The sequence below is a fragment of the Salegentibacter sp. T436 genome, from assembly GCF_001932675.1.
Classification (GTDB): domain Bacteria; phylum Bacteroidota; class Bacteroidia; order Flavobacteriales; family Flavobacteriaceae; genus Salegentibacter; species Salegentibacter agarivorans.
Genome location: NZ_CP012872.1, coordinates 2,765,417 through 2,823,087, shown reverse-complemented (window position 1 = coordinate 2,823,087; position 57,671 = coordinate 2,765,417). Strand labels below are relative to the sequence as shown.

The 57,671-nt window shown below is 36.3% G+C and carries 56 protein-coding genes (2 of these 56 running past the window's edge); 29 read left to right on the top strand and 27 right to left on the bottom strand.

Features of this window, described 5'->3' with window-relative positions; translation table 11 throughout:
* The 6 genes from AO058_RS12360 to AO058_RS12335 all read right to left on the bottom strand — a co-directional run.
* On the bottom strand, positions 1-574 hold the 5' portion of the coding sequence (locus tag AO058_RS12360) for a substrate-binding domain-containing protein (RefSeq protein ID WP_075326858.1). Its footprint begins 278 nt before the window's first position; only the first 574 of its 852 coding nucleotides appear in the window; its start codon is at positions 572-574; its stop codon lies off the left edge, out of view.
* On the bottom strand, positions 571-2,625 hold the full coding sequence (ppk1, locus tag AO058_RS12355) for a polyphosphate kinase 1 (RefSeq protein ID WP_075326857.1): 2,055 nt from the start codon (positions 2,623-2,625) through the stop codon (positions 571-573). The genes AO058_RS12360 and ppk1 overlap by 4 nt, the downstream gene beginning before the upstream one ends.
* A gap of 112 nt (positions 2,626-2,737) precedes the next feature.
* Positions 2,738-3,607, bottom strand: coding sequence for a nucleoside phosphorylase (locus AO058_RS12350; protein ID WP_075326856.1), 870 nt, complete (start codon positions 3,605-3,607; stop codon positions 2,738-2,740).
* 1 nt (position 3,608) lies between these two features.
* A complete protein-coding gene (locus AO058_RS12345; protein WP_075326855.1) occupies positions 3,609-4,541 on the bottom strand; it encodes a DUF1835 domain-containing protein in 933 nt (310 codons plus the stop codon).
* 26 nt (positions 4,542-4,567) lie between these two features.
* Entirely contained in the window at positions 4,568-4,918 is a 351-nt protein-coding gene (locus tag AO058_RS12340; protein ID WP_075326854.1) for a translation initiation factor, read from the bottom strand.
* Positions 4,919-4,921: 3 nt separating this feature from the next.
* On the bottom strand, positions 4,922-5,872 hold the full coding sequence (locus AO058_RS12335; RefSeq protein ID WP_075327964.1) for an isopenicillin N synthase family dioxygenase: 951 nt from the start codon (positions 5,870-5,872) through the stop codon (positions 4,922-4,924).
* Between the two features lie 128 nt (positions 5,873-6,000).
* Here AO058_RS12335 and AO058_RS12330 point away from each other — a divergent pair, with 128 nt between their 5' ends.
* From AO058_RS12330 to AO058_RS12265, 14 genes are all read left to right on the top strand, one after another.
* Positions 6,001-8,007: an alpha-ketoacid dehydrogenase subunit alpha/beta gene (locus AO058_RS12330; protein ID WP_075326853.1), complete on the top strand. Its 2,007-nt coding sequence runs from the start codon at positions 6,001-6,003 to the stop codon at positions 8,005-8,007.
* Between the two features lie 129 nt (positions 8,008-8,136).
* Positions 8,137-8,298, top strand: coding sequence for a DUF1328 domain-containing protein (locus AO058_RS12325; protein WP_070055250.1), 162 nt, complete (start codon positions 8,137-8,139; stop codon positions 8,296-8,298).
* A gap of 92 nt (positions 8,299-8,390) precedes the next feature.
* A complete protein-coding gene (locus tag AO058_RS12320) occupies positions 8,391-8,870 on the top strand; it encodes a lipocalin family protein (protein WP_075326852.1) in 480 nt (159 codons plus the stop codon).
* 15 nt (positions 8,871-8,885) lie between these two features.
* Complete coding sequence (locus tag AO058_RS12315) at positions 8,886-9,584, top strand: OmpA family protein (RefSeq protein ID WP_075326851.1); 699 nt, start codon at positions 8,886-8,888, stop codon at positions 9,582-9,584.
* A gap of 75 nt (positions 9,585-9,659) precedes the next feature.
* Positions 9,660-10,787, top strand: coding sequence for an NAD(P)/FAD-dependent oxidoreductase (locus tag AO058_RS12310; protein WP_075326850.1), 1,128 nt, complete (start codon positions 9,660-9,662; stop codon positions 10,785-10,787).
* Positions 10,784-11,503 carry a methyltransferase domain-containing protein gene (locus tag AO058_RS12305; protein ID WP_075326849.1) on the top strand — a complete coding sequence of 240 codons (720 nt, stop codon included), beginning with the start codon at positions 10,784-10,786 and terminating at the stop codon, positions 11,501-11,503. The genes AO058_RS12310 and AO058_RS12305 overlap by 4 nt, the downstream gene beginning before the upstream one ends.
* Positions 11,500-12,552, top strand: a complete 1,053-nt coding sequence (locus AO058_RS12300; protein ID WP_075326848.1) for a type III polyketide synthase — start codon at positions 11,500-11,502, stop codon at positions 12,550-12,552. The genes AO058_RS12305 and AO058_RS12300 overlap by 4 nt, the downstream gene beginning before the upstream one ends.
* A complete protein-coding gene (locus AO058_RS12295) occupies positions 12,546-13,340 on the top strand; it encodes an enoyl-ACP reductase FabI (protein WP_075326847.1) in 795 nt (264 codons plus the stop codon). The genes AO058_RS12300 and AO058_RS12295 overlap by 7 nt, the downstream gene beginning before the upstream one ends.
* A gap of 7 nt (positions 13,341-13,347) precedes the next feature.
* A complete protein-coding gene (locus AO058_RS12290) occupies positions 13,348-13,794 on the top strand; it encodes a 3-hydroxyacyl-ACP dehydratase FabZ family protein (protein ID WP_075326846.1) in 447 nt (148 codons plus the stop codon).
* Positions 13,795-13,806: 12 nt separating this feature from the next.
* Complete coding sequence (locus AO058_RS12285) at positions 13,807-15,069, top strand: beta-ketoacyl-[acyl-carrier-protein] synthase family protein (RefSeq protein WP_075326845.1); 1,263 nt, start codon at positions 13,807-13,809, stop codon at positions 15,067-15,069.
* Between the two features lie 18 nt (positions 15,070-15,087).
* Complete coding sequence (locus AO058_RS12280; protein WP_075326844.1) at positions 15,088-15,342, top strand: phosphopantetheine-binding protein; 255 nt, start codon at positions 15,088-15,090, stop codon at positions 15,340-15,342.
* Positions 15,339-15,902 carry a 4'-phosphopantetheinyl transferase family protein gene (locus tag AO058_RS12275; protein WP_075326843.1) on the top strand — a complete coding sequence of 188 codons (564 nt, stop codon included), beginning with the start codon at positions 15,339-15,341 and terminating at the stop codon, positions 15,900-15,902. The genes AO058_RS12280 and AO058_RS12275 overlap by 4 nt, the downstream gene beginning before the upstream one ends.
* Before the next feature lie 73 nt (positions 15,903-15,975).
* The gene (locus AO058_RS12270; protein ID WP_075326842.1) at positions 15,976-16,692 is read left to right on the top strand and encodes a hypothetical protein; all 717 of its coding nucleotides are present in this window, start codon (positions 15,976-15,978) and stop codon (positions 16,690-16,692) included.
* 267 nt (positions 16,693-16,959) lie between these two features.
* Positions 16,960-18,981 carry an aconitate hydratase gene (locus AO058_RS12265; RefSeq protein WP_075326841.1) on the top strand — a complete coding sequence of 674 codons (2,022 nt, stop codon included), beginning with the start codon at positions 16,960-16,962 and terminating at the stop codon, positions 18,979-18,981.
* Between the two features lie 132 nt (positions 18,982-19,113).
* On the opposite strand, the gene hpf is transcribed toward AO058_RS12265, so the two are convergent.
* On the bottom strand, positions 19,114-19,419 hold the full coding sequence (gene hpf / locus AO058_RS12260) for a ribosome hibernation-promoting factor, HPF/YfiA family (protein ID WP_075326840.1): 306 nt from the start codon (positions 19,417-19,419) through the stop codon (positions 19,114-19,116).
* Positions 19,420-19,670: 251 nt separating this feature from the next.
* On the opposite strand from hpf, the gene AO058_RS12255 reads away from it, so the two are divergent.
* Positions 19,671-20,162, top strand: a complete 492-nt coding sequence (locus AO058_RS12255) for a DUF4251 domain-containing protein (RefSeq protein WP_075326839.1) — start codon at positions 19,671-19,673, stop codon at positions 20,160-20,162.
* A gap of 82 nt (positions 20,163-20,244) precedes the next feature.
* Here the strand turns inward: AO058_RS12255 and AO058_RS12250 are convergent, their stop codons facing one another.
* A complete protein-coding gene (locus tag AO058_RS12250; RefSeq protein ID WP_075326838.1) occupies positions 20,245-22,380 on the bottom strand; it encodes a LytS/YhcK type 5TM receptor domain-containing protein in 2,136 nt (711 codons plus the stop codon).
* Between the two features lie 413 nt (positions 22,381-22,793).
* Here AO058_RS12250 and AO058_RS12245 point away from each other — a divergent pair, with 413 nt between their 5' ends.
* Positions 22,794-23,306 carry a hypothetical protein gene (locus AO058_RS12245; RefSeq protein WP_075326837.1) on the top strand — a complete coding sequence of 171 codons (513 nt, stop codon included), beginning with the start codon at positions 22,794-22,796 and terminating at the stop codon, positions 23,304-23,306.
* A 184-nt stretch (positions 23,307-23,490) separates the two neighbouring features.
* Here AO058_RS12245 and AO058_RS12240 read toward each other — a convergent pair whose 3' ends face one another.
* The 6 genes from AO058_RS12240 to AO058_RS12215 form a co-directional block, all read right to left on the bottom strand.
* Positions 23,491-23,946 (bottom strand): KTSC domain-containing protein, encoded by a 456-nt coding sequence (locus AO058_RS12240; protein WP_075326836.1) that lies wholly within the window; start codon positions 23,944-23,946, stop codon positions 23,491-23,493.
* A gap of 319 nt (positions 23,947-24,265) precedes the next feature.
* Positions 24,266-24,481 carry a VF530 family DNA-binding protein gene (locus AO058_RS12235; RefSeq protein ID WP_075326835.1) on the bottom strand — a complete coding sequence of 72 codons (216 nt, stop codon included), beginning with the start codon at positions 24,479-24,481 and terminating at the stop codon, positions 24,266-24,268.
* Positions 24,482-24,483: 2 nt separating this feature from the next.
* Positions 24,484-25,785, bottom strand: coding sequence for a DEAD/DEAH box helicase (locus AO058_RS12230; RefSeq protein ID WP_075326834.1), 1,302 nt, complete (start codon positions 25,783-25,785; stop codon positions 24,484-24,486).
* Between the two features lie 213 nt (positions 25,786-25,998).
* The gene (locus tag AO058_RS12225; RefSeq protein ID WP_037321592.1) at positions 25,999-26,451 is read right to left on the bottom strand and encodes a cold-shock protein; all 453 of its coding nucleotides are present in this window, start codon (positions 26,449-26,451) and stop codon (positions 25,999-26,001) included.
* A gap of 220 nt (positions 26,452-26,671) precedes the next feature.
* A complete protein-coding gene (locus AO058_RS12220) occupies positions 26,672-27,376 on the bottom strand; it encodes a TVP38/TMEM64 family protein (protein WP_075326833.1) in 705 nt (234 codons plus the stop codon).
* 9 nt (positions 27,377-27,385) lie between these two features.
* On the bottom strand, positions 27,386-28,246 hold the full coding sequence (locus AO058_RS12215; protein ID WP_075326832.1) for an SdiA-regulated domain-containing protein: 861 nt from the start codon (positions 28,244-28,246) through the stop codon (positions 27,386-27,388).
* Positions 28,247-29,016: 770 nt separating this feature from the next.
* Between AO058_RS12215 and AO058_RS12210 the strand changes: the two genes are divergently transcribed.
* Positions 29,017-31,320: a transglycosylase domain-containing protein gene (locus AO058_RS12210; protein WP_075326831.1), complete on the top strand. Its 2,304-nt coding sequence runs from the start codon at positions 29,017-29,019 to the stop codon at positions 31,318-31,320.
* Between the two features lie 159 nt (positions 31,321-31,479).
* Here the strand turns inward: AO058_RS12210 and katE are convergent, their stop codons facing one another.
* On the bottom strand, positions 31,480-33,630 hold the full coding sequence (gene katE, locus AO058_RS12205; RefSeq protein WP_075326830.1) for a catalase HPII: 2,151 nt from the start codon (positions 33,628-33,630) through the stop codon (positions 31,480-31,482).
* 144 nt (positions 33,631-33,774) lie between these two features.
* Here katE and AO058_RS12200 point away from each other — a divergent pair, with 144 nt between their 5' ends.
* Positions 33,775-34,254 (top strand): hypothetical protein, encoded by a 480-nt coding sequence (locus tag AO058_RS12200; RefSeq protein ID WP_075326829.1) that lies wholly within the window; start codon positions 33,775-33,777, stop codon positions 34,252-34,254.
* 165 nt (positions 34,255-34,419) lie between these two features.
* Here the strand turns inward: AO058_RS12200 and AO058_RS12195 are convergent, their stop codons facing one another.
* A complete protein-coding gene (locus AO058_RS12195) occupies positions 34,420-35,934 on the bottom strand; it encodes a DEAD/DEAH box helicase (RefSeq protein WP_075326828.1) in 1,515 nt (504 codons plus the stop codon).
* 158 nt (positions 35,935-36,092) lie between these two features.
* On the opposite strand from AO058_RS12195, the gene AO058_RS12190 reads away from it, so the two are divergent.
* Positions 36,093-36,791: a Crp/Fnr family transcriptional regulator gene (locus tag AO058_RS12190; RefSeq protein WP_075326827.1), complete on the top strand. Its 699-nt coding sequence runs from the start codon at positions 36,093-36,095 to the stop codon at positions 36,789-36,791.
* A 120-nt stretch (positions 36,792-36,911) separates the two neighbouring features.
* Complete coding sequence (locus tag AO058_RS12185; protein WP_143083615.1) at positions 36,912-37,478, top strand: hypothetical protein; 567 nt, start codon at positions 36,912-36,914, stop codon at positions 37,476-37,478.
* A gap of 56 nt (positions 37,479-37,534) precedes the next feature.
* On the opposite strand, the gene cysM is transcribed toward AO058_RS12185, so the two are convergent.
* Together cysM and epsC are read right to left on the bottom strand one after the other, a co-directional pair.
* The gene (gene cysM, locus AO058_RS12180) at positions 37,535-38,419 is read right to left on the bottom strand and encodes a cysteine synthase CysM (protein ID WP_075326825.1); all 885 of its coding nucleotides are present in this window, start codon (positions 38,417-38,419) and stop codon (positions 37,535-37,537) included.
* On the bottom strand, positions 38,419-39,207 hold the full coding sequence (epsC, locus tag AO058_RS12175) for a serine O-acetyltransferase EpsC (protein WP_075326824.1): 789 nt from the start codon (positions 39,205-39,207) through the stop codon (positions 38,419-38,421). Before epsC ends, cysM begins: the two co-directional genes overlap by 1 nt.
* Before the next feature lie 473 nt (positions 39,208-39,680).
* Here epsC and AO058_RS12170 point away from each other — a divergent pair, with 473 nt between their 5' ends.
* Positions 39,681-40,895, top strand: coding sequence for an MFS transporter (locus AO058_RS12170; protein WP_075326823.1), 1,215 nt, complete (start codon positions 39,681-39,683; stop codon positions 40,893-40,895).
* Here the strand turns inward: AO058_RS12170 and AO058_RS12165 are convergent.
* The 3 genes from AO058_RS12165 to AO058_RS12155 form a co-directional block, all read right to left on the bottom strand.
* On the bottom strand, positions 40,884-42,737 hold the full coding sequence (locus AO058_RS12165) for a T9SS type B sorting domain-containing protein (RefSeq protein WP_075326822.1): 1,854 nt from the start codon (positions 42,735-42,737) through the stop codon (positions 40,884-40,886). The genes AO058_RS12170 and AO058_RS12165 overlap by 12 nt on opposite strands.
* 112 nt (positions 42,738-42,849) lie before the next feature.
* Entirely contained in the window at positions 42,850-43,371 is a 522-nt protein-coding gene (locus tag AO058_RS12160; RefSeq protein WP_075326821.1) for a DUF6155 family protein, read from the bottom strand.
* On the bottom strand, positions 43,372-45,615 hold the full coding sequence (locus AO058_RS12155) for an FUSC family protein (RefSeq protein WP_232228831.1): 2,244 nt from the start codon (positions 45,613-45,615) through the stop codon (positions 43,372-43,374). It lies immediately after the preceding gene.
* Positions 45,616-45,917: 302 nt separating this feature from the next.
* Between AO058_RS12155 and AO058_RS12150 the strand changes: the two genes are divergently transcribed.
* Entirely contained in the window at positions 45,918-46,904 is a 987-nt protein-coding gene (locus AO058_RS12150) for an NADP-dependent oxidoreductase (protein ID WP_075326820.1), read from the top strand.
* A gap of 83 nt (positions 46,905-46,987) precedes the next feature.
* Here the strand turns inward: AO058_RS12150 and AO058_RS12145 are convergent, their stop codons facing one another.
* From AO058_RS12145 to AO058_RS12125, 5 genes are all read right to left on the bottom strand, one after another.
* Positions 46,988-47,734, bottom strand: a complete 747-nt coding sequence (locus AO058_RS12145) for an SDR family oxidoreductase (protein ID WP_075326819.1) — start codon at positions 47,732-47,734, stop codon at positions 46,988-46,990.
* Between the two features lie 141 nt (positions 47,735-47,875).
* Positions 47,876-48,931, bottom strand: coding sequence for an ArsO family NAD(P)H-dependent flavin-containing monooxygenase (locus AO058_RS12140; protein WP_075326818.1), 1,056 nt, complete (start codon positions 48,929-48,931; stop codon positions 47,876-47,878).
* Positions 48,931-49,980 carry an ACR3 family arsenite efflux transporter gene (gene arsB, locus AO058_RS12135; protein ID WP_075326817.1) on the bottom strand — a complete coding sequence of 350 codons (1,050 nt, stop codon included), beginning with the start codon at positions 49,978-49,980 and terminating at the stop codon, positions 48,931-48,933. The genes AO058_RS12140 and arsB overlap by 1 nt, the downstream gene beginning before the upstream one ends.
* A gap of 66 nt (positions 49,981-50,046) precedes the next feature.
* Positions 50,047-50,379, bottom strand: coding sequence for an ArsR/SmtB family transcription factor (locus AO058_RS12130; RefSeq protein ID WP_075326816.1), 333 nt, complete (start codon positions 50,377-50,379; stop codon positions 50,047-50,049).
* Between the two features lie 199 nt (positions 50,380-50,578).
* The gene (locus AO058_RS12125) at positions 50,579-51,289 is read right to left on the bottom strand and encodes an SDR family oxidoreductase (protein ID WP_075326815.1); all 711 of its coding nucleotides are present in this window, start codon (positions 51,287-51,289) and stop codon (positions 50,579-50,581) included.
* 253 nt (positions 51,290-51,542) lie between these two features.
* Between AO058_RS12125 and AO058_RS12120 the strand changes: the two genes are divergently transcribed.
* From AO058_RS12120 to AO058_RS12100, 5 genes are all read left to right on the top strand, one after another.
* The gene (locus tag AO058_RS12120) at positions 51,543-51,917 is read left to right on the top strand and encodes a hypothetical protein (RefSeq protein ID WP_075326814.1); all 375 of its coding nucleotides are present in this window, start codon (positions 51,543-51,545) and stop codon (positions 51,915-51,917) included.
* 190 nt (positions 51,918-52,107) lie between these two features.
* On the top strand, positions 52,108-52,725 hold the full coding sequence (locus tag AO058_RS12115) for a YqaA family protein (RefSeq protein ID WP_075326813.1): 618 nt from the start codon (positions 52,108-52,110) through the stop codon (positions 52,723-52,725).
* Positions 52,726-52,894: 169 nt separating this feature from the next.
* Positions 52,895-53,671: a DUF1206 domain-containing protein gene (locus AO058_RS12110; protein ID WP_075326812.1), complete on the top strand. Its 777-nt coding sequence runs from the start codon at positions 52,895-52,897 to the stop codon at positions 53,669-53,671.
* 91 nt (positions 53,672-53,762) lie between these two features.
* Positions 53,763-53,921 (top strand): YqaE/Pmp3 family membrane protein, encoded by a 159-nt coding sequence (locus AO058_RS12105; RefSeq protein ID WP_075326811.1) that lies wholly within the window; start codon positions 53,763-53,765, stop codon positions 53,919-53,921.
* A 93-nt stretch (positions 53,922-54,014) separates the two neighbouring features.
* Positions 54,015-55,547, top strand: coding sequence for an IS1182 family transposase (locus tag AO058_RS12100; protein ID WP_075326810.1), 1,533 nt, complete (start codon positions 54,015-54,017; stop codon positions 55,545-55,547).
* A gap of 151 nt (positions 55,548-55,698) precedes the next feature.
* Here AO058_RS12100 and galE read toward each other — a convergent pair whose 3' ends face one another.
* Positions 55,699-56,739: a UDP-glucose 4-epimerase GalE gene (gene galE / locus AO058_RS12095; RefSeq protein ID WP_075326809.1), complete on the bottom strand. Its 1,041-nt coding sequence runs from the start codon at positions 56,737-56,739 to the stop codon at positions 55,699-55,701.
* 154 nt (positions 56,740-56,893) lie between these two features.
* On the opposite strand from galE, the gene AO058_RS12090 reads away from it, so the two are divergent.
* On the top strand, positions 56,894-57,178 hold the full coding sequence (locus tag AO058_RS12090; RefSeq protein WP_075326808.1) for a DUF3817 domain-containing protein: 285 nt from the start codon (positions 56,894-56,896) through the stop codon (positions 57,176-57,178).
* Between the two features lie 3 nt (positions 57,179-57,181).
* Positions 57,182-57,671: the 5' end (the start) of a mechanosensitive ion channel family protein gene (locus AO058_RS12085; protein ID WP_075326807.1), read on the top strand. 818 nt of this gene lie beyond the right edge of the window; 490 of the gene's 1,308 nt are visible here — the first part of the coding sequence; its start codon is at positions 57,182-57,184; the stop codon falls past the right edge of the window.

The window sequence follows — 57,671 nt, the reverse complement described above, 5'->3', positions numbered from 1 at the left end:
TGGCTGCAATCACAAAGCACGGCCAGGGCGTAGGGCAATCGGCAAGTCTTCTAAAGGTATGGTTATCTACCAGAGGTTTGGTAGTAAAATGCTCCCACATAAAATACTGGGCTTTATCTTCTTTTAGCGCTTCTACAGCTCCATCCAGGTCTTTTACTATTTCAAACTGTAATTCTTCAGGATTCCATTCGTGGTTTTGTGCATTAACATAGGCCATAAGATGTGAACCGCTACCTTTTCTGCTAATTGCCGCTTTTGTGTGTTTAAGTTCTTCAACCGATTTATACTTAGAACCAGCCGCTACGTGAATTCCCCAAACCAAAGGAGAACCTATGTAAGTTTGAATAATCTTACTTTCATTTCCCGAAATTATATCTTTTAAAATTCCTTCAGTTAAAATTACTGCGACATCAATTTCTCCAGATCGTAAGGCTTTGTTCATAGCACCGGTTCCACCTGGAAAATCTTTCCAAATAACATTAATGCCACGCGTTTCAAATAATTTTTCTTCTATACATAAATGCCACGGAAGGTTAAAATGCTCGGGGACTCCACCTACTTTTATAGTTTTCATTTGCTATGTTTTTCTTTTAAATAATTATAGATTTCGTATTGAGATCTCACGGGCTGCTCACCGTTTGTTCTCTTAACATACTCATTTTTCTCATCAGCATCCTGAATTCTCGCTTTTACATTATCGTTTAGCTGAATTTCAAGGATTTCTTTGAATTCCTGTGCTACATCTTTATCCAGAATAGGGGAGAGCACTTCTATTCGGCGGGAAAGGTTACGCGTCATCCAGTCGGCACTACCGTAATAGATCTTTTCATCTCCACCGTTTTCAAAAATATAAATACGCCCGTGTTCTAAATATCTATCTACAATACTGGTAATATAAATATTTTCACTTAAACCTTTAATTCCGGGAGTTAGGCAGGTAAAACCGCGAACCAGCAGTCTTATTTCTACACCGGCATTACTGGCTTTATAAAGTAACTCGATTATTTCGGGATCTTCAAGGCTGTTCATTTTAGCGGTGATTTTTGCCTTTTTTCCTTCCCGGGCGTTATCAATTTCGTTGTAGATAAGTTTAATAAATTCCTGTCGTGTAGAAAATGGAGAGATCAATAAGTTTTTTTCCCGCGGAATAATTAATTCTCCTTCAAGAACTTTAAACAAACGCGATAATTCTTTAGCAATTTGTGTATTTGAAGTAAAAATAGCGTGATCGCAATATATTTCTGAAGTTTCACTATTAAAATTCCCCGTGCCAATATAGGAATAGTTGACTAAATCATCGCCTTCCATACGCTGTACCAGCATTATTTTAGAATGCACTTTGATCTTGGGGTAAGAATAAATTACATTGGCGCCTTTTTCCTCAAATTTTCGGCCCCAAATTATATTATTTTCTTCATCAAACCTGGCTTTGGCTTCTACAAATACCGTAACCTGTTTTCCGTTTTCCAGAGCCTTTAAAAGTAAACTTGTTAATCTTGATTCATCTGCAACGCGGTATAAAGAAATCTTAATAGCGGTTACATCTTTATCTTTTACGGCCTGTTCCAGGAAATTCTCTACATAAGCAAAAGACATATAAGGGAAATGTACTGCCTGGTCTTTCTCTGAAATTGTTTCAAAATAATTTTTTGATCCCGAGAGTACTTTATGCTCTATTGCAGGAAGTTTTTTATAATGAAGATCTGGATTGTTTGTAGGATCGGGGAAAGAAAAGAAATCATTAAAATTATGATATTTCCCCCCAGGCATCATATCAATTTTTCCCAGCTTCAGCAGTTTTCTAATTTTTTTATGAAGAAAATTTGGCATTTCTGCATCATATAATAGTCGTGTTGGCTGCCCATCGGTTCTTTGAGCGAGGGAGTCGTAAATTTTTTCAGCTAAAACACCTTCATAAATATCTTCAATATAAAGCTCGGCATCGCGGGAAAGTTTAATTTCATAAACACCTTCAACCTTATGATCTTTAAAAATAGAACTTACCTGACTTCTAATAATTTCGTCTAAATAAGTTATGGAATTATCTTCGCCGTCGCCTTCAAGATTAACAAATCTTCCGCAGGCATCCACAGGAATATTTACGATCCCAAGTTTTTCTTTATCGGTAAAACTCACCACAAAATATAATTCGGCGTTTTGAAGAAAAAGTTCATTTTCTTCCTCAAGATCAATAACCTCGGGCTTAATATGCGATTTTACCTTTTGCTGAAAATAATTAGATGCAAATTCATTTTGGGCTGTATTAAAATGCTCGGCATCTATAAGAAGAATATCGTTTTTAGCAAGCTCAGGTAAAATTTGTTTTTGGTAAATCTCGCCAAATTTGTGCTGCTGCCGTTTTACTTCCTCCAGGATTTCCTTGGTAGTTTTAGTAGGTTTTAAGGCGAGTTTTTTACGAATGCTTTTCTCCACACGCTTCATTTGGCGAAGCTGCGCAACCCTTACCCTAAAGTATTCATCTAAATTAGAAGAGAAAATAGCTAAAAAACGAATCCGCTCGTAAAGCGGATTGAGTTTATCTTCTGCCTCCTGTAAGACTCTAGCATTAAAGCTCAGCCAGTTAAGGTCACGATGCCTTAATGGAATTTCTTGTGGTTCCTGCATTATTGATTAGTGGTTTGACCAAAAATACAAATAAGGGCAGAGGTTTGCTTTTAATTTTCTGTTAAATGCGCAGGCAGAAAGATTTTAAGACTCCTATAATTTTATAATAAGATTACTTTGCCAATTGCTCTAAACTGTATTGAATAAGCTCATCTACGGTATTTTTAGGATCTTTAGAAAATGTTCCCGCAGCCCGGTTAGCAATTATTGCATTCATTGAAATCGCATTATGTCCAAGTAATTTAGATAAGCCGTAAATCGCTGAAGTTTCCATTTCAAGATTTGTGATTTTCTTATTATTGAATGAAAACGAAGCTAGTTTATCGTTCATTTTATCATCCTGGAGTGCTAAACGTAAAATTCTACCCTGCGGACCGTAAAATCCAATATTTGTAGCGGTCACCCCTTTATGCAACCTGGAATAAGCCATACGGGAAATAAGCTTTTCACTCCCGTCTACAACATAAGGTGCAGCTTTCTTTTTAAACCAGTCTAAATGTTGACTAAAAGCATCAGCAAATTCTGAATTTTGAATATGCTCGCTTTCATAGAAGTGTAAAAGTCCGTCAAAGCCAATAGCGCTTTCGCTAATTAAAAAGGAATCTACCGGAACTTCCTTTTGAATAGAGCCCGAAGTTCCAATTCTTATAATATCTAAACTCGTAATTTCTTTTTTAAGCTCCCTGGTTTCAAAATCTATATTTACAAGTGCATCAAGTTCGTTAAGTACAATATCAATATTATCGGGTCCAATGCCAGTAGAAATCACACTGATGCGTTTTCCTTTATAATAACCTGTTTGAGTATAAAATTCCCGTTTTTTTAATTTGAATTCAACTCTATCAAAATGCCTGGTAATTCTCTCAACCCGGTTAGGATCGCCCACTAAAATCACAGTCTTAGCAAGATGTTTTGGTAATAAATTTAAATGGTAAACGCTACCATCACTGTTTTGTATAAATTCTGAAGCTTCTATTGGCATATTATAATTTTAAAACTTTATGGGAGTCGGCATCATAGAGAAAATCAAAAACTCTTGCACCTCCCAAATATTCTTCGTTCTTAAGTTCCTGGTAAAAATTATTCTTCTGGTTTAAGACATCCTGACCTTTTGAGGTTAACACCACGCGATTATCTTCCAGCGCATAGAAAATAGATAGTTTACTGAGTACCCTTTCCATTTGAGAATCGCTATAACCATAATATCCCTGGTACTGCAGGGCGTAACCCAACAATTGGTTAAATGAAGTTATTTGCTGATTTTCTACCAGTTTAAGTACATTTCTCTCCAGCGAATTAATACCGGTTTTACTATTGGGAAAACGTTCTATATGCGCCCTAATGCAACTGGAAAGATATTCAAAATTTGAAGTCTTTTTTATTTGTTTTTTGAGTTTCATGGGGTCGTTGCTGCAATACAACTCCCAAACCAAATTAGCAATCTCCAGGTCTTCTTCTTCTAACTGAATTTTTTTATTAAAATGATTTAATAAATGTTTTTGCGGAAGCCTGGAAAGCGGTAGAAATTCATCCTCTCCTTTTTGGCGTTTACTACATACCAGGTAAAAAGGAACTTTTGGCTGGTGTTCCCTGTAAAAACTTATGGCCGCCAGCATATTTATATGGCAAAAAAGATCGAATTCAAACCAGAGTACCACGTGGTCGTAATCTTTAGCTTTTTTTAGTTTTTTAAGCTGGGATACAAAACGTTTTTTATATTCTTCAGAAGAAATATTGTAGGCTTCTTTTAAAAATTCCTCTCTTTTCCTAATGAATTTTAAAGAACCGACTTCTTTAACACACGGCCCTTCGCAAAGCAATTCCCGCCAAACAATAATTTGCCCGGGTAGATCCAGTTCTTCAACCTGTTCGGTTAAGCTATCACCATTAACAATATGCAGGGCCTTTTTTTCCATTGGGAGAATTTAAAGGTTGGTGGAAATTAACCGCCAACCCGTTTTACATTATAACCATCTATTCTAAGCAGTTCCATAATTTTTTCCCTGTCGTCACCCTGGATAATAATCTCACCATCTTTAGCCGAACCGCCAACTCCACATTTTTTCTTTAGCTTCTTTCCAAGAATTACTAAATCGTCATTAGTTCCTTCAAAGCCTTTAATAATAGTAACGGTTTTTCCACCGCGACCTTTACTGCTAAAATGCGCTTCCAGTTGCTGATCTGCTGGTGCTAAGGTTTCTTCGGTTTCTTCGTGCTCGTTTCCTTCAAAATCATCATTTGTAGAAAAAACAAAACCGCCTAAATCTTCTAGTCCGAGTTTTTTCTTCGCCATAACTTACTTTTTTAGGAGTCCAATTTCTACCAGGCGCTGGTGTAAAAATTCGCCGGCAGTAATATCTTCATATTGTTTTGGGTTCTCTTCATCTATACATTCTTCCAGGCAATCTAAGCGCATCTCACTTCTGGGGTGCATAAAGAAAGGAATTGAATATCTTGGTTTATCCCATTGCTCCTTTGGCGGGTTAATTACGCGATGAATTGTAGAGCGTAATTTATTATTGGTATGTCTCTCTAACATATCTCCCACATTGATTACCAACTCATCTTCCTGGGGTACCGCATCAATCCACTCGCCATCTTTTCGCAATACCTGTAAACCTCCTGTAGAGGCTCCCATAAGTAAAGTGATAAGGTTTATGTCTCCATGAGCGCCGGCTCTAACCGCACCTTTAGGTTCCTCGGTAATAGGAGGGTAGTGGATTGGTCTTAAAATACTATTTCCGTTGCTGGCCCAGTGATCAAAATAATGTTCTTCCAAACCAATGTATAAAGCTAATGCCCGTAATACATAAATACCGGTTTTTTCCAGCATTCGGTAAGCTTCCATGCCTACCTTATTAAAATCCTTAAGTTCAGAAACCTGTACATTTTCGGGGTATTCTTCAGTAAGATTTGCATCTTCAGCCGGTTCCTGCCCAAAATGCCAGAACTCTTTAAGATCACCTTCTTTTTTACCTTTTGCGTGTTCTTTTCCGAAGGAAATATAGCCCCGCTGACCTGCAAGACCTTCAATTTCATATTTTTTCTTTATTTCTAAAGGAAGCGCAAAAAAACTTTTTACTTCTTTATATAGGTTTTCTTCCAGCTCATTATCAAGAAAATGATTTTTTAAAGCTACAAAACCAATCTCTTCGTAAGCTTTGCCAATCTCTTCAACAAATTTTTGTTTTCTGTTTGGATAATCAGATAGAAAATCGGCAAGATCTACGCTTGGAATATTATTCATTGCCATAATATGCTTAGTTTTTTGAGAATTTAACACACAAAGTTAAAGAAAAATACGGGAGCTAACGAGGCTTTTTAAATTTCTTAGCATTTATAATTTTGGTTACATTTGGTAAACAAATACACACTATGCAACCAAATTCTTCCCAGCCGCCTGCTATAAAATTTGAGAAGAAAAATCTCTCCTCAACCCAGTTATTAGACTTATATGCATCTTTATTAAAGCCACGTTTAATAGAAGAAAAAATGCTCATCTTGCTAAGACAGGGCAAAATTTCTAAATGGTTTAGTGGGATAGGCCAGGAAGCTATTTCCATTGGAGTTACGAAAGCGCTTAACGCCGATGAGTATATTTTACCAATGCACCGTAATTTAGGAGTATTTACTTCTAGAAACGTCCCTTTAAACCGACTTTTCTCCCAGTGGCAGGGAAAACAAAACGGTTTCACAAAAGGTCGTGACCGCAGTTTTCATTTTGGTACCCAGGAGTATAAAATTGTTGGAATGATTTCTCATTTAGGCCCACAGCTTGGCGTGGCCGATGGGATTGCTTTAGCGCATAAATTGAAAAATGAAAATAAGCTTACCGCGGTTTTTACTGGAGAGGGAGGCACCAGTGAAGGCGATTTTCACGAAGCGCTAAATATTGCATCAGTCTGGGATTTACCGGTTTTGTTTTGCATAGAAAACAATGGCTACGGACTTTCAACTCCAACAAATGAACAATATAGATGTAAAGATCTTGCCGACCGGGCCCAGGGCTACGGAATGGAATCTCATATTATAGACGGAAATAATATAATTGAAGTATACTCTAAAGTTTCTGAGGTTGCTGAAAGTATTAGACAAAATCCCCGACCGGTTTTACTGGAGTTCAAAACTTTTAGAATGCGCGGCCACGAGGAAGCCAGTGGAACAAAATACGTTCCAGAAGATTTAATGAATTTCTGGCAACAAAAAGATCCCGTAGAGAATTTTAAACGTTTTCTCATAGAAGAAAATATACTTTCTGAAGAGCAGGATGTGCACTTTAAAAACGAAATTAAAGCTGAAATTGATGAAAATTTAAAAGCAGCTAATGAAGAACCGGTTTCAGAATACATTGAAATTAATGAATTAAATGATGTTTACCAGGAGTTTATATATCAAGAGATTAAAACAAATTCAGAAACTGAAACTATAAGATTTATTGACGCTATTTCTCAAGCGGTAAAACAATCTATGCAAAGACATAAGTCCCTGGTGTTAATGGGACAGGATATTGCAGAATACGGTGGGGTTTTTAAAATTACTGAAGGATTACTGGAAGAATTTGGCAAAGAAAGAGTGCGAAACACACCTATTTGCGAGTCGGCTATTGTTGGAACTGCAATGGGACTTTCTATAAATGGAATGAAGGCTATGGTAGAAATGCAGTTTGGAGATTTTGTGAGTTCCGGTTTTAATCCTATTGTAAATTACCTGGCTAAAAGCAATTACCGATGGAATCAAAACGCCGATGTGGTTATAAGAATGCCTTGTGGAGCCGGTGTAGGTGCAGGACCTTTCCATAGTCAGACCAACGAGGCCTGGTTTACTAAAATTCCGGGCTTAAAAGTTGTTTACCCAGCTTTTCCATATGATGCAAAAGGCTTGCTGAATACAGCTTTTAACGATCCAAATCCCGTGTTATTCTTTGAACACAAGGCCTTATACCGCAGTATTCGGCAGGAAGTTCCTTTAGATTATTACACCTTACCATTTGGAAAAGCTTCAATATTAAAAGAAGGGGAAAAACTTACAATTATAACCTATGGTGCAGCCGTTCACTGGGCTTTAGATACCTTAGAGGGAGCAGAGTTAGAAAACATTGAATTAATAGATCTTCGTAGCCTGCAACCTTTAGATAAAGAGACCATAATTAATTCGGTTAAAAAGACCGGAAAAGCACTTGTACTTACTGAAGACTCGCTTTTTGGAAGTTTAGCCTCAGAAATTTCAGCAATTATTTCAGAAGCATGTTTTGAATTTTTAGACGCTCCAGTAATGCGACTTGGCAGTGGGGAAACTCCAATTCCGTTTGCCGCTGCACTTGAAGAAGGATATCTTCCGAAGAAAAAATTGAAAGAAAAATTACAGCAATTAATAGACTATTAATAATAAGAAGTCCAAATATTTCATATTTTAAGATTCCTTAACAGTTCTGCTGTTAAAGTATTAATAATCTTTTGTCTCCGTTCAACACCTACCGTAATTTAGATTACAACTAATCAAAAATCTTTTATTATGATACGTTTAATCGTTATTTTCTTAATCATTGCTTTGGTAGCTGCTATTTTCGGCTTTGGTGGAATCGCCGAAGGTTTTGCAGACATTGCTAAAATAATCTTTTACATTTTCCTGGTACTATTAGTAATTTCTTTAGTGAGCAGATTATTTAGAAGATAAAAACAAATAAATAAAGAATAAAATCCAATGTATTGCGCCAGGTACCAATCGGCAAGCATTGGATTTTTATGTATAACCCAAACAACTAACTAATGAAAAAAATATTTATACTTGGCTTTGTAGCGGTACTACTTGCCGCTTGCGGACCCAGCAAAACCGCCAAAGAAGCCAGAAAAACCTTTAATGGAAACTGGACGCTTACCAGTGTAACTTACCCAAATAGTTCTGGTGAGTTTGATGTTACCCTACTAAATGATGCCAATGCCTCCTGTTTTGAAAACAGTACGTGGAATTTTGTCTCTAATAATAACAGGGGCGCATATACTGTACAGGGACCTAATTGCAGTGCAGGGCAGCGGTATTTTGTTTGGTCTATAGATGAAGAAAATACTCCGGAAGGAATTTTCGATTTTCTATTGAAACCAACCGATGAAGATTATAACTCTACAACGGGAAATCAAGGTTTCCGAATGAATTTAAGATCACTTTCTGAAACACAAATGGTATGGGAACAATCTGTAATGCTTGAAGGTTCTCCATTTGTGATAAGAATGAATTTTTCTAAACTTTAATTAAATTAATTTACTATGAAAACTACTATAAACAGAATGTTTGCCATTCTTTTTGCTGCCACACTTCTTTTTAGTTGTGAAGCCACTAAGAATGCGAATAATAAACAAAAAGGAGCTGTAATTGGATCTGCCGGTGGAGCCGTAATTGGTGGTGTTGTTGGAAACAATACCGGAGACGGAAATACTGCGCTTGGCGCCATTATTGGCGGAGTTGTAGGTGGAGCAGCCGGAGCAATTATTGGTAACCGTATGGACGAGCAAGCCAAGGAAATTGAACAGGAAATTCCAGGTGCTGAAGTTGAAAGAGTTGGCGAAGGAATTAACGTGACTTTTGATGAAAGCAGCGGGGTATATTTTGATACTGAAAAATATAATATCAACTCTAAATCCCAGGCTACTTTAAATAAACTGGCCGATATTTTTAAAGAATATCCAGATTCTAATATTCTTGTAGAGGGACATACAGATGATACCGGTAGTGAATCCTATAACCTTACACTTTCTAAAAACAGAGCACAGGCTGTGACTAATTATTTAACCAGCCAGGGTCTTAGCAGCGGAAGATTTGATACTAAATGGTATGGCGAAGCCCAGCCTAAATATGATAACGAAACTGCAGAAGGTCGTGCTAAAAACCGTAGGGTAGAGCTTGCAATTGTTGCAAACGAAGAATTAAAAGAAGAAGCCAGGAAACAGGCTGAACAGAAGAACTAGGTTCTATTTCTTCAAACAAATATTAAATCCCGGAAATTTCCGGGATTTTTTTATGTATTTATTTATCTTCAACCAATGGCAGATTTTCAAGTAATTATAGTAGGTGCAGGCCTGGCGGGATTAACTGCTGCCATTCATCTTTCCCGGGCAGGAAAACGTGTCTTGCTTATAGAGAAAAAAGCATATCCCAGACATAAAGTCTGTGGGGAATACCTTTCTAACGAAGTAATTCCTTATCTCCATTCCCTGGATATAGATCTCGAAAAAGATTTAAACCCGGTAAAAATTCATAAACTCCTTTACAGTACCCAGAATGCAAAATCGATAGAAACTTCTTTAAACCTGGGCGGAATGGGCTTAAGCCGTTATGCTTTAGATGATTTTCTTTTTAAAAAAGCTGAAGAAAATGGAGCAGAAACTCTAATTGAATCAGTTGAAAATATAAATTTTGAAAATGATGAATTTACACTGAAACTTTCTTCAGGAAAACAACTAAAAACCCCTATAGTATTAGGTGCTTTTGGAAAAAGATCTAATCTCGATAAAAGCCTGGGACGGGAATTTATCCAGGAGAAATCTTCCTGGCTCGCTATAAAATCACATTATGAAAAGCCAGAATTTCCTCCAGATTTAGTGGCGCTACACAATTTTGAAGGCGGCTACTGCGGATTATCAAAAACTGAAACCGGCGCAGTAAACGCCTGTTATATGGTTTCGTATAAAAGCTTCAAAAAATACAGGAATACCGAAGAATTCAAGGAAAAAGTTTTATTTCAGAATGCTTATTTAAAAGGTTTCTTTAAAAAAGCTAAACCTCTATTTGAAAAAGACCTGAGTATTGCTCAGATCTCTTTTCATAAAAAATCCCTGATCAACAATCATATTTTGATGCTGGGTGACGCTACGGGCTTAATTCACCCGCTTTGTGGTAATGGGATGGCTATGGCTATTCATTCTGGAAAAATCGCTTCAGAAGCTGTTTTAAATAATTTCCACGGAAATAATTTAGACCGCAAAAACCTGGAAAATCAATACCGACAAAACTGGAATACGCATTTCGAAATCCGATTAAAGACTGGACGAATCCTTCAGAAAATATTGATCAATCCATTTTTAGCTTCAACTTCACAGCAGCTCGTTAAAAAATTTCCGTACCTGTTAGAGAAAATCATTAGTAAAACCCACGGGCAACCCATAGTATGAGCATAGATACCTCAAAAAGAACAAACGCGGTTGAAATTATGGACGATTTTGACCTCCAGGGAAAAGAACTGGACAAAACCTTACGTGACCTGGATAACATAAACAAATGGTTGGGTGGGAATAAAATCACCTTAGAAGGAGTAAAAAATATTGTACAAAACCATTCGAAAACGAAAGAAATCCACATTGCTGATGTGGGTTGCGGCAATGGTGCTGTACTTCGGGAAATCGCGAGATGGGGAAGGAAGAACGGCTATAAATTTAAACTTACCGGCATTGATGCCAATAGCTATGCCATCAAAATTGCTGAAGAAATGTCTATAGACTATCCCGAAATTGATTTTAAATCTATAGATATTTTTAGCCTGGAATTTAAAAATTTTTATAGCGACATAATCTTGTGTACCTTAACACTACATCATTTTAAAACCGGTGAAATTTCAGCTTTACTAAACCTTTTTAATCAACAATCCAGGCTGGGTGTGGTGATTAACGATTTACATCGCTCCAAACTTGCGTATAGGTTATTTCAGGTTTTTTGCGCAGTTTTTATCAACAACGAGATTGCGCGAAAAGATGGGTTGACATCTATCTTAAGAGGATTTAAAAAAGAAGAATTAAAAGATTTTGCCGGGAAAATTCCGCAAACCAATCATCAAATTAGCTGGAAGTGGGCATTTCGCTACCAATGGATTATTCAGAAAGATAAAATATGAGTGTAAAAATTACAGGCGTAGAAAAAGAATTACCGCAGTATGCCCGGGAAACCAAAGATATTTTACCGTTGGTAGAAACCTGGCTTCAGGACCAAAATGATCGCTATCGACGAAAAGTATTGAAGATTTTTGAAGGTGCTGCGGTAGATAAACGCTATTCTATAATGGATCCCGAAGAAGTTTTCACGGCAACTTCTTTTGAAGATAAAAACAATATTTATATACGGGAAGTTAAGAAACTCGGCAAAAATGTATTAAAAAAAGCTTTACAGAATAATAAGTGGGAAGCAGATTCAATCGATTTTATAATTACCGTGAGTTGCACCGGGATTATGATTCCTTCCTTAGATGCTTACCTAATCAATGAAGTAAAATTACGCCAGGATATTACCCGGCTCCCGGTTACCGAAATGGGCTGCGCGGCAGGAATTTCAGGAATAATGTATGCCGCGAATTTTCTTAAGGCAAATCCGGGAAAACGAGCGGCCGTTATTGCAGTTGAAAGTCCTACGGCTACATTTCAGTTAGATGATTTCTCGATGGCCAATATGGTGAGCGCTGCAATTTTTGGAGATGGTGCCGCTTGTGTATTGCTATCTTCAGAGGAAAACGCTACAGGGCCGAAAATTCTGGGTGAAGAAATGTATCATTTTTATGAAGCCACCCATTTAATGGGTTTTGATCTCACCAACCACGGCCTCAAAATGATTTTAGATGAAAGCGTGCCGCAAACTATAGCTTCCCATTTTCCTGAAATTGTTCATCCGTTTTTGAAAAAATTCAACTCAAATATTGAAAAAGTAGACCATTTAATATTTCATCCCGGCGGAAAGAAAATTGTACAAACAGTTGAAGATCTTTTTGGTAACTTAGGAAAGAATATTGATAAAACCCGTGAGGTGCTTAAGCAATACGGGAACATGAGCAGTGCAACGGTGCTGTTTGTGTTAGAAGAATTTATGAAAAATCAGCCAAAACCGGGCGAGCAAGGCTTAATGTTAAGTTTTGGTCCAGGTTTTTCGGCACAAAGAATTTTATTGGAATGGTAACAGAGTTTAAAGATCGTAATTACTGGGCAATTATTTTAGGCGGAAGTACAGGCCTTGGCTTTGCCACCGCCAGAAAACTCGCCCATCATGGGATGAATATAATTATAATACACCGTGATAGAAGAACCGATATAGCCGAAATAGAAGAAGCTTTTGAAGATATTAGAGAACAGGATGTTAAGTTTGAAAGCTTTAATGTGGATGCTACAAACGCTGAAAAACGAGCAAATTTAATTGAAGAAATTGCTAAGATCTTAGGAAAAGAAGGCAAAATTAGAAGTTTGGTACATAGTATTGCAAAGGGAAACCTAAAACCTATGACCGGTGATGAACCTACTTTAGATAATGTAGATTTTCAAATTACTATAGATGCGATGGCTATTAGCCTTTACGATTGGACAAAAGCTATTTTCAAAGCTAATCTTTTTGCAAAAGATGCCAGGATTATATCGTTTACCAGTGAAGGCAATAAAAAAGCCTGGGCCAATTACGCCGCGGTTTCTGCAGCAAAAGTAGCCTTAGAATCTATAACCCGAAATATCGCCCTGGAATTTGCTCCTTACGGTATTCGCGCAAATTGTATCCAGGCGGGAGTTACGGTTACCCGGTCTTTCCAGATGATTCCCGGGAACGAAACTTTACGCAACCACGCGCTAAAACATAATCCGTTTAAAAGGCTTACCGTTCCAAATGATGTGGCCAATGTGGTTTATTTATTGAGTAAAGACGAAGCCGGTTGGATTACGGGGACTATTATTCCGGTAAATGGTGGGGAACATTTAAAATAAGCAGCGATTGGATTATAAAAACATACTCGAAAAATTACCTTATTCAAAGCCATTCCTATTTATAGATGAATTGTTGAACGTAAATGAGAAATCTGCTGAAGGAATTTATACATTTCCAGAAGATTCTTTTTTTTATAAAGGGCATTTTAAAAATAATCCGGTAACGCCAGGTGTTATTTTAACTGAATGTATGGCGCAAATTGGCGTGGTATGCCTGGGGATTTTCCTGCTGGGAAATGAAAAAACTAATTCTGAAAATATTAAACTTGCCTTAAGTTCTTCTGAAGTAGATTTTTACTTGCCGGTTTTTCCCGGGGAAACGGTAAAAGTAGTTTCAGAAAAGTTGTTTTATAGGTTTAATAAATTGAAATGTGAAGTAAGAATGTATAGCAAGAAAGATAAGCTAATTTGTCGCGGAAAGATTGCCGGAATGATTAAAAACGAATCTGTTTAGAAATTTATTTAAATGAAAAAGCGCGTAGTCATCACAGGAATGGGTGTGGTTGCACCAAATGGTGTTGGGCTGGCTAATTTTGAAGATGCAATTAGAAAAAGCGCAAGTGGGATTAGGTTTGAAGAGGAACTGGAACGTTTAAACTTTAGTTGCCAGATTGCTGGAAAACCACAACTTTCGGAAGAAAAAATAGCTGAATATTTTACGTCTTTACAACTACGCGGACTTAATTCCAGCGGGATTGTGTACGGGGTAATTGCCGGAACCGATGCCTGGCAGGATGCAGGACTTAAAATTGGAGATAACGAACAACCAGATTGGGACTGCGGAATTGTTTTTGGCACCGGAATTCTAGGTGTAGATAAATTTCGGGAAGCGATTCATTTAATAGATGCCGGGAAAACCAGAAGGTTGGGAAGTACCAGCGTTATGCAAACTATGGCCAGTGGAATTAGCGCTTATTTAGGCGGTATTTTAGGCTGCGGAAATCAGGTAACTACTAACTCCTCGGCCTGTACCACGGGCACCGAAGCTTTATTAATGGGATTTGAAAGAATTGCTGCCGGAAAAGCAAAGCGAATGTTAGTTGGAAGCTGCAGCGATCACGGCCCTTATGTTTGGGGCGGTTTTGATGCCATGCGTATTTTACCTTCAAAATATAACAAAAATCCTACTGAAGCTTCCCGGCCAATGAGCGCCTCGGCAGCAGGTCTTGTGCCCGGCAGTGGAGCAGGGGCCTTGGTGTTAGAAGAATACGAATCGGCTAAAGAGCGGGGCGCGAAAATTTACGCCGAAGTTTTAGGTGGTGCTGTAAATAGTGGTGGCCAGCGGGGTGGTGGCAGTATGACGGCTGCTAATAGCGAAGCGGTTATTCGTTGTATTAAGGAAGCTATTCATTTTTCTAACATTTCATCAGAGGAAATCGACGTGATTAATGGGCATCTTACCGCAACCACTAAAGATGCGCTGGAAATTGAGAATTGGAAGAAAGCATTGAAAAGAAGTGATTTTCCGTATATAAATTCTTTAAAGGGAATGACCGGGCATTGCCTGGCCGCTTCGGGAAGTATAGAATGTGTTGCAAGTGTGTTACAGATGGATAAAAATTTTATCTTCGGAAATGTGAATTGCGAAGACCTGAAACCGGAAATAGCAAATTTGGTTTCAGAAGAGAAAATTCCAAGGAAAACTTTAGAGATACCAACTAATATTCTGGCAAAATCCAGTTTTGGATTTGGGGATGTAAATTCCGTAGTTATTTTTAAAAAAATATAAAGCTATTTATTACAAAAAATGAAAGAAAAAGAAATATTGGATGCTATCAAAAAGATCGTCACGCCTTATACCCAACGCAAGGAAGGCCTGGAAAATTTTAGCCAAAAAACCGATTTTATTAAAGACCTGGAAGTAAATTCGGCTAACCTGGTAGATGTGATTTTGGATGTTGAAGACGAGTTTAATATTGAAATAGACAACGAATCTATGGAAGGTATGCTCACTGTGGGCGATGCTAAAAATATTATTGAGCGCAAACTTGCTTCAGCGTGATTGGCAACGATATCATAGACCTTAACCTGATTCGGGCTCAAAGTAACTGGCAAAGAGAAGGCTTTCTTCAGAAATTATTTTCGGAAGAAGAACAAACTTTTATTCAGAATTCAGAAGATCCTGAATTAAATGTCTGGTTGCTTTGGAGTATGAAAGAGGCGGTTTATAAAGCGGTTCAGCGTAAATATAAGCTGAAGCGTTTTTATAATCCGAAGCAATTTGTTTGCGAACAGGTTAAAATTAATCCTGATAAGGCAAGGGGAGTGGTGTGCTATAAAGAAGATGTTTTTGTAATAAATTCTATTCTTTTTCCAAATATGATTCATACAATTACCGGAAACACTGAGTTTTCCCTTATTTCAGAAAATAAAAATTCCAGGCTCAGGTTGCTTCAAAAAATTGCTGAGCAGAGAGGAATTCCATTAGAATCCCTTAACATAAGTAAAGACCAGCAGGGAGTACCATTTGTGAGCTACGGGGGTGATAATCTGCAAATTCCGTTTAGCCTTTCCCACCACGGTAATTTTTCAGCTTACGCTGTCTCGTTAAATCTGTCCTAAAACCCGACTTCAGCATTGTGAAAACATAGCCTTATTTGTATCTTGAAACAACTAATTTAAAACGATTTTGATTATGAAGACTGTTGATAAGATGGAAGTGCTGCACAGCCAAAGTGCCGAATTTGTTGAAAAAGGTGAAACCGGTAAATTTTTAAAGTTAATCCCAGACACATTTATTATTAAAGGTGAAGAAAAAGATGGCGTTTTTAACCAGGGTTACGCTATTAGACATATAAACAGGCAGGATATACTGCTTATTGATGTAGTTGAAAAATCTTCTAAAGATGCTATAAAAAAGCTGGTAACCGATGGGTATAAAATAAAAGGTATTTTAATTACCTGCGATGCTATTTTAAAAGATGCTTATGCCGATCTAAAGACAATTTCTGAAGATGCCGGTGGCGCACCAATTTTTGCACATCCACGCAACAATTTTAAAGACAGTTTTAAAACCAAAGATATAACAGAACGCAAAGGAGTTTTAAAAGATTTTGGTTTAAAAGTTTTTGATCTTCCAGGAAACGGTGGCGCTTCAGTAGTTATTTATTCTGAAGTAAACGATGGAATGTTATTCCCGGGTGAAGATGCCGAAGGCTCTCCATATAATTCAAATTTAAATACCTTTAAAAGACCAAAAATGGATAAATCTAACGACGATTTTGGATTGGCAGGAAGCTGGAGTGCTTTTGATGAAGAATTTGCCTATTTATTTCCAAGAAAAGGAAAACCCGGTTTCAATATTGAAGAAGGTCAGCAAACCGATATTTTAAACGCTTTAAGCAGAAGTTAAAAATATAATTAAGCTGTTTCGAAAGTAGCCCGTTGAATATTTACAACTTAGATTCAGAATATTACAACAGCTATTTTTCAAACAGCTTTTTTTGAAGCCATAAATAAAGAAGAGAACCTTCTCTATTTGTGGCTTTTTTAATGTTTAAAGTTTTCAATATCCGCTAAACATTAAGTATTTAGGGCAGGGTAGAAGATATAAGATATTGTTAAACGCACCCTTTGTTCTTATAAATTGTAATATTTTAAAGCTTAAAAATAACCAACTATGTCTAAATTAAACGTAACTCAAAAATTAATTAAAGAACATTTGCTCAAGGGAGAAATGATTCCCGGAAAGGAAATAGGAATAAAAATAGATCAGGCATTACTGCAGGATGCTACGGGAACACTGGTACAATTAGAGCTTGAAGCTATGGGGCTCGAAAAAGCTCAAACCGAGGTAGCCGTGCAATATGTAGATCACAACCTGCTACAAACCGACTTTAAAAATGCCGATGACCACTTGTTTTTACTTTCGGCAGCGCAAAAATTCGGACTTTGGTATAGTAGACCCGGAAACGGTGTAAGCCATCCAGTACATATGGAACGCTTTGGGAAACCGGGTAAAACTATGGTAGGTTCAGATAGCCACACTCCGGCTGCAGGTTCTTTAGGAATGCTGGCCATTGGTACTGGTGGACTTGACGTTGCGGCAGCGATTGCAGGACAACCATATTTCGTGAAAATGCCAAAAGTTTGGGGCGTAAAACTTACCGGAAAATTACCAGACTGGGTAAGTGCTAAAGATGTTATTCTTGAAATGCTTCGCCGTCACGATGTAAAAGGCGGAGTTGGCAAAGTAATAGAATATTATGGCGACGGACTTAAGAATTTAAGTGCTATGGATCGTCACGTGATTGCCAATATGGGTGCTGAACTTGGTGCTACCACCACCGTTTTCCCAAGTGATAACGAGACAAAAAGATTTCTAAAATCTCAGGAACGTGAAGATGATTGGAGAGAATTGGTAGCCGATGAAGGTTGTGAATACGATCTTCACGAAGAAATAATTTTAGATGAACTGGTTCCCTTAATTGCCTTACCAACCAGTCCTGGAAATGTTGTTCCAGTGAGGGAGGTTGCAGGAAAATCAATTAGCCAGGTAGTTATTGGTTCTTCAGCCAATCCCGGTTTAAGAGATTTCTGGGTGGCAGGTGCTATAGTAGAAGATAAATCGGTTAGTAGTGATGTTTCTTTTGATATTAACCCAACTTCAAGGCAAATTATTCAGAATATGATAGAAAATAGAGCTTTTGCGAACTTAATCAAGGCAGGAGCGCGTTTTCACCAGTCAGGATGTATGGGTTGTATAGGAATGGGACAGGCACCGGCATCTGGAACTATTAGTTTGCGTACTATGCCCAGAAACTTCCCAGATCGTTCCGGTACAAAAGATGACCAGGTACATTTATGTAGTCCAGAAACAGCAGCAGCTTCAGCTTTAACAGGAAAAATTACCGATCCAAGGGATATGGAAAAGCTTTATAATATGAAGTATCCTAAATTTGAATATCCCGAATTTCAGATTATTAAAGAAGATATGCTGGTTGCTCCTCCAGAAGATGGTTCTAAAGTTGAACTTCAAAAAGGTCCAAATATTAAATCGCTCCCATATATTGAGCCTATGCAGGATAAATACAGCGTACCGGTTATGCTGAAAATGGGTGATAATATTTCTACCGATGAAATTTTAAAAGCAGGAGCAGAGGTACTGCCATTTAGAAGTAACCTGCCAGAAATTAGTAAATTTTCTTACACGGTTATTGACGAAAGTTTTTATGATCGTGCAATGAAAGCTAAAGGAGAACACGGCGGCCATATTGTAGTTGCTAAAGATAATTATGCGCAAGGTTCCAGTAGGGAGCACGCGGCAATTGCCCCAAAATATTTAGGACAGGTAGCGGTAATTGCAAATAGTTATGCAAGAATTGCCTGGCAAAACCTGGTGAATTTTGGTATTCTTCCGTTGGAATTTTTAGACATCGCAGATTATGAAAAAATAGATCAGGACGATCAAATAATTTTTAGAAACCTGCGGGAAGATATCATAAACCGAAATAATATTAAGGTAATTGTTAGAAAAGCAAATGGTGATAAACTGGAGTTTGAAACAAAACACAGTATGAGCGACAGACAAATTAATATTTTACTAAAAGGTGGAATTATTAATGAGTTTAAAGAACGTATTGAAGCAAACGAACTTGGTGAAGATCAAGCCAAAGATGCTGAAGAAGCCGAAACAAAATAAAAATTGATATTCCCGAATTCACTTCTGGATATTCTGATTATTATCTACCTGGTTTCTGAAACAATTGTAGGACGAAAAAAACCCTGATGTGAGTTACATCAGGGTTTTTTATGAATTAAACTGAAAATATTCTTAGTTTGAATGTGTTTTCATTTGGCCTTTTCTTTTTGATAACTGCCGTTCCAAATCTCTAATAGTTTCAGAGGTTGCAGCTTCAAAAGAGTTTTCGTTAGATTCGGCAAAAATTTGAGGCCCGGGAGCACTCAATTTAATATTACAAATATAACCTTTAGGATCCTGGACTTCTTCCTTTTTAAAATACACCTGGGCTTTCACGATCCAGTCATATTTATTCTCCAGTTTATCTAATTTTTTTTGAGCGAACTCCTGTAGTGATTCGCTTTTATCGAGTTTTACGAACTGATATATTGCTTCCATAAATAAGTTTATTTTAGTAGTACCAATAAACCCATAATTCTCTAAGTACCCAAATCAATTAAGTGATTCTTAGCAAAGGTTTAAGAATATTTTTAAGTGCATAAACTTATTTTTTAGTTGAAGATAAATTAGAACTATATTTATCAATAAAATAGCTTGGAAAAATTCGTGAACTACGAATTTAAAAGTCTTTTAAGAGTAATAAAAAGTTAAAGATTGTATCTTAAGCTAAGAATCTTATAAAGTTGATTATGAACCTTAAAATCAAATATTTAACTATTATTTTTGCTCTAATTGTACTGCAAAGTTGTGGTAGTAGTGCTGATACTACTAAAATTGCTGAAACCAAAGCTTTAATTGAAAGCATGGAATTTGAAATTGAGCACGATTGGCTCAACCCGATGTCTGGTGGTAGAATTAACCTGATAGGAAATACTAATTTTATACGCTTTAAAAAAGATTCTGTGAATTTATTTCTGCCATTTTTTGGTGAACGTTTTTCTGGCGGTGGTTATAATAATGAAGGCGGCATAATTTATAACGGCCCGTTACAGGATTTTGAAATTAGCAGCGGAAAGAATAATTCCCAAATAATAAAATTTTCTACCGACCAGGATACTGAGAATCTGGATTTTTCAATAAATATTTTTCCTGAAGGAGATGTAAATACCAGGGTGAATAGCAGCCAGCGTTCGTTTATATCTTACCAGGGAAGGTTAAGTGAGTTAGAAGAAGAGGAGTAGGTTCTAAATGAAAGATAAGTTTCAGCTCTAAAATATTCTATTTTACATAATATAAATTATAGTTCTTTTTTATATCTATTAGTCATATCGTACTGTGAGCTGGAAGATATTTTTTCAAAAGTCGCTTCAATTCGTTTTTATCAATTGGCTTTGGAATATAATCATTACTCCCAATCTCAATAAACTTGTCCCTGTCATTAGGCATGGCGAATGCCGTTTGGGCAATAATAGGAATAGTTGGATTAAAAATTCTTATTTTTTGAATTGCTTCTTCGCCACTCATTTTTGGCATTTTTATGTCCATGAGCACCAAAGAGATTTCAGTATCTTTTTTAACCATTTCAACTGCTTCTAAACCATTTTCTGCATGTAGAATATTGGTTACCCCCATATTTTCGACGATCTTTTTCAGAATTAAATAATTCAATTTATCATCTTCAGCAATTAAAATCTTATGGTTTGGTAGCTGGGTTATTTCGTTATTCTCTTTATTGGTATGGGTTGTTGTGGTAGTGACTTCATCTTTAGGAATGCTAAAATAGAAGGTGCTGCCTTTATCTTCTTCAGATTCTACCCATATATTACCCCCAAGCATTTCGGCATAAGCTTTGGCTATTGATAAGCCCAAACCAGAACCTTCGTGTGGGCGACTTAAACTCGAATCTGCCTGTACAAACCGATCGAAAATAACACCAATTCGGTTTTCCGGAATTCCTATACCATTATCTTTTACATAAAAAACAATATTACCGTGTTCATCTAAACTTCCAAATTCAATAATTCCGTCTGCAGTAAACTTATTAGCATTACTCAACAAATTGATAAAAATGCTGGTAAGCATATTTTTATCGGTATAAAGCATGGTATTGGTATGAAGATATTTGCTGGTACATACTATTTTGTTATTCTTTTTACCAGCTATAGGCGTCGCCACATTTAGGTGATTCGCTATTATTTCAGAAAGATTAAAGTTAGATTTATTGACCTTTATTTGCCGGGTTTCCACCTGGGAAATATCTATTAGATCATTGATAGTAGAGAGTAATCTCGTACCACTTAATCGTAATACTTCATAATACTTTTCACGAACCTCTTTCTCCGATGATTCTTTCAATAGGTCTATAGTACCCATAATTGCATTAATAGGAGTACGAATTTCGTGACTTATATTTTGTAGAAAAACACTTTTTAAGCGATTACTCTCTTCTGCTTTTTCCTTTGCTTCTTTTAGATTATTGAGTGTGGCTTTTTTCTCTGTAATATTCTCTCCTAAACTGGCTATACCCTTTATTTTTCCGTAGTCATCGGTAATTACCGAATTGTACCAGGAGATATAAAGTTCTTTATTGTCTTTTGTGAGTATCTTACTTTCAAAATGATGTAGGCTTCTGTTATTTTCAAATAATTCTTTAAGACCTTTTTCCGTAGTTTCTTTTTCATCTTCAGGCACAAAAATATCAACAGTGTTTTTGCCAATAAGCTCTTCCTCGGTATACCCGGTAATTGAAAGTAAATAGTCATTACAAAAAATGATCTTGCTGTCGATATCAAGATTTATAAAAACCATATTAATGTCCAGCATCATTTTAGTAAATCGCTGCTCAGATTCATATAACCAATCTTTTTCTTTTCGGTTTCTCCAAACTTTTAATTGCCGGTTCATTAACAGTCCAAGAAGTACGGTGATAACTGGGTATATAATTAAAATAGGCAAAGCCATAAACTCTACAAGAGCCAGAGCCCCCTCTATAGGTATAAATATGGGCAGAATTAACATACACACGTGCACTATCACACCCAAAAGATATAAAGATACTATGCTGTTTTTGACCCCTAGCCTTTGTTGAAAATATTTCCACCCAATACCTAACAAACCCGAAATTATAATGAGGCCAACTCCTGCTATTACATAATCCCCACCAAGATACAAGCGGTAAGCTGCTATAATTAAAATGGCAATAATGGTGGGTACAGCTCCAAGGTATAAGCCGGCTATTGCCAATAAAATTGTTCGTAGATCAAAATAATGTCCTGGTTGATACGTCCAGGGCGTAAACATTAGGAGAACCCCAATGCCCCCAACAATAATACCTGCAAAAACATTGGGGAGTAATTTTTTAGAATGGGTAGAATCAATCCACTTTGTGGCATATAAAAAACTGAAAACCAAAAGCAATGCTACGTTTTGTATTAATCCTGAAAAAAAGGGGTAATCCATATTTTAACGGTGAGTTTTGGAAACAGTTTATTAAATTTTAATAAACTTAAACATCTAGATAAGTACTAGAGACAAAATGAATTTACAGAAACAATTTTGTTCAATGTATTATTAATGCCGCATCACTGATTACTTAAAGTACTAAATATAAGAATTTATTACTATACTAACCATTGAGTAATCATTAGCCTACACCCATAAAAAAGCTAGCGGTGCCACTACTTCCCTTTCAAAAATGGCATACACACTTTTAAATTATCGCACTCTATACAACCAGGTTTAAAAATAAATCTTTAGTAAGATCCGCTCCATCCTCTTATCAAATAAATTATCCTCATTTATTTAACAGCAAATTAAAATTATCTCCTCTCCTTTTTTATAATTTAGATTACTTAAACCAAAAAACTAAGAGTATGAGAAATTTTGTAATGATTTTAGCCCTTGTAGCTATAGGTTTTACAAGTTGTAACGATAATGCCAATAAGGATTTGGAAAAGCAACAACAGGAATTAACAAAGGCCAATGATAGTATTGTGAGTACCCACGAAGAGCTTAGGCAAAAGCACCAGGAATTAATGAACAATCATAACCAGGTATCACAGGAATTACGCGGACTCGAACAATTGGAAGATTCTACCCAATTAGAAAAACTGGCAGAGCTTGAAGGGCAAATTAGAGACCACCAGGTTACCCTGGCTTCTCACGAAGAAATGATTAGAAGTCATAACGAGCTTAATAAAGAATACGGTTCTTTAAGCACCGATGAGAAAAAAGCGCAACTTGACGAAATGCAAAAAACTCACGAACGTATTATGAGTGAACAGGACGAAATCAAATCGGAACACGATGGGATTGAAAAAGGGCATCAATCTATTAAGGATGTAATTGCTCAATCTTCCGGTGAAGATTCTGAAGACTCGATGTAATTTATCGAGGTAGTTTACTATAATTGAATAAGAAAGAAGGCTGTTTGAAAGTTTTTAACCCGTCATCCTGAACTCGTTTCAGAATCTAACATGATTATAATTAATTTCATATTAGAAGCTAAAACGAGTTCAGCTTGACGGAAATAGATCTTTCAAGAAGCCTCTTTTTATGCCTAAAATCTAATTAAGCTGTTTCCAACTCAAGATCTTTCTTAGATTTTCTATATAAAAAAGAACTATAAATATTTCTTTTCGCAAATCTCACTTGTTTGTCTGAACTGATGAACTTCATAAAAAGCTTCTTGTTCACTCCAAAATATTCGTAGGTAGTACCGTTGGTAAAAGAGATTTCCAGTAGGTTTCCTTTGTGCTGGTAATCTGCAATTCCGGCTTCGTTTATAGTGCGGTTATATTCTTCAAGGTTGGCTTCGCGAGTTTGTGGCGCAATGCTTACCAAAAAGTGATAGCCATCTATAATCTCTTTGCTCTTAATTTCGGCTTCGGCGTGCTTCTCGTCGGTTTCCCTAAATTTATCGGGATGCCATTCTTTCACCAGGTTTCGGTAACTGGTTTTAAGTTCTTTAAGGTCTATCTCTTTTTCAACATTAAAGAGCTTTTTATATTGATTTACACGCTTCATTTTTCTTATTTTAAATAAGCGGCAAAACTACTCCTTTTTATCGGATAATAAATAGGTTATTCTCCTACCCTTTTCCTTTATTTTCTCTAAAACTTTAAAAGGTACATCCAGTTGAGCAAATGGTAAGTAACCAAACCAGCAATTAAAGCTATTACCAGCTTTAATCCATTAAATCTTAACCATTGTAGAATGCTTCTCATCAAAATATCTAGCGAAATTTCCGATTTTACCTCAAAACCGAAATATCAAAGATATCTGTAATTATTGAATTAATTTTACGGATATCCGCATTAATGGTAAAAATAGGGAAATTCAGTACTTAAAGCGATTCAAGGTATAGATTCTCTACTTTGGTTCTTGCCCAGGGCGTTTTTCGTAAAAACTTTAAGCTGGATTTTATAGAGGGATCTTGCGTAAAACATTTAATATTGATGCGTTTCCCCATTTCTTCCCAGCCATATTTTGCTACCAGAAATTCTAAAATTTCGGCAAGTTTAACACCGTGTAACGGATTATTAGGTTGTTTGGATTCCATATTTAAATATAACGCACTCTTACTTTTTTCTTTTTAAGCCTGGAATTGTTAAGCGTTGAAATAAGTTCTTCAGCTTTTTCATTTGGAACAGCCACAAATGCGCAATCCTGTTTCAGTTCTATAAGTCCCAGTTCTTCTTTTTTAAGATTCCCCTGCTTTAAGAAAAGTCCAGCGATATCTCCTTTTGAAATTTTATCTTTTCTTCCTCCCGAAATAAACAAGGTAGTCTTTTCAACTACATCGGTATTGTGTTTCTTATTGTGAATTACATAATCATTTGATTTAATAAAATCTGGAAGGGTTCTTCTATCTGAAAGTACGTAAGCAATTCCCTCCTGGTGCATTCTCGCTGTACGCCCATTTCTATGGGTAAACTCTGAAGCCTTAAAGGGTAATTGATAATGAATTATAAAATCTATCTCGGGCACATCTATGCCACGCGCAGCAAGATCGGTAGCGATCAAAATTCGATGCGTTCCATTTCTAAATTTAATAAGTGATCTTTCCCGGTCTTTTTGCTCCATCCCGCCAGAAAAAATTCCGTGCTTAATATTATTTTCACCCAGGAAATCACTTACTTCAGCTATACTATCTTTTAAATTGCAAAAAATAATTCCTGAGCCTTCAGCATTTTCAGAAAGTAATTTTACAAGGCTTTGCAATTTGGTTTTTGGATTTACCTGTATGGTTTTAATTTCCAGGGATGGCTGTTCTCCTTTTAAATAATCTACTCGCTTCGGATTTTTAAGACCTACAAAACCCGGAATATCAATATTTTGCGTTGCTGAAGTCAGGATGCGTTTATCTAAACCCGTAAGCTCCCCAATAATTTCTTTCATTTCGTTTTCAAAACCTACTTCTAAAGATTTATCAAATTCATCTAAAACCAGCGCTTTAATATTTTTGGTGGAGAAAGTTTCCCTTCTAAAATGATCGGCAACCCGGCCGGGCGTACCTATTAAAATGGCGGGGGCGTGTTGCAATTCTATTTTATCTTTAGAAAAAGCTCTGCCGCCGTAAACAGCGTTTGCTTTAAAACCGGCACCCATTTCGCGGGTAACCTGTTCAATTTGAATAGCGAGTTCACGAGAAGGCACTAAAATCAAAGCCTGCACTTCTGCCAGGTCTGGATCTAATATCTCAAGTAAGGGTAATAGGAATGCCAGGGTTTTTCCCGATCCTGTTGGCGAGAGTAGCACCGTATTTTGGTTTTCGGCAATAGTTTTAAAAGCTTCCTGCTGCATAGCATTAAGCTGGGAAATCTCCAATTTGTCAAGGATTTCCTGTAAATTCTTAGTTTGCATGTTAATTGAAATAATAAAGCCTTAAACCAGACTTTAAGGGGAAACACCCCCGTTAGGAAAGATAAAAAAGAAAGGTTCAGCAATAATTAAAGATTACTGAACCTTTTATGGGTGTTGAGAATTACTCGATAATTGAGGTTTTATACTTAAATGGCTAGCGTATAAAAATTAAATAATTTATACTCTAAATACCTCGAAAGTTTGTTCGAAAGTTTACTGTTGCTTAACGCGAACAGCGTTCATACCTTTCATTCCTCGTTCCAGTTCAAAAGTTACCTTGTCATTTTCGTCAATCTCATCGATTAATCCGGTAACGTGAACAAAATATTTTTCGTTGTTTTCTGAATCTATAATAAACCCGAAACCTTTAGAATGATCAAAAAATGAGACCTTTCCGTTTCTTTGCGGATCTTCTTCTGGCATATCCTCTTTCTTAGGAACACCAATTTCTATACTTTCGGCTTCAACTTCAACTTTTTGAGAAGGATCTGGTGGAGTGTCGGTAAGATTTCCATCAGCATCTACATAAGCGATCATATCTTCAAAATTACCGCCTTTGTTAGAGTTCTCTTTGCGCTCCTGCTTCTTAGCCTCTTTTTCTTTACGCTTTTTTATTTTCTTTTTTTCTTTTTCAGTTTTACTGAATGTCTGCTGCGATTTGCCCATTAATTAATTTTAATTAGTAATTGAGTGAGTAAGCTTGAATTTTTTTCCTGAAGATTTTTGTGGTAGTAACCCGGCTTGTAATGCCATTAATCTTCAATAAATGTAAAGAATCCTGGTTAGGACACTGCTTAAACTTCTACAAAGATAAGTGATAGAAATTAAATTACTTAATTTGAAGCGAATAAATAATTTACGATTTCTTAAAACCACTGCTTCCCTCCTATTTTTTGCGCTTTTTCTTATCCCACCACACGTATAAAATAAAAATAACCAAACTTACAATAGATCCCCAGAGAAGTCCGGTTTTTAGGCCATCGGTGCTTTTACCTATAATTGCAATAAAAATAGTGAGCGGGGCAATACCTACAAGGGTTGCACCAATAAAACGCCAGTAACCCATTTTAAGAATTCCTCCCACAAAGCTAATGGCATCGTTAGAAAGAAAAGGATTTATTCTGGTAACGATTACCGCCCAAAAGCCATAATCATCAATAAAATCCTCAATTTTATTTTCGTTTTTTGGGCCTATTAACTTTTGAACAATTACCGGCCCAAAATAACGACCTATAAAATATCCTACGCTTGAAGCCGAAAAAATAGCTGCGAAAATAATTAGACTTCCAAAAAAAGGCCCATAAGCCAGTATTGAAACTACCATTAAAGCCACTGATGGAATCACGATTAAAAACATTTGCGCCACCATAGCCAGGATAAGTATTGTTGGGCCCAACCACCCAAATTGGGAAACCCACTGGGTGATACGCTCTTCATCGTTACTGGTTAACACCTCCCAGGCGTTGGAGAAAAATTCCCTTACCCCGGGAATAAAGAAATAAGCCGCTATCAAAGCAGCTATTATAATTCCAGAAACAATTAGTGGGGCTTTACTTTTTTTTACGGAGGTAGTTTCAATAGATTCGGGCATAGAATTTATTTAATCGTTTAGTTTAACTCTCAAAATATTTGCGGGTTGTCTCCTACTTTCATTAGAAATATATAGCCTATTTTCCTCATCAAAAGCAAGACCTTCAGGCTGGGGAAAAGTTTCAGGATCAAGAAGATGAATTTTCGCCTCGTTTCCATCCTGGTCCAGAATGATTAATTTTGGCTGATTTCCTTCTAAAATATATAATTCACCGGTAGTTGGATGAAACCTTATAGAAGAGGGTCTAATAATTTGGGAAGACTTCCCCCCTCTTAGATTTTGGTAAATTTCATCGCGCCCGTCTAAAGTGAAGAGTCGTTCCTTATTTACTTTTTGGATAGTAAGATTAAAGGTATAAATTCCTTTGGTTTCTTTTCTATTGTTGTATTCTTTAACCGCAAATAATAAGCGCTTATTTTTAGCATCAAATTCCAGGCTTTCAATGCCATTACTATCTAATCCAGATATTTGATAAGTATTTATTTCGGGATTATTTTCCCTAAAACCGGCTACTTTAAAAATTTTACCATCACTTCTTACAACATAAGCCGTGTCTTCTATTACTGTTATATCTTCATAATCACCGCTTTCCCCAAAAGAAATCCTGGATGTGATTTTTGAGGTTTCTATATTGAAAATAAAAATCATCCCATCTTCATCCTGAATGCAGGCAACCTCGTTATTCCCAAGGTAGCTTATGCCTGATATTTCCTGCAGGATTGGGGGTAAATTCCATTTCTCCTCAATAGTATAGGTCTTATTATCGTCGTCAAAAGATAAGTAACTGTTATTTTTAAAAGCCCAGAAAATGCACCCGGCGAGAATGAACACCCCTACCACAATACCAATTACTATTTTATTCAATTTCATATAACTCGCTCCAAGTTGATTTCTAAAATAGGTTTAATATTAAAGTCTGCCACCATAATTAAATATTATTAACACCCAGATTTTAAAATTACCAAAAAATACCGGCCGAAACTTCCCCTAAAAACCCCCTATTTGTTAAAAGTAAGTTAATTTAGTACTATTTATAGCATAGTACTGTAACAAACCAAATTCAATGGAGTCTATTAGATATAAACCTTTAAATTTTAGAAATTATGAAAACTTTTGAAACAATTAGCCGACCATTTTTTAACCAGGAAAAGAAGAACTCTAAAAGTACCTGGACCAGTAAAAGACGTTATTTAAAATAATCACTAAAAATTAGAAATCATGAAAAATTCAGTAAACCTTCGTTCATTTTTAAATCAAAGTAAGTCCAATAATCGTAGTAACTGGGAAATTAAACGCCGTTACCTTTAAACTTAACACAATGAAAATTCAGGAGTATATTAATTTAAACTGTGGAAGTATGCGAGAGCCCCAGGTTTTTGGGAAAAAACCCCGTAACAAGTTCCGTGAAAATTTTACCAGGAACACCTGGTGTTTAAACCTTAGACCTATGAGTTAACCTTAAAAACATTCGCCTTATGGAACTCAGTAAACCTTAGCCGGCACCTTAAAAAGTAGCCGGCTTTTTATTTTCAAAGATTTGGATATTGCTGAATGTCTGAATTTTAAAAAAACTTAAAATATCTTTAAAATTTAATTTTGGTTTGTATGGTATTTGTTTATTTGTATCAATTAAACCTCCTATGCTAAACAAGATTAAAAAATTTCCCAAAATAAAATGGGCTCTAATAATACTTCTAAGCCTTTTTGCTCTATTTTTTCTGTTTTTTGCAAGTATTTATTTTGGAGCCTGGGGCCAACTCCCTTCCTCTACCGAATTAAAAGAGCTTAAACAAAACAGGGCAACCGAAGTTCTGGCCAAAAACGGAGATCTTATTGGCAAATTTTATGTGTTTGATAGGCAACCTATCACCTATAAAGAACTCCCAACCCATTTAATAAATGCCCTTGTGGCTACCGAAGATGCACGGTTTTTTGAACATGATGGAATCGATAATCGAAGTTTATTACGTGTTGTTTTTAAATCAATTCTGCTTCAGGATGATTCGGCCGGCGGCGGGAGTACCATTAGTCTTCAATTAGCCAAAAATATCTACGGAAGAAAAGATTACGGTGCTTTAGGGATTGTGGTAAATAAATTCCAGGAGGCCATTATTGCCAAAAGACTGGAAGATATTTATTCAAAAGAAGAAATTATCAGGCTCTATTTTAATACCGTTCCTTTTAGTGACAACACTTTCGGAATTGAGAGTGCTTCTATGAAATTTTTTGGAAAGCATACTTCAGAAATAAATCTTGAAGAAGCTGCGGTTTTGGTAGGAACTTTAAAAGCTTCCCATTCGTATAATCCAAGGATTTTTCCTGAAAGAAGTCGGTTACGCCGGGACGTGGTTCTCGAACAAATGGGAAAATATGGATATTTAACTGAAGAAGAAGTACAGGAAGCCAAGCAACTCGAATTGGTATTAAATTATAAAAATTACAGTCACGATAAAGGGCTTGCGCCATATTTTAGGGAACAGGTTAGAAAAGATGTAAGTAAAATTCTGGATACGCTTAAAAATAAAGACGGAAAGAAATTCAATATTTACCGGGACGGTTTGAGTGTGCACACTACCCTGGATGTAAAAATGCAAACTTTAGCTGAAGAAGCCTTAAAAGGACATTTACAAAATTTACAAAAACAACACGAGGATGCCTGGGGAAGCGCAGCGCCATGGTTAACCAACCGTGAAATTGTAAACGATGCTTTAAAAAGAACTTCAGCCTGGAAAAATCTTGAGAAAGAAGGTCGTAGTGAGACTGAAATTATGGATGTTTTAACCCAGGAACATCCAACTGAATTATTCAGTTATGAAGGTACAGAAACCAAAAATATAAGTACACGAGATAGTGTTGCCCATTATCTCAAGTTCCTTAATGCGGGAATGTTGGTGGTAACCCCACAAACCGGGGCTGTACAGGCCTGGGTTGGCGGGGTAAATTTTGAACATTTTCAGTATGACCATGTTTCCCAAAGTAAGCGCCAGATAGGCTCTACGTTTAAGCCTTTTGTGTACACCGCGGCTTTAGAAAACGGTATAGAACCCTGTGAATATTTTTCGGCCCGGGAGGTCACTTATGCAAAGGGATGGACCCCTTCAAACTCCGGTAGCGAAGAAGAAGATCCGCATATGAATTACAATTTAAAAGAAGCATTAAGTAAGTCTATGAATACCATTGCGGTTAAAGTGCTTATGGAAACTGGTATTGAAAATGTTGTGAACCAGGCTAAAGCAATGGGAATTAAATCAGATTTACCCCGAGTGCCCTCTATTGCACTGGGAACTGCCTCTTTAAATTTAACCGAATTAACCGAAGCTTACACTCCTTTTGCAAATAACGGAAAAACCAGCAAAGCTTTTTATATCACTAAAATAGAAGATGGCGAGGGCAATATTTTAGCCGAATTTAAACCTGAAATTTCTGATAACAGAAGTCTTTCTGAAACCAACAGGAAGATCATGATAGAAATGATGAAAGCCACGGTAAATGAAGGTACAGCAACCAGGTTAAGAACAACTTACGGATTAAGAAACGATATTGCTGGAAAAACAGGAACTACCCAAAATAACAAAGATGGTTGGTTTGTGGGAATAACCCCAAATCTTCTAGCCGTAACCTGGGTAGGAGCTGACGATCACAGAATTGGGTTTAGAAACACTTATATTGGGCAGGGTGCTAATTCGGCTTTACCGGTTTTTGCAAAATTAATGCAGAAAATGAATAACGACCCCGACTTTAATGATATTACACAGGCAAGATTTGCACCTCTTTCTGTTGAAATTAAAGAAATGATGGATTGCGATCCTGAAAAACGCGATGGTTTCTTTAAGCGACTTTTTGGAGGTGGTGATAAAGATGAAACCAAAAAACCAGAAAAAGAAGAAAAAAAGGAAAAAAAAGGCTTTTTTAAACGACTTTTTGGTGGAAAGGATAAGGATTAAAAAAGAGACTGTTTGAAAAGTCTAATTCCGTCAAGCTGAACTTGTTTCAGCTTATAATTTGTTTAAATTATAAAATCTTAGATTCTGAAATAAATTCAGAATGACGACTTATAAAACTTTTCAAACAGTCTCAATATTTATAACATATTTCAGAAAAAATTATGCAGGAATACTATCTTTTTCCTCTCTTTTCCAGAAACGGTGTTGTCCTATAGCTTTAATAAATTCTGATGATTTATCTTTTCCTACAATCACCCCATCTTCAGCAAGGTTTTTCTTATCCAGTTTATTCCAGAAATAAGTTTCTTCAATTAAACCGTTTTCCTGGGCTGTAGCAATTGGTTTACAATGCTTGTAACCTTCGTTTAAAAAATGAATTGCTTTCGGAATTTTTTTCAGTGCCATATGGGCTTTTTCACCAACCGGAACATAAAAAGCGTCAAATACTACAGAAGCACTGGTTCTAAAAGCTTCATCTACTTTTAGTGATTTACCATCGGCGGTTTTAACTTCAGTAGAATTTGGCCCAAGAATTTTTACCATCGCCCCTTCTTTATCCAGGGCTTTCTTCATATCGTTAACCGATTTATCATCTACACCATCTGCGCATAAAAACGCTACTTTTCTGGTTGCAATATTTCCAAATCCATTGCGCATCATACTTAATGCAGGGTCTTTATCTAAAGACGGATTGCTCTTAGTAGGTTCATAACGTTCTGGATCAAAATCTGCAGGAACTCCATGATTTAATTGTGTTTTTTTCTTTGGTACAGGCATTCCCAAATTAGATGCAACTTCTTTTGCCAGTTCTTTACTTACCTCGTTTAATAAACCAAGTACTCTTTCCCTTACTTCTGCCACATCTACTTTTCCCAGTTCAAAACTGAAAGCATTAATAATGTGTTGCTGCTCAACTTCACTCTGGCTGTTAAAGAACAAAGTAGCCTGGCTAAAATGATCTTTAAAACTTTCGCTGCGTTCACGTACTTTTTTAGCATCAACTTTTTCAGGATAACTATCAAATCCGCCTTCTGCAATCTTGGCCTGGAATGGGCAGCCATTTCCTAAAGAATTTGGCTGATAACTGGTTTGTCCTTTATTTATTTGCTGACGCATATGCCCATCACGCTGGTTGTTGTGCATTGGTGCAATTGGCCGGTTAATTGGGATTTCGTGAAAGTTTGGTCCTCCCAGTCGCTTCAGTTGGGTATCGGTATAAGAGAATAACCTACCCTGGAGTAGCGGATCATTAGTAAAGTCTATTCCGGGTACAATATGGCCGGGGTGGAAGGCTACCTGTTCGGTTTCTGCAAAAAAATTATCGGGATTCCTGTCTAGCACCATTTTACCAATTTTCTTTACCGGCACCATCTCTTCCGGAACTAGTTTTGTAGCATCTAGAAGATCAAAATCAAATTTATGCTCATCTTCTTCAGGAATTAATTGAACTCCTAACTCCCACTCTGGGAACTGGCCGTTTTCTATTGCTTCCCAAAGATCTCTTCTATGGAAATCGGGATCGTTTCCTGAAATTTTTTGTGCTTCGTCCCAGGCAACTCCGTGAGTTCCTAACAATGGTTTCCAGTGGAATTTTACAAAAGTTCCTTTTCCCTCTTTATTTACAAATCTAAAGGTATGAACGCCAAAACCTTCCATCATTCTTAAACTTCTTGGAATTGCCCTATCACTCATAGCCCACATAATCATATGCATAGACTCTGGCATTAGGGAAACAAAATCCCAAAACGTATCGTGTGCTGAAGCTGCCTGCGGAATTTCATTATGTGGTTCTGGCTTTACAGCGTGAATTAGATCTGGGAATTTTATAGCATCCTGGATAAAAAACACCGGGATATTATTTCCTACCAGGTCATAATTTCCTTCTTCGGTATAAAATTTAACTGAAAAACCGCGTACATCCCGGGCTAAATCGGTTGAACCTTTAAATCCAGCCACAGTAGAAAATCTTGTAAATACCGGGGTTTTCTTAGATGGATCCTGTAAAAAACCGGCTTTGGTATATTTCTCCATAGATTCGTATACCTGGAAATATCCATGGGCTCCAGAACCGCGAGCGTGTACTATTCTTTCTGGAATTCTCTCGTGGTCAAAATGGGTGATTTTTTCTCTTAAAATAAAATCTTCCAGCAAAGAAGCGCCCCGGTCTCCAGCTTTAAGAGAGTTTTGATTATCATTAATTCTAACGCCCTGGTTGGTGGTTAAAAACTGTTCCTGGCCGTCTTCCCGATTTTTTTCCAGATCTTCATGCTTCTTATTTTTGGAAGCTTTTTTCTTTCCGTCATCTTTCATAATTATAATTTTTTATTGGTTCCTTTAAAATTCATAAATAAATGGCTGTAATAAAATTTAGCGCTGTTAAATAAATCCTATAATTACTGATGTGCTTTTGAAGCAGGTAAATATTCCGCAATTTTGAAATTCAAGAAGGAAAAAATGAAAGAAAATACTGCCAAATTCAGCAAACTGGATTACCAAATTAGCCATTGGATGTATAAATATGGGAAACCCATTTTACGATTTTCACTGGCCATAAATTTTATTTGGTTTGGAGCTTTAAAAGTGGTTTGGGATAGCCCGGCGCAGGAACTTATTGCAGCTACTGTTTTTTGGTTTGATCCTGAATTTTTTATTCCTTTTTTAGGGGTTTGGGAGGTTTTAATAGGCGTATTTTTACTCTCTAAACGCACGCTAAGGCTGGCAATTGTTTTACTGGTATTACAAATGCCCGGAACATTTTTACCTTTTATTATTTTACCTGAAGTTTGCTTTGAAAATTTTCCATTTGTGCTAACTACCGAAGGCCAGTATATTATTAAAAACCTGGTGTTAATTAGCGCAGCTATAGTAGTTGGTGGCTCGGTTAGGGAAAGGGAATTTATTGAGCGGGATGTAAAATCTGCAGATACCGATTAATTCTATTTCTTCTTCTTAAAGATTCTGAACCCGCCAGACGCCTAAGGCAGGTTCAGAAAAAAATCCCGCTTCGAAAATCTTCGCAACGAGATCTATTAGTTTGTATTTTGACTTCAACTAATATGGAGTATAATCAAGAAAAAACTTACTTGACGTAAAAACCACTTAAAATTCTTTATTAATGGCCATTCGCAATTTTCGGGAGTAATCTTCTTCCAACCAATCGCGGTAATTTTTAGTGCTCTTGCTTATACAATAAGAATATTGCTTAATGCGAGAACTAATATCATCTTTAAGCTCTTTTGCAAGGATTCTTGCATCAAAAACATCTTCAGAATTTTCTACGCACATTTTTACGTGCTGCTCCATAGACCATTCTAAGACTGCTTTAGATTTTAATCCTTTTTTAATCACTTTATCGTAAGCTTCTTCAACGTCAAAATCTACATCTTCGGTATTAGAAAATTGCTCCCTTATTTCGGGAGGCATTACGTATTTAAACTCACGCTCAATTTCTTCATCACTTAATAGATTTTCAAAATAGAAATCTGGAGCCCTAAAGATTTGTTTCCAGTCTACTGGAGAACTCCACTCTCCAAAACGAGCCAGGTTATTACCTAAATCTATCACATTGAATTCAGATTTCCCCGGTAAAACCCTGGAGCCACGACCAATCATTTGAAAATAAAGCGTTAGGGATTTTGTAGCCCGGTTCAATACAATGGTTTCTACCGTAGGTTCATCAAAACCGGTGGTAAGAATACTTACCGAAGTTACAATGGCATCAGGCGTGTGCTTAAACCATTTTAAAATATCTCTTCTATCCTGTTTACTGGTGGTATTATCTAAATGCCGAATAGGTAAACCTGCATTTCTAAAAGTCTCATAAACTTCAATAGAAGTATTAATACCATTATTAAAAATAAGGGTTTTCTTTCCCTTAGAGCGTTCGTAATAAGCTGTAAGCAGTTTTTCCTGCATGGAAATATTAGAATATAACTCTTCTGAAGATTTTACGGTATAATCTCCATTCATTCCCACTTTTAAACTGGTAAGTCCTACGTTATAGCTATAGGTATTTGCACGGGCCAAAAAGCCTTTTTCAATAAGTGAACCTATAGAATCTCCTACAATGAGTTCGCGGTAGTTATCCTTCATAGGTAATTTTATGTTAGAGCTTAGCGGCGTGGCCGTTACTCCAAGAATAAAACACTTCTCAAAAAATTTAAATAATTTCCGGAAAGAATTATAATGAGCCTCATCTATAATTACAAGCCCAATATCTTTAATTTCCAGCTTTTCATCGTGCAAGCGGTTATTTAAGGTTTCTACCATAGCCACAAAACACATATAGTCTTCCTGATCTGGTAATTCTTTAACCTTGGAATTTATAATTTTATTACGCACGCCAAACCCATCTAACATATTGGAGGTTTGCTTACACAATTCTATTCTATGAGTTAGAATAAGTACTTTCTTTTCGGTACGTTGTATATATTCACGCACCATTTGTGAAAAAATAACCGTTTTACCACCACCTGTAGGTAATTGGTAAAGCAGGTTATAATGTTCAGGATGCTTATCTATCACATTAAAGATCTTGTCTATATCTTTTTGTTGATAGTCATAAAGTTCCTTGTCAACTTTTTTGTCTTCTATTCCAAAGGTTTCCACCGCCATAATTTTTTTTCAGATCTGCAAGTTTGCAAAAATAGCTGATTTCTTAGGTTTAAAGAAATATTTACGACAGAAATACAATTTAATAATTAGGAAATGAGTAATTTTAGAATTCATTTTTTGTTCCCTCCCGAAGGTTTTATAAATCAAAACAATTGATTATGAATCAAAAAGGAAAGGGAAATGCGTTGGGATTAAAAACCATTGAAAACAGTATTCTTTTTAAAGATTTTGATAAAGAATCTTTACTATTGATTGCTTCCCAGTTTATTATAGAAAAATGGCCAGCTCATACCTGCAGTAGCTGTTATCAATTAAGACATAAATTTCATATTATAATTTCGGGCCGTTTAAAAGTTTTTAAAACAGACAAAAGGACTGGACGGGAATTTACTTTGTTTTTACTTAGAAAAAATGACTTCTTTGATGTTTTAACTTTAATTGAAGATTGCTCTCACAAATTATATTATGAGTCTTTAGAAGATGTAAAAATGTTATCTACACCTATATTAATTGTACGCCGGTGGTTAATTAAATATCCTATATTAAACCAAAGACTGCTCCCTTATTTAGGAAAACAACTTTTAAATATAGAAGAGTATGCCGTTAATCACACTCTTCTAGAAATTCCCGCTCGACTAGCCAGTCTAATTTTAAAGAATATAAATCAGGAATCAAAAAAGCTGGAATTTATTAATGACCTGTCTAATGAAGAAATTGCCAATTTAATAGGATCTACCCGCGCTGTAGTAAACAGGCACTTCCAGGAATTTAAGCATGAAGGAATATTGAAATTAGGGAGAAAAAAGATGGAAGTTATAAATTTGACCCTACTTATAAAGAAAGCGACCAACCAGTAAAAATTTATTCAATTAAATTTTGTTAAATATTATATTAGTGATACTTAAGTAGTTTTACTTCAAGTAATACTCGATTAATTTTAGAGAACAATTATTTATTAATCTCTAAATTAAATTATTATGAGAAAGTTAATCTTAAGCTTACTTTGTATTGCCTTTTTAGGGATGGCATATTCACAGAATGTAATTAAGCTAGACGAATTGAAAATGGACTTAAATCCAAAATCCCTTGAAATTGAAGAATCTTCCAATTCATTAACCTATAATGTGAGTGAAGATTATGTAGGTCAATTTCATTCCAACCCAATGAAATATGCCAGGCAAAATTTTAGCATTATGGACTTTATTACTGCCAACCGCGATAAAGAATACGATACATATCAGGTTACTTTTATCACCAATAAAGGGAATTTAAAAGTTATTTATAATAACCTGGGAGAAATTATTTCCAGTAGCCAAAAATTTATCGATATAAATTTACCTTATAATTCTTTGATAAGTGTTCTAAAAGCTAACAAGGGTTATAGCATTGTTGGCACAAAACATTTAGCATTTTCCAGGGCTGGAGGAGAAATTAATAAGGAGTTTTACAAGGTGAAGCTTGAAAATGGTAAGAAAAGTAAAACTGTAAAAATGAATATTAACAGAGACGCATCAGGCGTGGCAGTGGCAACAATTGTTGAATAACCCAATTTTTAATTTATACTCCGGAAATTAAACCATTCAACTTCCGGAGTAATTTTTTATTCAAAAATATTTGAAGACAAATACCGGTCTCCCCTATCGCAAATTATACTTACTACAATCCCTTCTTCCAACTCATTGCATAATCTAATTGCTGCAGCTGCAGCACCTCCACTGCTCATTCCGGCAAAAATTCCTTCTTCAACAGCGAGTTTTTTAGTCATTGTCACGGCCTCATCTTCACTTACTTCCAAAATTCGATCAACTCTCTCTGGTTTAAAAATTTTGGGTAAATAAGCTTCTGGCCATTTTCTAATTCCTGGAATACGGGAATCGTCCGTGGGTTGAACTCCAACAATTTGAATGTCTTTGTTTTTTTCTTTTAGATAAGTAGATGTTCCCATTATGGTACCCGTGGTTCCCATTGAGGATACGAAGTGGGTGATTTTATGTTTGGTATCGTTCCAAATTTCAGGTCCTGTAGTATTATAATGCGCCTGCCAGTTATCGTTATTACTAAACTGGTTAATCATAAAATAATCGCCACCAGCCATTTTTTCTTCGGCATAATCGCGCGCTCCTTCAATACCACCATCTGCATCAGTAAGCGTAACTTTTGCTCCATAAGCACGCATAGTTTGTACTCTTTCTATAGTAGAATTTTCTGGCATTACCAGTTCTATATCCAGTTTAAATAATCCGGCTATCATTGCCAGAGCAATTCCTGTATTACCACTAGTGGCTTCAATGAGTTTGGTTTCTTTCGTAATATCTCCCCTGTCTAATGCGCTTTTAATCATATTATAAGCGGCCCTATCTTTTACGCTTCCGCCGGGATTTTGACCTTCCAATTTAAAATATAGCTTAACCTTAGGATTTTTAATAAGCGTTTGCGCTTTTACGAGAGGCGTATTTCCTATTAGGTCTAATATAGAATCGTTCATTATTTACTCGTCTTTTTAATATTAATTTGAGGTGTATGGGAAACCATAGAATTTTTAGGTACCGAAGCGGTTAACCAAACATTTCCTCCAATAATACTATTGGCACCAATTACCGTTTCCCCACCAAGAATAGTAGCATTGGCATAAATAGTAACATTCTTTTCTATGGTGGGATGCCTTTTTATATCTTTTAGGTTACGGTCTACAAAAAGGGCGCCCAGGGTAACTCCCTGGTAAATTTTCACATTATCTTCTATTACTGCGGTTTCCCCAATCACCACTCCTGTAGCGTGGTCTATAAAAAATGGAGTTCCTATTTTCGCCCCAGGATTAATATCGGTTCCCGTAAGTCCATGGGCACATTCTGTCATTAAACGTGGAACCAAAGGAAGTCCGAATTTATAGAACTCGTGGCTAAAACGATAAATAGCAATAGCGAAAAAGCCGGGGTAAGATAAAATTACCTCTTCCAGCGAGTTTGCAGCGGGATCGTTTTCTGAAATAGCACGAGCATCTTTATTGAGTTTCTCAAGAATTCCCGGTAATCTGTCTAAATATTCCTGCCAAATATCCCGGCAGGGAGTTTTCGGTTCCCAGCAAACAAGATCTGCCAATTCTTCAAAATCTTTCCCCAGTTTTATAATATTCTCTTCTACCGGTGTTTCTTCATCAAACAACGTGTAAAAGAGGTTATTTGTAAAAGTCTCTGTTTTCTCTTTTATACTGAATTTTAAATTCGGTAGTTTCTTTTGTGCTTTTATCTGCTCTATAACCTCATTCTGGCTCATTTAAAACTATAATTTTAGAATGATAATCTTTGATTTATTCAAATGTAAACAATAGCCAGTCAAATTACATTTAAATTGCTATAAATGCTTTCAATAAGCCTATTTAATTTTTGAAATATTAAAGATTCAAGTTAATATTCTGCTAGTTAATATTTTCATAATTAACTATTAACCAGTTTATTATAAGTATATCTTTATTCTATTAATCAATAAATATAAATAAAATGGCACAGCAAGCAAATCACAAAAAGGACGATGCAAAGAAGGAGCCTAAAAAATCACAGGCAGCACCAAAAAAGCAACCAGCCAGAGAAGGAAAGCCTAAAAAATAATTTAGGTTTATTCAAAAAATCGAAATCCAGGCCACCTCAAAAGGGTGGCTTTTATATTTCAAGAAATTAAAACACATACTTTTCTCTATTGTTCGCCTGTAGTCTTAAATTTGCAACTTTTAAAAATTGAAATAGAACAGTTTGAAAGATTATTTCTACTTTTTACGAGAAAATTATAGAAAAGTCAGTTTTGGCTGGCTACTTACATTTCTATCCAGTTTTGGGCAAACTTTCCTAATTTCATTATATGTTCCAGAAATTGTAAAAGCTTTTTCAATAACCGAAGGTACTTTTGGAGCCATTTATGCAGGCTGTACGGTAGCGGCTTCAGTAATTATGCTTAGCGTGGGGCATACCGTAGACCATAAACCGGTGAAAAAAGTAACCGCGTTCACCGTGTTAAGTCTTGGACTTTCCAGTATTTTGCTAGGGCTTTCTTATCATATCGCTATACTTTTTGTTGCTTTAATAGGCTTAAGACTATGTGGGCAGGGATTAATGAGTCATATTAGTATGACCATAATTTCCAAATATTTTGATAAAAACCGCGGAAAAGCACTTAGTATTTCTTCCCTGGGATATTCTATGGGAGAAGCAGTTTTTCCAATTATTATCACTTCAATAATCGCTTTTTTTGACTGGAGAATGGCGGCAATTATAAGTGGTGTTGCCCTCCTACTCTATTTAATTCGTTTAAAATTCACAAATTTAATAGCTTTTGACCAGCAACTTTCTACCGAAGGAAAACCTTCTACCTGGTCGCTTTTGAAAGATTACAAAAGCGTGGTGGCCGATAAACGTTTTGGGATTATGATGCCTGCCAGTTTTATTTTAGGTTTTACCAACACTGCTATTTTCTTTTATCAATATGTGTTTGTGGAAGATAAAGGCTGGTCTCCGCAACTTTATGCAACATTTTTTACGGTTTATGCCATTTCCAGATTTATATTTTCCCTGGTTGGTGGCACGTGGGTTGATAAATTTACTGCGAAAAAAATGTTTAGAATATATCTTATTCCAATGACCTTAGGTCTTATTCCTTTTGCTTTAATGGATAGTATTATTGGTGCACTTTTATTCCTAATTACTGCCGGTATCACCGGCGGAATGGCGGGAACGGTTAAAACATCCTTAATTGCTGAAATTTATGGAACCGAAAAAATGGGTGCCATTCGAAGTGTTTTTACCATGTTTATGGTTATTAGTACTGCTTTAGGCCCTTTATTAGTTGGATTTATGATTGATGGCGGCTTTGATTTTAGAACAATTATCCTGGTAATATTTGCGGCAATGCTTTTAATAAGCCTTAACTCACAACGAATAAAAAATATTAGTAAAAAAGCTTCACCGCTTTAAACTAAAAGAACCTTTCAGCGTTTTAAAGCCTTCAATTTTAATATGATACCAGTAATCGTCTGACGGAAGGGAACGCCCGTCTAGGGTGCCATTCCAGTTAAAGTCTTTACCATCATCTGCTTTTATTAACTTCCCGTAGCGATCAAAAATTCTTATTTCTGAAGAAGGAAAATATTCGAGTCCGTTAATGCTGAAATCATCATTATATCCATCTGAATTTGGGGTAATAAATTTTGGGATCACAATATGCGGAAATTCCTGGATTGCTGTTTTACACGACGAAAGATCGCGCATATAAATGGTATAAATTCCGCCGGGAACCAACGTAAAAATATTTGAGGATTGAAAATTAGTACCATCTATAGAATATTCGAAATCACCTTCGTTGGCTGGGGTAATCACTATATTTTCTTCCTCTGAAATTATCGATTCAATTTCGGCAATATCAACCTGGTTAATTTCAAAGTTTTTAGTGGTAGAGCAGCCCTCAGCCGTGGTAAGAACTACGCTATAATTCCCCGCAGAATTTATTTCTATTTGTTCAGAATTCTCTCCCGTAGACCATTGATATGAAAGCCTCGGTAAACCGGCTTCCAGGATTAAACTGGCCCCGTCACAAAGTTGTAGAACTTCATCTTCAACCTGTGGAGTTTCATTTATAGTAAATTCTATCGCTGTTTTAGCACTCGGGGTACATTCTAAACCTTCATTTAAAGCTTCAACATAATAAGTACCGGGTGATTCGGGCAGATAAGAAGTGGTATTTTGCGCCAGTAAATTTTTATTTCCATCATACCAGTTCGCTACTTCATTTTCTTCAATTGTAACATTTAAAGTTGGAATTTCTTCATCACTACAAATACTCACATCACCCCCGCTTTGTGGTGGCGCAGGAGTTTTTAAAATATTTACCGTAAAAATTTCTGAAACAGAACTGCAAAGGTTTGCGTTTAAATTCACCGGATCTTCGGCTACTTTTACCCTGTAATAACGGGAAGTATTTAAGGCCGGAGTATTGTATATTCCATCATTTTCACCGGGAATATTTATCCAGGTTTGATTATCGCTACTTTCCTGCCACTGGTAGGCGTGAGTATTATACACCGAATAATCTGGAGTTGCTTCCAGGCTAAGATTTACAGGGGCTTCTTCGGCACAAATATCTATTCGGTTTTCATCATTTTGAGCAGTAACCGTAGTTAGATCGCCGCAAGATCTAAAAATTATATCGTCTATGGCAAGATCATTTCCGCAGCCGCCATCACCATTATTGAACATTTTTAGAATTACAGAATCCTGGCCTGCTTCAGTTTGAAAAGTAAGTGCATATTGCTCCCATTCCGGACTGCTTTGTGAGGGAATATTTCCTGTATTTCCTTCTTTTAATAAGTTAGCATCGTTCTCATCCCAAATTTCGAAACGTACATTTATAGGAATTCCACCATCTGGACATACCGTACTGGAACGATTGTAAATATTAATTAAATAGGCAGAAAACTCATATGTAGTGTTTTCACAAAGTCCGTTAATTTCTGTCCTGTAAAATCTGCCAGAACTAAAAGAAGCATTTACAATTAAGGCATCGCGATTTGAAATGGTGCCGTTGGGTAAACTTGAATGCCAGGAAGTAATTACCCTTCCTATTTGGCTGGACAGAGTATATTGTCCATCTTGTGGATCCTGGTTTACATAAGTATAATTCGTAGTGCCGGCGGGTAATTGCGAGACGGTTTCAAAATCTTCATAAAAAATAGGGTCACCCTTGCTCCCTTCACAAAAGCCTAACTGGGCAAAACCTGAAGTGCAAATAATAAGAAAACAAAAAAGAAAGAAAACTTTCATTAATTATAAGGTGAATCCCATAGCAAAAATCCCTGGCTTAAATCTATTTCCGGTATTAAGCTAATATTAGCTTCCAGCATCATGCTGGTTTCATTTTCCCAAATGTACACAATTACGGCGCGTCTTGAAATTGCATTTCAATTTTTTCAAACCTGTAAGCGTTTGGCCACCTCTGATTTTCGGCTTCCGCGGCTATTTTCAAAATTCTATTTTTAAAATCGGGAAGTACGCCTTCTTTCAGAATAAACTTCACCGCTTCTTCATAAGATTTGAAGATACTTTTACAAAAAGCTTCCTTTAAATTGCTTTTTTCTTCAGCAAAAGTTTGCGCAATTTCAATATTAAAAAGCATTAAATCTGCGGTTAAATGGGGTTCTACCCCAAGTTGTTGAAAATGTTTAATTTCCTTTTGGGCAATAGATCTACGGGCTTTTGGTTTGCGCCTAGTTTCAGGAAAATATTCTTTAGAAATCTTTAATTTGGCCTTCCGCATTAGTTCTTCTTCCCGCGGATTAAACACAAAATCGTAAAAAACCTTTACCGGTTTAAAACGTTCGTAGAGATCAACAATTTGCTCTTCCAGCTGCTCCTTATCTAATTCCTGAAGGTATTTTTTTAATTGGCGTTTACTCATTTAGCTGAAGTTTGTTTTCGCTATGGTCTTTTGAAGGTTTTCTGAAATTTCTAATAACCACTGCACCTGGCTACTTACCAATTGTGCTTCCTGTAACCTTAATTGTACATCTTTTTGGTCTTTTACGGGATCTTCCTTTAACTGATTTTCCCTTTCTACCAATAATTCTTTATAGGTTTTTAATAAAGCTGAAGCAGCTTTTTCTGTGCGGGCAGTGTCAAAACCTTTTAATGTTTCTTCCTCTTCTAATCCTTTTATAGCATTTTCTAAATTAGTACAAATATGGGACACAAAAACTTCAAAATTCTTAGAAGCTGCCGTAGTTTTATGATTTTGAATAAAAGTTCCCAGCGAAGCCAAAGCCGAAAGAAAAGTTTGATTTAAACCTACAATTTTATAAAGCTGCGCTAATTCTTTTTGCTTGTATTTTGGCTCCTGCGTCATTCGTTGAAAAGATGCACTTAAATTCCCCATTTCTAAAAATGCCTTTTTTCTCGAAAGTTTATAAGATGTAGGTAAAGTTCCTTTTTTATGATAAAAACTATCAATTTCTTCCAGGTATTTTTTGTTGGCGCCAATACTTTCTTTAATCACATTTTTAATATGCTGTGATTCCCAGGCCGGCCATAAAATAAAATTCCCCAAGGCAGCAAGGCCGGCTCCCAATACGGTATCTATAACCCTAAACTGAATCACATTAAAAACATCTGGTTTTAAAAGGGAATAAATAAATACAATACTCAAAGTAATAAAAACAGCTGCTGTCCGGTAGTTACGTTGAATTAGAGAAAAAGCAAGAGTAAGGGAAAACAGTCCTAAAATTCCATAAACTACCTGGTTTTTTGTTATAAAAACAATCCCCAATGCGATTACCGCACCAATTAAAGTCCCCACTATTCGCTGTTTAGACCGGTCTTTTGTGAGCCCGTAATTGGGTCGCATAATTACCACAATAGTGAGAATTATCCAGTAAGCATTTTCAAAAGAAAAATATAATCCTATGCTGAATCCTACTAAAATTACAATAGCCAGCCTTAAGGAATGCTTAAAAATTGGAGAACCAAAATTGAAGTTTTCAACAAGTATTTTAGGGTCGTAATCTTGCGGAGTAATAAATTGGGAAACTTCTTTATTTTTCAGTAAAACCGGTTCCCGGGTATCCAAATTATGTAAAACCCTAACTATGGTATTTATTTTTTGACCCTGCTTTTCTAAATAATCGAATAAATTTTGAAGCAGAAATGTTTTCTCATTATTTTCTGAAGAAATAAGCATCCTAACTTCCTGGAAATTTTCTTCTACAGCCTTTAAATATTGCCTGATTTCTTTTGTTGAAGATTTCTTTTTCTTCTCTATAACCACAGAAATTTCATCAAGCTGAAAAGCAATTTTTTTAATCAATTTTTTAAAACGCTCCAACAATTCGCGGTCTTCCTGTAAAACTTCGTCCATTTTACTGTAATCTACAGGATTGGCCATTGCCAGCTCTAAAATATCTACTAATTCAATAAAAATTAATAAGCGTTTTCGGGCATAATTTGAATTCCCCGAGGCACGCCTGGCGTTTATAAGAATATTGCGTAAACTTTCGTGCTTTTCGTTAAGATCGGTTTGAAGGATAAATAATTCCTTCTGAAGCTTTTCTCTTTTAGCGGTTTCAGTAAGTAAATGCGCCCTTGTTTTTAAGTATTTCGCGGTAAGTTCAAGACATTCGGCTAAAAGCTGTTCGGTATGGTGTTTAGGGTTTAGAAAATTCCAGATATTACTTAAAACCAAATACCATAAACCACCTCCAACAATAAGTAAACCGCGTTCCCAGGGTAGAATTTCAGTAGAAATATTTGCAAAACTTAGTACAATGGCAAATAAACCGGCAAAAGCTACCAGTGATGCCCTAAAACCGTAAACCGCGAGATAGGCAATACCAAACATTAATATTCCTAAAAATGGTAAAACAAGCCATAGATAAGCTGAAGCATAGCCCATAATTATAGAAACAATACCGGCCAGCATAGCTGCAAGAATCACCCCTATATTCCTGTGTCTAAAACTCCCGGGTATATCACTAGGAGAACTTAACAACGCGCCCATTGCGAGAACAACTCCAATTTCAAAATTCCCCAACCAAATAAAAATCCCCACAGGTGAACCTATAGCAAAAGTGAGTACCATTGCCTTAGAGAAATCGGTGCTTCTAATATATTTCAGGAATTCCTGCCAGTAAGTAAGTATAATGTTAGGCAAATCTTATGCGTTTATCGAAGCAAAGTTACGGTGTATTATAGAGTATCAACCAATAGTTTAAGAAATGATAACATTTGAAACATAAATTAGATTACGGTGCATCTTGCTACGAACTCATTCTTTTCGGTTTAATCGATTTCTTTTTCAGAAGTAAGCAGCTTAAGAAATGATTTTAAGTTTAAATTAATAATTGTGAGTTGCAGGGTTCTATTCTTAGCAGTAATTTGAACAAAAGCTGAATTTTCCTTGCCGTGATATAATTAAGAAAAATTCAGTATTAAAAATAATTAAATAGTTTAGAAATGAATAAGAGTATACTTTTAAAGAACCGCCCGAAGGGAAAACCTTCATTATCAGATTTTGAAATTACCGAAATTGAAAAGTCTTCACCAAAAGATGGAGAGATTCTATTAAAGACTAAATATATTTCAGTAGATCCATATTTACGCGGAAGAATGCGAGATGAAGAATCTTATATTCCTCCTTTTGAATTAAACGAACCCATAGAATCTATGTTGGTTGCTGAAGTTATAGAAAGCAAAAACAACGATTTTAAAACTGGAGATGTTGTAAGCGGAATGTTGAAATGGGAACTTTTTCAAACTCACACGGGTGAGAATTTGAATAAGATTGACACCAAACCAAGTGCCTACCTGGGCATTTTAGGATTAACCGGGCTAACAGCTCATTTAGCACTAAAACATATTGGGAAACCTGAAAAAGGTGAAACTCTAGTGGTTTCAGGAGCCGCCGGTGCTGTTGGAAGTGTAGCCGGACAAATTGGAAAAATTAAAGGCTGCAGAGTAGTTGGAATTGCAGGAAGTGATGAAAAGATTGATCATATAAAGGAGAAATTCGGTTACGATGAAGGCATCAATTATAAAACCACTGAAAATATGCAAAAAGCCATTGAGAAAAATTGTCCCGATGGTGTAGATGTATATTTTGATAATGTAGGTGGTGAAACCCTGGACGCAGTGATGATGAATATTAACCGTTTTGCCCGAATTATTAATTGTGGTGCCATTTCTATTTATAATGAAAAAGGCATACCTACGGGTCCGAGACTTGAAGGTATTATGATTAAAAAAAGTGCTTTAATGCAGGGCTTTTTAGTGCGTAATCATTTTGACGAATTTGAAAGTTCTATTAAAGAATTAGCAGGATGGTTAAATGAAGGAAAGCTTAAGTACGATGAAACTATTGTAAAAGGTTTCGATGAAACACCGCAGGCATTTCTAGATCTTTTTGAAGGAAAAAATACCGGAAAAATGGTAGTTGAAATTTAAGGAACACCCTCTAAATATTAGACATTAAAAAAGCGTGTTTGAAAAATTCCAAACACGCTTTTTTATTTAATAAGGAAGCTAATCTATTGCTCCTGATCTGTTGGCATGATATATACATCATTAATATTAGCTCTTTTCGGCTGACTTAATGAATAATAGATTGCTTCAGCAATATCTTCTGCCTGCAATGGAGTTAACTCTTTAAACATTGGCTCCATATCTTTCTTGATCTCATCGTCTGTAATAGTATCTGTTAATTCTGTAGATACAAATCCTGGATCTATAGAAGTTACATTTATTCCGTAGTGAGGAGCTAATTCGGCTCTAAGTCCTTCAGTAAACATTTTTACCGCTGCTTTGGTAGCACAATAAACAGCTCCACCTGGATAATATTTGTGTGCTGCACTAGAAGAAATGTTAATTATATTTCCACTTTTCTGCTCCATCATTGTTGGTAGCACTGCAGAAACACCATTAGTTACCCCTTTTATATTTACATCTATCATTTTATCCCACTCATCGGTATGTAGGTTCTTAACGTAAGAAAGTGGCATTAAACCGGCATTATTTATAATTCCATCAATGCTTCCAAATTCTTCTAAAGTTGAGGAAACAACTTTTTTAAAATCTTCTTTCTTAGTAACATCGGCCGGAACTACTAAAGCCAATCCACCGTTTTTTACGATCTCATCTTTCAAAGAATTCAATCTGTCCTCACGGCGTGCACTTAATACTACATTAGCGCCTTCTTTAGATAATTTTTTTGCGGTAGCTTCTCCAATTCCACTGGAAGCTCCAGTTATAATTATAGTTTTTCCTTTAATACTCATATCTAATTTTTTTGGTTTTACTCAAAATTAGCGTAGAGTATAGTATCTAACCAGCAATTTCAGATTTTTAGTATGGGTTTAACGGCATAGCCTAACATGCATCAATATTAGAGGAGAAAAGCTCTTAAAAAATTGGGAAATTTAGTCTTTTAGATATTCGGTAATTTCTTTTATGGTAGCGCGTGCGCTTCGGCCCACCCCAATTAGAGTAGCAGAAGCATATCCTGTCCAGCCACCATAACCCACTAACCAAAGTCCGTTAGTGTTTTTAGCTCTGGTTCCTTCGGTTTTAATTTTACCCTTAGCATCTGGCTCCACTATATTATTTAAATGATCTGTAGCATAATGAAAGCCGGTACACCAAATTATAAGGTCAAAATCTTCTTTAGTTCCATTTTCCCAAATCACCCCATTCTCGGTGAACTCGGTGAAACTTCCTTTGGTTTTAAGCACACCTCTTTCCCGAGCTTCCTTAACTGTGGGTACCATAACAATATTTCCAAGGTTATAAGCTGCGGGATCAAATTTCTTTCCCTCCTTCTCGGCCTTATATTTTGCGGTAGCTACATTAAAAAGTACTCTCCCATCTACATCGTCTGGCAAATATTCGGGATCTTTTAAAGTTGCCCAACTGGTATTCGTTACTTTAGAAACTTCGGCTAAAATTTGTGCTCCGGAATTTCCTTCCCCAACAATAAGCACCTTCTTATTCTCAAGCTTATCGGTATTTTTATATTGAGCTGAATGAATTTGTTTTCCGCGGAAAATATCTATTCCTTTTACTTTCGGAATAAATGGCGCTTTCCAGGTTCCGGTTGCTGAAATTACTGTTTTTGCTGAAAAATCTCCTGCTGAAGTTTTAAGCTTAAAAACACCTGATTCTTTTTCTACATTTTCAACTTTTACCGGACGCTTCACCGGAAAATCATAACGTTCTTCGTACTTGCACAAATAATTAATTACGTGATCCTTGGGCGGAAATCCATCCTCGTTCTTAGGCATTAGCCAACCGGGAAGCGAAGACTGATCTGCCGGAGAAAAAAGCCGCAAAGAATCCCAGGTTTTTTGCCAGGCACCACCACAGTTTTCCTGCTCATCAAGTATTAAATAATTCAGTTTTGTTCGTCTTAAATAATAAGCACAGGCGAGTCCGCTTTGGCCGCCTCCAATTATTATAACGTCGTAAACTTCAGCCATTATGCTAATTTTTCTTTAGGATAATATTTCTGTTTCAACCAAAACGCTACACTTACTAAACCAATTAAAACCGGAACTTCAACCAAAGGCCCAATGACTCCTGCAAAAGCCTGGCCGCTATCAATTCCGAAGACAGCAATTGCTACGGCTATGGCAAGTTCAAAATTATTCCCGGTTGCGGTAAATGAAATAGAGGCATTCTGCTTATAACCTGCACCGAAATATTTAGAGACAAAAAAGCTTATAAAAAACATCAGAATAAAATAAACTACCAGCGGAATAGCAATTAAAACAATATCTACCGGGATCTCCACGATGGTTTCACCTTTTAGGCTAAACATCACTAAAATTGTGAATAAAAGCGCAATAAGCGTTAGCGGTGAGATTGCCGGAAGAAATTTTTCTTTATACCAGGCTTCGCTTTTGGCTCTAACTAAAATAACCCGACTTAAATAGCCCGCCAGGAATGGAATACCGAGATAAATAGCAACGCTTTTAGCAATTGTACCAATAGAAATGTCTACAATAGCGCCTTCAAACCCAAAATATGGCGGTAAAACGGTGATAAAAATCCAGGCATAAAAACTATAGAAAAACACCTGAAAAATGCTGTTTAAAGCAACCAAACCAGCACCATATTCGCTGCTTCCTTCCGCGAGATCGTTCCATACTAAAACCATAGCGATACAACGGGCAAGGCCGATTAAAATAAGTCCAACCATATATTCGGGATGATCCTGGAGAAAAATTATGGCGAGAAAGAACATTAAAATGGGGCCTATAATCCAGTTTAGTAATAAGGAGACACTAAGAATTTTTACATTTTTAAAAATCTTAGGTAAATATTTATAATTCACCTTGGCTAAAGGCGGATACATCATTAAAATTAAACCTATGGCAATAGGGATATTTGTTGATCCAACGCTATAGGAATCTATAATCCCGGCACTTTGTGGCATATAATAGCCAATGGCTACCCCTATAAACATTGACAGGAAAATCCATACTGTAAGATATTTATCGAGGAAATTCATCTTTTTTCGAGCCATAACAAAAAGAATTTTTTATTCTATAAGTAAGATTTGAGTTGAAATTTTGGATACCCAGTTATTGCTTTAGCAACACTCATCGTTAGGAGAAATATTAGAATCAAGAAAAGTGGCAAAAAGTTCTTTGACATGGTTCCATTTTTCAGGGTTTATACAGTAACAAACCCGGGTTCCTTCTATATCTCCTTTTATAAGTCTTATGTTTTTCAGCTCCTTTAAATGCTGTGAAATTGTAGGCTGCGCCAATCCCACTTCCTGAACCAGGTCGCCGCAAATACAGGATTTTGATTTTATTATTTCCTGTAGAATGGCAATTCTTGCAGGATGTCCCAGAACTTTGGCGATTCCCGCCAGTTCGTTTTGCAAGGGGCTAAATATTTCCGATTTTGTAAGACCCATTTTTCAATTGTTTATTGCAATATTACGATAAAAGAAATGATAAAGAAAGAGGCTGTCTGGAAAGTTCTTAAAATTGTCATCCTGAATTTATTTCAGGATATAAAATGTTTATAGTTAAAACAAATTAGAAGCTGAACCAAGTTCAGCTTGACGAAAATTATACTTTTCAGTCAGCCTCAATTTCTAATTTCTTAAAAAATTATTTCTTAGGTGGTTGCGATGGTCTTACCTCTATCTTACTTGGTAAGGTACGCTTATTCATTTTTAAAAGATCTACAACTAATTCACCAATATCTTCCGGTTGAATTTTCCAGGCATCTTCTGCATTTGGAGTGTGATCGTTAAAATGAGTAGCCACAGAACCCGGCATAATGGTACTTACATTAATTCCTTTTTGTCTAAGATCTAACATCACCGCCTGGGTAAATCCTGTTAAACCAAATTTACTGGCATTATAAGCAGCTCCTCCTGCAAAAAAGTTAGTTCCGGCAAGACTGGAAATAGTAATAAGATATCCTTTAGATTTTTCTAAAGCGGCTAAACTGGACTTAACGCTGTAAAAAACTCCTGTTAAATTGGTATCGATAGTTTCCTGCCATTTCTCTGGAGATAATTCATCTATAGATCCAAAATGTCCAATTCCCGCATTTGCAACCATCACATCAAGTTGCCCAAATTTATCTATTGCCGCCTTTACGGCTTTTTCCTGACTTTCGTAATTTCTTACATCGGCTTCAAGACCTAAGGCATCAGTTGCGCTTAGTTCTTTAGCGGCTTTTTCAGCAGCATCTTTAGAACGGCTTGTTATGGCTACCCTCATTCCCAAATCTAAAAGCGATTGGGCCACGCCGTATCCAATTCCTTTACTTCCACCGGTAATAAATGCAACTTTTCCTTTTAATAAACTCATAGTATTTTAATTTTTTAGTTAGGCTAAAGCTACTAAACAATGTGATTTCGCTGAAATCTTAAGGACTAAGATATTGTTAATTTTAGAGGCTTTATAATTAAGGGTTAAATGAAGATTATAGGAATAAATAATCTCAAAAACTCATTTAAATGTGTATAAAAGCTTCTTAATTTCTTTGTTAAAATGTTTTATAAAACTACGAAAGCAGTACATTTGCAAAAAAATTAGTATAACCTGATTAACCTATATTCTCTTGAATAATATCAAAGCCCAAAAATTACTCAATAAGATTCAGCGTGATTTAATGCGCAATGGAATAATTACCAATACCCTGGTAAACGACCTGAAAGAATTAAGAACCCTTGTTGTAGAAGAAGGTCAGCCTTTATTGGCAAAAACCATCAGGTTAACTTTTGAACACGTAGAAGCTTACGATTCTTTTAATATTGCGATCCCAGAAGATGATCCGGTAGAGGAAGGTGAAGAAGCACCTTTACAGGAAGAAGCAACTGGGCAGGAAAGTCTTGATTATCTACTTTCTTTAATGGCAGATCCTTCTAACCGTGTAAATGAATTGGAGTTACGTGAATACGTAAAAGCTTTCAATGAATATGCTGAAGAAAACTAGATCTTAGCTTGAAAGAGTAAACTGGTCTGGTATTTGAATATTAGTCGGCATAAAAAACCTTATTGAACTACCTCGATAAGAAATCCTGGGGTAACCCATAAGGCATTAAGCTGAGATAATTAAAGGAGCCGATATATAAATCGGAATATTTAAATCTCGCTTAGTGAGTAAATTGCTAAAGGAGAATTTGATGAAGAAAGATGCGAAATCTAAAAAGAAGTCGCGCATACGCTTATTGCACCAGTATTATAGTTATACCGGTTTTTACAGCTTTGTTTGGAAAAGCGTAAAAAAAGCAATTTTACCCATAGTTTTATTTGTAGCAGCGCTTTGGGCAATAGATCGTTGGGTGCTGGATATTGAGCAAATGCTGGTAACGGTAACCGAAACTTATTCGCCGCTAGGTATTATAAGTGTTTTCTTTGCTTCAGAATCTTTACTGGGATTAATCCCGCCAGAACTATTTATAGCATGGTCTGGCAAATCTTCCAGTCCAATTCTATACCTTTCTTTACTGGCACTGGCTTCTTACCTAGGAGGTGTAATTTCTTACTTTATAGGTCGCTGGATGACTAAGATCCCGGCTGTACACGAAGCTATTGAAGTAAAAATGGCACAACATATTAAAAATACCCGAAAATGGGGCGGATTTTTAATTATAGTGGGTGCCCTACTCCCAATTCCTTTTGCGATGACGAGTATTGCAGCGGGAATTATAAAATTTCCATTTCCCAGTTATCTTATGTTTGGTTTACTGCGTTTTGTAAGATTTTACCTGTACGCCCTGGTTATTTTTGAAATGGTTTAAAGATTTTTACTTTAAATATTTCGCTAAACAGATCTTTTAAACCCTATATTTAAAACATTTAAATTTTTCAAAATTCATAATTTTGAACCTTTAAAATTTTCCCAAGTCTTCGTTTAACCGTTTTCAAAGAATTAAATTTAGTTTACTAACCAAACAAATTCTTAAGAAAATGGACTCTAAATTAAAGAAAATGGCCCGGGTGGGTTATGTTGCTAAAGCTACTGTTTATGGCATTATGGGGATACTCACTTTTCTCGCTGCATTTAATATGGGCGGTCAAAAATCCAGTAATTTACAGGTAATCAAATTTTTGGAAGACCAAGCATTTGGAAATGCCTTACTGGTTTTAATAGGTCTTGGTCTTTTGTGCTACTCGGCCTGGCGATTTATTCAGTCCATTCAGGACCCTGAAAATATTGGAGAAGATAAAAAAGGGAAAGGAAAACGTGTTGCTTATCTTATTAGTGCTGTTTTATACCTGGGCCTGGCCGTTTATGCATTTATGACGTTAATAAACGCCGGATCATCTTCAGGTGGCAGCTCTGGTGGTGGAATTACCGGAACCCTTGGTGTGGTGGTTTTTGCAATTATAGGCGTAGGACTTATTGTAGCCAGTATTGCCCAATTTAATAAAGCTAAAACAAAGAAATTTCTTGAAGATTTTGGCTACGACTCTATTACAGATGAAAAGAAACGGAAAACAGTTAAAAACACCGGCTACCTTGGGCTAATTGCTCGCGGAATTATTTTCGGGATTTTAGCTTATATTTTTATAAGGGCAGCCGTAGAATCTAATACTTCAAATATGAAGGGAACCTCTGATGCTTTTTCATTTTTGCAGGATTCACCTTATGGTTCATGGCTAATGGGATTAGTTGCTGCAGGTTTGGTTTGCTATAGTATATACGTATTTATGCTGGCCAGGTACAGAAAATTCAAAGCATGATATTTTGTTAAACCCGTACCAAGAACCCGTTAAATCTAATTGGATGACTTGTATTTCTATGTAATTTCGATAGAAATAACCAATTAAAAAAATTATTATGTTAACGATCATTTTAAATATCTTATTACCTCCTTTAGCCGTTTTTATGAAACACGGTCTTGGAGTAACTTTTCTAATAAGTTTACTATTAACAGCTTTAGGTTGGATTCCCGGCATAATTCACGCTTTTATAGTAAACGGTACACGCTAAGCTTTTAAAGCTAACTAACCAATAAAAAAGAGGCTGTCTGAAAAGGCAGCCTTTCTTGTTGGATTATTTTGAGGTTTTTATTATTTTCATGTAATGAAAGCTAAAGTTGTATTTAAGACCTATAACCAGTCGCAGTTAAGTCTTTTACCTCCCAGTTATGATGATTTGGTTCCTGTAAATCATCCCGTTAGAATCGTCAATACGATTATTGATCAAATCGACATCGCTGACCTGGAGCGAAGTTACAAAGGAGGTGGTACTTCCAGTTACCATCCTCGGATGCTTCTTAAGGTGATCATCTATGCGTACCTGCGCAATATGTATTCCTCTCGTAAGATAGAACAGGCTCTTCTGGAGAACATTCATTTTATGTGGCTCAGTGGTCAAAGTAAACCTGATCATAATACCATCAATGATTTTAGAGGAAAACGCTTAAAAGGGAAGTTTAAAAATATTTTCAACCAGGTGGTTCTTTTACTGGCTGACCAGGGTGTATTATCTTTAAAGGAACTCTTTGTGGATGGCACTAAGATAGAGGCCAATGCCAATCGCTTTACTTTTGTATGGGGTAAATCTATCAAGAACAGTAAAGAGCGTATTAAGAAACAGCTTCGGGAACTATGGTCTTATGTGGAAAAGGTTTATGACCAGGAACAATTGCTTCCTAATGAGCCTGATTTTGAGGCTATCGATCCGGATGAAGTAGCCAAAACCATTGATGCCATTAATGACGCATTAAAAGATAAGGAGGTCGATAAAAAAGTAAAACAAAAGCTCAACTATGCCAAGAAGAACTGGCCTGGGAACCTGAAGAAATACCAGGAGCAGGAAGCTATCCTGGGAAAACGCAACAGCTATAGCAAGACCGACCCCGACGCTACTTTTATGCGGATGAAAGATGATTATATGCAAAATGGGCAATTAAAACCCGGGTATAACCTTCAGGCCTCCACCAATAACCAGTTCATTACCAATTATACCTTAGCCCAAACCACCGCCGATACCACTACCTTAAAAAACCACCTGCAAGATCATATAGGCTCCTACGATCAAACACCTCAAAGCCTTACCGCAGATGCCGGCTATGGCAGTGAAGAGAATTATACCGATTTAGAGGAAAAGGAAATTACTGCTTATGTGAAATACAACTACTTCCATAAAGAGCAACGCGATAAAAAGCATCGGGAAAACCCATTCCACCCGGACAACCTATTCTACAATAAAGAAACCGATACATATTACTGCCCTATGGGCCAGGCGATGAAGAAAGTAAAGCGTTATGAGAGTGAAACCACTACGGGTTTTAAGCAGCAGGTTCATCGCTACCAGGCTCAAAACTGCCAGGGGTGCCCGCTTCGCGGTGCTTGCCATAAAGCCAAAGGGAACAGGATTATCGAGCGCAATCATAACCTGATCCGTCTCAAGGAAAAAGCCAGGAACCCACTATTAAGTGAAGCGGGAATAGCACATCATAAACGTCGGTGCTGGGATGTGGAAGCCGTCTTTGGGAATATCAAGCAAAATATGGGCTTCAAGCGATTTATGCTTCGGGGAATGGAGAAAGTAACTACTGAAATAGGGTTAATTGCTATGGCGCACAACTTAAGAAAATTCAGTATCGCATAGGAAGGGGGCTTCCTTGCCTTTTTTTATCATTAAGAATATCTACAAAAGAAGAAGCACTTCTCTCACAAAAAGACACTTTTATCAATAAAAAAGGCCATCGAAATACTTTTTAGACGGCCTCCTTTTTATTTATAATCAATAGACTAAGAAACTAATTTTCTTCCTCTTCTCTCTTTACTACTTCCTTTTGCCATTCCCAGGCGCTTTTTAAAGCTTCATCTAAATGCTTCTCGGTTTTCCAGCCCAACTCTTCATTGGCTTTTTGGGTATCGGCGTAGGCTGCAACAATATCACCTTCTCTTCTACCTACAATTTTATAAGGTAATTTTTCTCCGGTAGAACGTTCAAAAGAATTAATCACTTCTAAAACCGAACTTCCTTTTCCTGTTCCCAGGTTAAAAACTTCAAAATTGCTCTTTTCTTTATTTTGCTGAAGTCGCTCTAAAGCTACCACGTGAGCTCTAGCAAGATCCATCACGTGAATATAATCTCTAATGCAAGTTCCATCTGGTGTGGGATAATCATCCCCGAATACCGAAAGTTCTTTTCTCTTTCCAATTGCGGTTTGCGTAATAAAGGGAATTAGATTTTGTGGAGTACCAATTGGTAATTCTCCAATTTCAGCAGAAGGGTGTGCGCCTATAGGATTAAAATATCTAAGGGAAATCGCTTTAAAATTCTTATTTATTTTAGCCGTATCAGTAATAATCTCCTCTCCTATTTGCTTGGTATTTCCGTAAGGAGATTCTGCTTTTTTAACGGGAGCGTTTTCGGTAATTGGTAAACTATCGGCCTGGCCGTAAACGGTACAGGAAGAACTAAAAATAAAATATGCGTTTTCTTTTACTTGCAGTTCCTGCAGTAAATAAATTAAACTGGCCAGATTATTTTCGTAATATAATAGCGGATTTTCAACACTTTCCCCTACCGCTTTTGAAGCTGCAAAATGAATAACCCCCTCTATATCTGGGTATTTTTCAAAAAACTCTTTTACCTGGTTTTTATTTCGAAGATCTAAATTTTCAAAAATCGGGGTTTTTTGAGTGATTTTGGTAATTCCTCCAAGTACATCTATAGAAGAGTTTGAAAGATTATCTATAATCACTACTTCGTAACCTTGTTCCTGAAGCGCGACAACCGTGTGAGAACCTATAAATCCGAGTCCGCCGGTTACCAATATTTTTGAGCTCATTTCTTTTATTTTAATTAAGACGCAAATTAATAAAAATGAAATTGCTAAACCTTCCCGTTAAATATTAATTCCCTACTAAATATTTCAAGGAAAAGTCTATTCTAAATTACCAGATTCTCTATAAACCCTATCTTTGCAATCTAAAATTTAAACTATGCCCCTGGAAAAGCAAAAAACGGTCTTTAAATATGTAAGCATCCTGGAAGGACTTTCATTTTTACTATTATTATTTATAGCCATGCCCCTAAAATATATTTGGGAAATGCCACAAATGGTGCAACAAGTTGGGATGGCTCACGGTGTTCTTTTTATCGCCTATGTTATGGGTGCCATCTGGCTTTTTAAACCACTAAACTGGAATTTTAAAGAGTTATTAATAATACTTGGTTGCTCCCTGGTGCCTTTTGGACCATTTTACGTAGAAAAAAAATACCTTTAAACTATGAATATAGAGGAAGGATTTAAAAATCTTATTTGTCTTTTTAAAACTCTTCTAATAGATCAGGGGGTAAACCCAACACTCGCGCTGTATCTTAATTTACTGCTAAATATCCTGGTATTAATCCTGATAATTATAGGAATAAATTACCTGATTAAAACTTTTGTAATTGAAGCTTTTAAAAGTTTTAGCAACAAGACAAGAACTACTTTTGACGATTTTTTAATTAAAACTAATTTCCCAAAATATATTGGGCAAATTCTTCCTCTGGTTATAATTTACCTTACCGTTCCTTATATTCTGGTAGATTTTCCGCTGGCTATAAAAGCTTTTTATTTCCTAATAGATATTTATATCATTTTTCTTATTGTATGGATAATTAGAAGCATTTTACGCACTACCAAGAGCTACCTAAGAACCTTAGAATCTTTTAAAGATAAACCGGTAGAAAGTTACATTCAGGTAGTAATGATTATCGTTTGGCTGTTCGCCT

Excerpts from the sequence above, each read along its gene's own strand:
- ppk1 (WP_075326857.1), bottom strand. The coding sequence starts at position 2,625 with ATGCAGGAACCACAAGAAATTCCATTAAGGCATCGTGACCTTAACTGG.
- AO058_RS12350 (WP_075326856.1), bottom strand. The coding sequence starts at position 3,607 with ATGCCAATAGAAGCTTCAGAATTTATACAAAACAGTGATGGTAGCGTT.
- AO058_RS12345 (WP_075326855.1), bottom strand. The coding sequence starts at position 4,541 with ATGGAAAAAAAGGCCCTGCATATTGTTAATGGTGATAGCTTAACCGAA.
- AO058_RS12340 (WP_075326854.1), bottom strand. The coding sequence starts at position 4,918 with ATGGCGAAGAAAAAACTCGGACTAGAAGATTTAGGCGGTTTTGTTTTT.
- AO058_RS12335 (WP_075327964.1), bottom strand. The coding sequence starts at position 5,872 with ATGAATAATATTCCAAGCGTAGATCTTGCCGATTTTCTATCTGATTAT.
- AO058_RS12330 (WP_075326853.1), top strand. The coding sequence starts at position 6,001 with ATGCAACCAAATTCTTCCCAGCCGCCTGCTATAAAATTTGAGAAGAAA.
- AO058_RS12325 (WP_070055250.1), top strand. The coding sequence starts at position 8,137 with ATGATACGTTTAATCGTTATTTTCTTAATCATTGCTTTGGTAGCTGCT.
- AO058_RS12320 (WP_075326852.1), top strand. The coding sequence starts at position 8,391 with ATGAAAAAAATATTTATACTTGGCTTTGTAGCGGTACTACTTGCCGCT.
- AO058_RS12315 (WP_075326851.1), top strand. The coding sequence starts at position 8,886 with ATGAAAACTACTATAAACAGAATGTTTGCCATTCTTTTTGCTGCCACA.
- AO058_RS12310 (WP_075326850.1), top strand. The coding sequence starts at position 9,660 with ATGGCAGATTTTCAAGTAATTATAGTAGGTGCAGGCCTGGCGGGATTA.
- AO058_RS12305 (WP_075326849.1), top strand. The coding sequence starts at position 10,784 with ATGAGCATAGATACCTCAAAAAGAACAAACGCGGTTGAAATTATGGAC.
- AO058_RS12300 (WP_075326848.1), top strand. The coding sequence starts at position 11,500 with ATGAGTGTAAAAATTACAGGCGTAGAAAAAGAATTACCGCAGTATGCC.
- AO058_RS12295 (WP_075326847.1), top strand. The coding sequence starts at position 12,546 with ATGGTAACAGAGTTTAAAGATCGTAATTACTGGGCAATTATTTTAGGC.
- AO058_RS12285 (WP_075326845.1), top strand. The coding sequence starts at position 13,807 with ATGAAAAAGCGCGTAGTCATCACAGGAATGGGTGTGGTTGCACCAAAT.
- AO058_RS12280 (WP_075326844.1), top strand. The coding sequence starts at position 15,088 with ATGAAAGAAAAAGAAATATTGGATGCTATCAAAAAGATCGTCACGCCT.
- AO058_RS12270 (WP_075326842.1), top strand. The coding sequence starts at position 15,976 with ATGAAGACTGTTGATAAGATGGAAGTGCTGCACAGCCAAAGTGCCGAA.
- AO058_RS12265 (WP_075326841.1), top strand. The coding sequence starts at position 16,960 with ATGTCTAAATTAAACGTAACTCAAAAATTAATTAAAGAACATTTGCTC.
- hpf (WP_075326840.1), bottom strand. The coding sequence starts at position 19,419 with ATGGAAGCAATATATCAGTTCGTAAAACTCGATAAAAGCGAATCACTA.
- AO058_RS12255 (WP_075326839.1), top strand. The coding sequence starts at position 19,671 with ATGAACCTTAAAATCAAATATTTAACTATTATTTTTGCTCTAATTGTA.
- AO058_RS12250 (WP_075326838.1), bottom strand. The coding sequence starts at position 22,380 with ATGGATTACCCCTTTTTTTCAGGATTAATACAAAACGTAGCATTGCTT.
- AO058_RS12245 (WP_075326837.1), top strand. The coding sequence starts at position 22,794 with ATGAGAAATTTTGTAATGATTTTAGCCCTTGTAGCTATAGGTTTTACA.
- AO058_RS12240 (WP_075326836.1), bottom strand. The coding sequence starts at position 23,946 with ATGAAGCGTGTAAATCAATATAAAAAGCTCTTTAATGTTGAAAAAGAG.
- AO058_RS12235 (WP_075326835.1), bottom strand. The coding sequence starts at position 24,481 with ATGGAATCCAAACAACCTAATAATCCGTTACACGGTGTTAAACTTGCC.
- AO058_RS12230 (WP_075326834.1), bottom strand. The coding sequence starts at position 25,785 with ATGCAAACTAAGAATTTACAGGAAATCCTTGACAAATTGGAGATTTCC.
- AO058_RS12225 (WP_037321592.1), bottom strand. The coding sequence starts at position 26,451 with ATGGGCAAATCGCAGCAGACATTCAGTAAAACTGAAAAAGAAAAAAAG.
- AO058_RS12220 (WP_075326833.1), bottom strand. The coding sequence starts at position 27,376 with ATGCCCGAATCTATTGAAACTACCTCCGTAAAAAAAAGTAAAGCCCCA.
- AO058_RS12215 (WP_075326832.1), bottom strand. The coding sequence starts at position 28,246 with ATGAAATTGAATAAAATAGTAATTGGTATTGTGGTAGGGGTGTTCATT.
- AO058_RS12210 (WP_075326831.1), top strand. The coding sequence starts at position 29,017 with ATGCTAAACAAGATTAAAAAATTTCCCAAAATAAAATGGGCTCTAATA.
- katE (WP_075326830.1), bottom strand. The coding sequence starts at position 33,630 with ATGAAAGATGACGGAAAGAAAAAAGCTTCCAAAAATAAGAAGCATGAA.
- AO058_RS12200 (WP_075326829.1), top strand. The coding sequence starts at position 33,775 with ATGAAAGAAAATACTGCCAAATTCAGCAAACTGGATTACCAAATTAGC.
- AO058_RS12195 (WP_075326828.1), bottom strand. The coding sequence starts at position 35,934 with ATGGCGGTGGAAACCTTTGGAATAGAAGACAAAAAAGTTGACAAGGAA.
- AO058_RS12190 (WP_075326827.1), top strand. The coding sequence starts at position 36,093 with ATGAATCAAAAAGGAAAGGGAAATGCGTTGGGATTAAAAACCATTGAA.
- AO058_RS12185 (WP_143083615.1), top strand. The coding sequence starts at position 36,912 with ATGAGAAAGTTAATCTTAAGCTTACTTTGTATTGCCTTTTTAGGGATG.
- cysM (WP_075326825.1), bottom strand. The coding sequence starts at position 38,419 with ATGAACGATTCTATATTAGACCTAATAGGAAATACGCCTCTCGTAAAA.
- epsC (WP_075326824.1), bottom strand. The coding sequence starts at position 39,207 with ATGAGCCAGAATGAGGTTATAGAGCAGATAAAAGCACAAAAGAAACTA.
- AO058_RS12165 (WP_075326822.1), bottom strand. The coding sequence starts at position 42,737 with ATGAAAGTTTTCTTTCTTTTTTGTTTTCTTATTATTTGCACTTCAGGT.
- AO058_RS12160 (WP_075326821.1), bottom strand. The coding sequence starts at position 43,371 with ATGAGTAAACGCCAATTAAAAAAATACCTTCAGGAATTAGATAAGGAG.
- AO058_RS12150 (WP_075326820.1), top strand. The coding sequence starts at position 45,918 with ATGAATAAGAGTATACTTTTAAAGAACCGCCCGAAGGGAAAACCTTCA.
- AO058_RS12145 (WP_075326819.1), bottom strand. The coding sequence starts at position 47,734 with ATGAGTATTAAAGGAAAAACTATAATTATAACTGGAGCTTCCAGTGGA.
- AO058_RS12140 (WP_075326818.1), bottom strand. The coding sequence starts at position 48,931 with ATGGCTGAAGTTTACGACGTTATAATAATTGGAGGCGGCCAAAGCGGA.
- arsB (WP_075326817.1), bottom strand. The coding sequence starts at position 49,980 with ATGGCTCGAAAAAAGATGAATTTCCTCGATAAATATCTTACAGTATGG.
- AO058_RS12130 (WP_075326816.1), bottom strand. The coding sequence starts at position 50,379 with ATGGGTCTTACAAAATCGGAAATATTTAGCCCCTTGCAAAACGAACTG.
- AO058_RS12125 (WP_075326815.1), bottom strand. The coding sequence starts at position 51,289 with ATGAGTTTATTAAAAGGAAAAGTTGCATTTATTACCGGTGGAAGTAAA.
- AO058_RS12115 (WP_075326813.1), top strand. The coding sequence starts at position 52,108 with ATGAAGAAAGATGCGAAATCTAAAAAGAAGTCGCGCATACGCTTATTG.
- AO058_RS12110 (WP_075326812.1), top strand. The coding sequence starts at position 52,895 with ATGGACTCTAAATTAAAGAAAATGGCCCGGGTGGGTTATGTTGCTAAA.
- AO058_RS12100 (WP_075326810.1), top strand. The coding sequence starts at position 54,015 with ATGAAAGCTAAAGTTGTATTTAAGACCTATAACCAGTCGCAGTTAAGT.
- galE (WP_075326809.1), bottom strand. The coding sequence starts at position 56,739 with ATGAGCTCAAAAATATTGGTAACCGGCGGACTCGGATTTATAGGTTCT.
- AO058_RS12090 (WP_075326808.1), top strand. The coding sequence starts at position 56,894 with ATGCCCCTGGAAAAGCAAAAAACGGTCTTTAAATATGTAAGCATCCTG.